Origin of the sequence: Burkholderia sp. BCC1640 (genome assembly GCF_902833125.1) — a bacterium.
Taxonomy (GTDB): Bacteria; Pseudomonadota; Gammaproteobacteria; order Burkholderiales; family Burkholderiaceae; genus Burkholderia; species Burkholderia diffusa.
Genome location: NZ_CADFEF010000029.1, coordinates 56179 through 97813 on the forward strand (window position 1 = coordinate 56179; position 41635 = coordinate 97813).

Sequence of the window (41635 nt, forward strand, 5' to 3'; positions counted from 1 at the left end):
GCCGGCGGCGCCGGTGCCGGCCAGCTACACGCCGGTCGATGGCGACACGCCGCAGGCGGTCGAGGCGGCTGCGTCCGCCGATGCCGCGCTGCTCGACGACTGGCGCGCATATTTCACCGATCCTGCGCTGCAGGCGTGGGTCGACGCGGCGCTCGCGAACAACCGCGACCTGCGGATCGCGGCCGGCCGGCTCGACGAAGCGCACGCGCTGTACGGCGTGCAGCGCGCGGACCTGATGCCGTCGGTCGACGCGAACCTCGGCTACGAACGCACGCGCCAGTACGACCCGGTCGTGCGCGAGAGCGCGGTGAGCGGGCTGTATCGTGCGGGCGTGGGTGTCAGCGCGTACGAGCTCGACCTGTTCGGCCGCGTGCGCAACCTGTCCGACGCGGCGCTCGCCGAGTATTTCGCGACGGCCGACGCGCAGCGCACGGTGCGTATCGGCGTGATTGCCGAAGTCGCCGGCGCGTATGTTTCCGAACGGTCGTTGCGCGAGCAACTGGCGTTGGCGCAGCGCACTCTCGACGCACGCGAGCGCATCGCCGCGCTTACGCAGCGCCGCTATGCGGCCGGCACGAGCGACGCGATCGAGTTGCGTTCGGCCGAGATGCTGGTCGCATCCGCGCGTGCGTCGCAGGCCGCGCTGCAGCGCGAACATGCGCAGTCGGTGCGCGCGCTGCAATTGCTCGCCGGCGATTTTGCACGCACCGTGCCGGCCGACGGCACCGCGTTCGACACGCTCGCAATCGCGCCGGTGGCGCCCGGCGCGCCGAGCGCGCTGCTCGAACGGCGGCCGGACATCCGGCAGGCCGAGTCGCGGCTCAAGGCCGCGAACGCGCAGATCGGCGCCGCGCGCGCGGCGTTCTTCCCGCGCATCGCGCTGACGACCGATTACGGTTCGGTGAGCGATGCGTTCTCGAGCCTGTTCGCGGGCGGCACGAGCGTGTGGACGTTCGCGCCGCGCATCACGCTGCCGATCTTCGCGGGCGGCCGCAATCGCGCGAATCTCGACGTCGCGAACGCACGCAAGCACATCGCGGTCGCCGAATACGAGAAGACCGTGCAGACCGCATTCCGCGAAGTGGCCGACGCGTTCACCGCGCGCGACTGGATCGATCGCCAGCTCGCCGCGCAGCAGGACGTCTACGCGGCCGACGGCGCGCGGCTGAAGCTCGCCGAGCGCCGCTATGCGGGCGGCGTCGCGACGTATCTCGAACTGCTCGACGCGCAGCGCAGCACGTACGAGTCGGGACAGGAGCTGATCCGGCTCAAGGAGCGCAGGCTCGCGAATGCGATCGCGTTGTATCGCGCATTGGGCGGCGGGTGGGCGCCGGCATCTGCCGCGGCGGCAGCCGTGTGATGCTTCCGGCCGTGCCGGGCGGCGATGGCGCATCGCGAGATGCAGTCGCTCCCGGTTGGCATCGCCTTTGTCGGGGTACCGGCAGAGATCGCCGACGCGTGACATCCGCGCTTCGTCTTCCACGTTTTTCTCCTGGCTGTCGAGCCGAAGGCCCGCCTTCGACTCGACACGCATCCCGGCCCGAGCATGCCGGACTTCCTTCTTTCCGATCCCGACCAATCCGCTGAAAAGTCGTCTGCGCATCGTCGCGCACGTGTGCCGAATGTCGTGGTGGCGCACGGCACGACACGCGGCTTTTAATCCGGGATTGACGATTCGATTAATTCAGGTATTGCGAATAATGCAGGGCGGCAAAATGTCGCGGTAAAACGTTTGTGCGAATTGCGCAATCGTTTGCGCGAAAATTTCAGATGACGAAAATCGCTCGTTAATTTCCTGTCAGTTGAAAATCGACGATTGCTATCGTTGCGGTCGAACAACGATGGCGGGATTGGACAGAATTTTGTCTTTCCCGGCTGGCGATATTGAAAAGCCTTTCCCGACAAGGCGAAGTGGGGCGTCTGCATTCGAGAAAAAGAAATGTCTTTAATTTTCAGTCGGTTCCAGAGAATTAAAAAGGACTTCGGATGAAAATATCGGAATTGTGAATTTCGGGGAAAGAGTGCGTTTGAAGATGGGTGAATTGAAGATTGTCATGGGCGATTTGACAATGATTTACAGAATTCTTTCATTCCTATCTCGATAATGCCGCCTCGTGACGGACGGGAGCCAACCACACGCTGCCTTTTGTATCCGCCACGTCGTCATTCCCTTTGCAATTCACACGGAAAACGTCATGAAAAAATCCCTCCTGACCGCTGTCGCACTCGCAGCCCTGTCCACCTCGGCCTTCGCAGAGGGCACCGGCACGATCAACTTCACGGGCGAGATCGTCGCGGGCGCATGCGGCATCGATTCGGGTTCGGTCAACCAGACCGTGAACCTCGGCAAGGTGCCGACCCACACGTTCAAGCAGGCCGGCGACAAGTCCACGCCGACCAACTTCGACATCAAGCTGACCGACTGCGACACGAGCATCGCGCAGAACGCGTACTTCACGTTCACGGGCACGTCGAGCGCGGGCCAGCCGAAGCTGCTCGCCACGATCGGCTCGGCGACCAACGTCGGCATCCGCCTGCAGTCTGCGTCGGGTGAATACCTCGACAACGGCGCGGAGCAAAAGGCGCCGACCGTGCTGCAGAACGGCACGAACGTCGCACGCTTCGCGGCGATGTACGAAGCGACGGCAGCCGGCGTGACGCCGGGTACCGCCGACGGCGTCGCGAACTTCACGGTTCGCTACCAGTAAGCGTCCGTACCGGAGAAGGGGTGCGCGCACCCTTTCTCCGTCCTCGTTTCCTTCCCGCTTCCTTTTCCTCGGACTTCCGGTAGCGCCGCGTGCGAATCAGACATTCCTTCCTTTGCGTCTCCGTGCTGGTGGTCGGCAGCCAGAGCCATGCGACGGAATTCAATTCGTCGTTCCTCGACATCGACGGCACGAACAACGTCGACCTGTCGCAGTTCTCCCAGGCCGACTTCACGCTGCCGGGCGAATATATGCTCGACGTGCAGGTCAACGACCTGTTCTACGGGTTGCAGGCGATCCAGTTCATCGCACTCGATGCGTCCGGCGCCGGCAAGCCGTGCCTGCCGCCGGAACTCGTCGCGCAGTTCGGACTGAAGCCGTCGCTCGCGAAGGACCTGCCGCGCTTCCAGGGCGGCCGTTGCGTCGATCTCGGCGCGATCGAGGGGGCAACCGTGCGCTACCTGAAGAGCGACGGACGCCTCAAGATCACGATTCCGCAGGCCGCGCTCGAGTTCACCGATTCGACCTATCTGCCGCCGGAGCGCTGGTCCGAGGGGATTCCGGGCGCGATGCTCGACTATCGCGTGATCGCAAACACGAACCGCAGCTTCGGTGCGGGCGGCGCGCAGACGAATTCGATCCAGGCCTACGGCACGATCGGCGCGAACTGGGATGCGTGGCGTTTTCGCGGCGACTACCAGGCGCAGTCGAACGTGGGCAACACGGCGTACGCCGACCGCACGTTCCGCTTCAGCCGGCTTTACGCGTTTCGCGCGCTGCCGTCGATCCAGTCGACGGTGACGTTCGGCGACGACTACCTGAGCTCGGACATTTTCGACACGTTCGCGCTGACCGGCGCGTCGATCCGCAGCGACGACCGCATGCTGCCGCCTTCGCTGCGCGGCTATGCGCCGCTGATCTCGGGTGTCGCGCGCACCAATGCGACCGTGACCGTGTCGCAGGCGGGGCGCGTGCTCTACGTGACGCGCGTGTCGCCGGGCGCGTTCGCACTGCAAAACATCAACACGAGCGTGCAGGGCACGCTCGACGTCGCGGTCGAGGAAGAGGACGGCAGCGTGCAGCGCTTCCAGGTGACGACGGCCGCGGTGCCGTTCCTCGCGCGCACCGGACAACTGCGCTACAAGGCCGCCGTCGGCAAGCCGCGGCAGTTCGGCGGCGCAGGCATCACGCCGTTTTTCGGCTTCGGCGAAATCGCATACGGCCTGCCGCTCGACGTCACGGTGTACGGCGGCTTCATCGCGGCATCGGGCTATACGTCGATCGCGCTCGGCGTCGGCCGCGATTTCGGCACGTTCGGTGCGGTGTCGGCCGACGTCACGCATGCGCGTGCGCGGCTGTGGTGGAACGGCGCGACACGCAACGGCAACTCGTACCGCATCAACTATTCGAAGCACTTCGACGGGCTCGACGCGGACGTGCGCTTCTTCGGCTATCGCTTTTCCGAACGCGAGTACACCAACTTCGCGCAGTTCTCCGGCGACCCGACCGCGTACGGCCTCGCCAACAGCAAGCAGCGCTACTCGGCGACGATGTCGAAGCGCTTCGGCGACACGTCGACCTATTTCTCGTACGACCAGACGACCTACTGGGCGCGCTCGTCCGAGCAGCGCGTGGGCCTCACGCTGACGCGCGCGTTCTCGGTCGGCGCGCTGCGCAACCTGAACGTCAGCGTGTCGGCGTTCCGCACGCAGAGCGCGGGCGCGAGCGGCAATCAGTTTTCAGTGACGGCGACGCTACCGATCGGCGGCCGCCACACCGTCACGTCGAACCTGACCACGGGCAGCGGCAGCACGAGCGTGAACGCGGGTTACATCTACGACGATCCGGACGGTCGCACCTACCAGGTCAACGCAGGCGCGACCGACGGCCGCGCGGCAGCGAACGCGAGCTTCCGCCAGCGCACGTCGACGTATCAGCTGACCGCGCAGGCGTCCACGCTCGCCAACGCGTATGCGGCCGCGTCGCTCGAAGTCGACGGCTCGTTCGTCGCGACCCAATATGGCGTGTCCGCGCACGCGAACGGCAACGCCGGCGATACGCGCCTCCTGGTCTCGACCGACGGCGTGCCCGACGTGCCGCTGTCCGGCACGCTCACGCATACCGACTCGCGCGGCTATGCGGTGCTCGACGGGATCTCGCCGTACAACGTGTACGACGCGACCGTCAACGTCGAGAAGCTTCCGCTTGAAGTGCAGGTGTCGAACCCGATCCAGCGCATGGTGCTGACCGACGGCGCGATCGGCTTCGCGAAGTTCAACGTCGCGCGCGGCAGCAACCTGTACCTGACGCTGACCGACGCGGCCGGCAAGCCGCTGCCGTTCGGCGCGTCGGTGCAGGACGCGGCGAACGGCAAGGAGCTCGGCATCGTCGGCGAGGGCGGTGCGGCGTTCCTGACGCAGGTTCAGCCGAAATCCGCGCTCGCGGTGCGCGCGGGCGAGCGCACGTTGTGCACGGTGGACGCACTGCCCAACCAGCTTCAACTCGAAGGCACGCCGATTCCGGTGACGTGCCAGACGCCCGGCGAGTCGCATGCAGCGGCCGCACGGGCCGAACGATGATTTCACGGATCCAGCGATGAACCCAGCTTTCTCTCTTTCCTTCCTGCGACGCGCGTCGTGCATGCTGGCCGCGGCCGGCGCGCTGGCGGCCGGTGCCGCGCACGCGGCGATCGTGCCGGACCGCACACGCGTGATCTTCAACGAAGGCGAACAGGCCGCGATCGTCACCATCACGAACAAGAGCACGACGTATCCGTATCTCGTGCAGTCGTGGCTGGAGGACGCGAAGGGCAACAAGATCACGTCGCCGCTGATGGTCGTCCCGCCGCTGCAGCGCGTCGAGGCGAACGAGCGCAACGTGCTGCGCATCGCGAAGCTGCCGGGCACGGAGCTGCCGGCCGATCGCGAATCGGTCTTCTACCTGAACATCCGCGAAGTGCCGCCGAAGTCCGATACGCCGAACACGCTGCAGATCGCGCTGCATACGCAGATGAAGCTGTTCTACCGGCCGAAGGCCGTGCAGCCCGCCCGCGACGAGGACTGGACGCTGCCGATGACGCTGCGCGTCGATGCGGGGGCGCACAAGCTCGTGTTCGACAACCCGACGCCGTACCACGTGACGGTGATCGAGGTGACGGCGGGCGCGCAGAAGACGCCGGTGCCGATCGAGCCGGTGATGGTGAGCCCGATGAGCACGGCCGACGTGCCGTTCAAGGCGGCGACGCCGTCGACGCTGTTCGTCACGCACATCGACGATTACGGCGGCCAGGTGGCGGTCGAGTATGCGTGCGACGCCGGTGCGTGCAAGAGCGTGAAGCGATGAGCGGCGCGATGCGCGAACGGCGGTTGCCGGCGGCGTGGCTGCGCTGGCTCGTGCTCGCATTGCTGGTCGCGGCGGCGCAGCCGGCGTGGGCATTGCGATGCCTGACGAACAGCGGCGCGACCTCGCTGACCGAGCCGATCGGCGGCGTCGCGTCGTATCCGACCGACGCACCGGACGGATACGTGATCTGGGTGTCGCCGGTCCGCACCACGTCGGGGTATTGCTACAAGGACCTCGGCGATTCGGACAGCTTGAAAGTCGTCGACAACATCTATTTCTACGCGAACCCGAATCGCACGAACCCAGCCGCGTGGGGGCTGGAAATCGGCATCCGCTACAAGGGCATCGACTACTTCGACAAGACGAGCAACCGCGGCGGCGGGGTGTTCACCGGCTATTCGGTGCCGCCGTGCAGCAGGTACGACTTCGATCGCGGGCGTTGCCAGCAGACCCGCATCAGCATCGACTACCAGGTCGTCGTGCGCAAGAAGGGCAACTGGGTCCAGCCGCCGAGCGATATCTACACGGTATTCCAGTTCGACGGCGAGTTCGGGCTGAATGCGTACAACCCGAGCTTCCAGTACCGCCTGAGTGGCCTGCGCAACCTCAAGCCGACGCCGTGCTTCGTCGACGTGCTCGTGACGCCCGAACCGGGCATCGTCAATTTCGGACAGGTGCAGGCCGTCGGCAACGGCTTCATGCCGGCGGTGCCGCGCAAACGGTTTTCGTTGTCGTTGACCAAGAAATGCAACGTGGCGGTACGCGTCGACGGGTACTTCGAAACGAGCTATCCGGTTCAGAACGGCTTGCTGGTGCCGGCGAAGGACAGCAATTTCGGGATCGGCATCGAGGACAGCCAGGGCAAGGCCATTCCATTCAACCAACAGTTCAACCTCGCGCAGTTTCCGTCCAACGTCATGAACCAGAGCGTATTGATGGACGCGGTGCTGAAGTCGTTCGGGCCGCCGAAGATCGGGCGGTTCGATGCGACGGCGACGATTCGGTTGTTCATCTACTGACGCGATCGGCGCGAGCGCGGCTCGACGCACGGCACGTACATCATGAAAAAACGCCGGCATGCCGGCGTTTTTTTCAGACTCGCGGCGCGCAGCTCGAAGCGTTCGGCGACACATTTCGTGATGTGCAATGCGCTTCGGCAGCGGCCGGGGCATTCCGTGGTGTCTTCGCCGAGATCCTGTCGTTCGGCCTGTCCAGTTCGCCAAAACACGGATTCCGCCAATTGATCAGACAAATCCTGATAACTGGAAGGGACATTCGGTAATCGGATTGAGAATGATTTGCGTTTACGTTAAATTGCGCTATCTCGAAATCTGACGGAGCAGATCGATGGCTATGGCGGAAGTGCTCGAACGACCGGCAGCGGCAACGGCGAACCCGTTCCTCGGCAGTTATCCGGACCGGCCGTCGCGCCCCGCGCCGCGTGCGCGCCGTACCGCCGAGCCGCATGCGCAGGGCGCGCTGCTCGACGTGCTGATTTCCCATCGCGCGATGCTCGTCAACGTCGCGCGCGGCTTCGTCGGTTGTGCGAGCCGCGCCGAGGACGTCGTACACGACGTGTTCGTGAAGCTCGTCGAATTCCCGAACCAGGACGCGGTTCGCCAGCCGGTCGCGTACGTGACGCGGATGGTGCGCAACGCATCGATCGACGCATGCCGCCGGCAAAGCCTCGAGAACGTCTATCACACGGAAGAGGACGACGGCTTCGACGTGCCGTCGCCGGAACCGACGCCCGAAGCCGCGCTGATGACGCGCGACACGCTGCGCCGCGTGTGGGCCGCGCTCGACGACCTGCCGGCGCGCAGCCGCGCGGCGTTCGAGATGGTGCGGCTGCGCGAGGAAACGCTGCAGACCGCGGCGCGCGCGCTGAACGTGTCGCAAACGCTCGTGCATTTCATGGTGCGCGACGCGGAGCGGCACTGCGCGGAATGCCTCGACGCGTGCCATCGCGGCGACGCGTGTCCGGCGTTCCTCGGCGGCCGCGCGCGGCGCCGGTAAAAAAACGCGCCGGCCAATCGTCTTCAAGACAGGAGCGGCCGATCCGACGATTCGCCGCTTCGCCTCCCTCAACCGCCTCCCGCTTTTTTCGATCATGACGCAAGCCACGACGCCTTCCGCCGACACCGACGACCTCGTCTACACGGTCGTCATCAACGACGAAGAACAGTATTCGATCTGGCCGACGTTCCGGCCCGTGCCGGCCGGCTGGCGCGAGGTCGGCGTGCGCGGCCCGAAGGCCGACTGCCTCGCGCACATCGAGACCGTCTGGACCGACATGCGCCCCGCGAGCCTGCGCCGCGCGATGGACGGCGATCGCGCGACGCGCGCGTCGTGACCCGCTGCGCCGCGTGCGCGGCGCGCCACCTGAAGAGGACGTTGCATGACCTTGCTTTCGTTGCCGACGCTCGACGACCTGCGTATCGAGCCGGGGCTGCCCACCGTCGTGTCGCCGCGCGGCGCCGACGGCATGTCGATCGACGAGATCGCGCCGCTCGCGCATGCGATCGCGGCCGACACGCTCGAACGGGCGGGCGGTGTGCTGTTCACGGGCTTTCACGTGCCGTCGATCGATGCGTTCCAGCAGTTCGCGGCGTCGTTCGGCGATCCGCTGATCGGCTACGAATACGCGTCGACGCCGCGCAGCCAGGTCGAAGGCGCCGTCTACACGTCGACCGAATACCCGCCGCATCGCGCGATTCCGCTGCACAACGAGCAGTCGTACACGCGCGAGTGGCCGCTGCGGATCTGGTTCCATTGCGCGCTCGCGGCGCCGAAGGGCGGTGCGACGCCGATCGCGGACAGCCGCGCCGTCTATCGCGCGCTCGATCCGGCGCTGGTCGCGCGCTTCGAGCAGCGCGAGCTGCTGTACGTGCGCAATTTCGGCCAGGGGCTCGACCTGCCGTGGCAGCAGTCGTTCGGCACGGACGAGCCGGCCGAGGTCGAGCGGATGTGCGCGGCGCGCGGAATCGAATGCGCATGGCGCACCGATGACGACGGCGAACTGCTGTTGCGCACGCGCGAACGCTGCCAGGCCGTCGCGCGCCATCCGCGCACCGGCGAGCGCGTGTGGTTCAACCAGGCGAACCTGTTTCACCTGTCCGCGCTCGACGACGACATGCAGGAAGCGCTCGTCGACGCGGTCGGGCTCGAGAACGTGCCGCGCAACGTGTATTACGGCGACGGCGCGCCGCTCGAGGCCGACGCGCTCGCGGAAATCCGCGGCGTGCTCGATCGCCAGCGCATCGTGTTCCCGTGGCGGACGGGCGACGTGCTGATGCTCGACAACATGCTGACCGCGCACGCACGCGACCCGTTCGACGGGCCGCGCAAGGTGGTCGTCGCGATGGCGCAAAGTTATGCGGTCCCGCGCGCGGCCGAACGGAGGACCGATGACGCGTAGTCCCGCCGCGCTCGCCGCGCGCGGATTGACGGTGGGTTATCGCGACCATGTCGTGATCGACGGGCTGGACCTGTCGATCGCGGCCGGCCGCGTGACGGCGCTGTGCGGCCCGAACGGCTGCGGCAAGAGCACGCTGCTGCGCACCCTCGCGGGCCTGCAGCCTGCGCGTGCGGGCCACATCGACGTGAACGGCACGCCGCTCGCGTCGTTTCGCCGTCGCGCGCTCGCGCGCGAGCTGACGATGCTCGCGCAGTTCAATCAGATTCCGTCGGGGCTGACGGTGCGCGAGCTGGTCGCGTACGGCCGCTACGCGTATGGCGGTTTCCTGCGCGGGTTGTCGCGCGCCGACCATGCGGCGATCGACGAGGCGCTCGACACGAGCGGCCTCGCCCGCGACGCCGAGCGTGACGTCGGCGCGCTGTCGGGCGGCGAGCGGCAACGCGCGTGGATCGCGATGGCGCTCGCGCAGCAGGCGCCGATCGTGCTGCTCGACGAGCCGACGACCTATCTCGACATCCATCACCAGCTCGACATCCTCGATGCGCTGCGCGCGCTGAACCGCGCACGCGGGCTGACGATCGTGTGGGTCCTGCACGACCTGAACCAGGCGGCCGCATACAGCGACGACATCGTGCTGATGCGTGCCGGCCGCCTCGTCGCGCAGGGCTCGCCCGACGCGATGCTGGAACCGGCGCGGCTGCGCGCGGCGTTCGGCGTCGACATGCTGAAGCTCGCGCATCCGCAAACGGGCGCGCCGATGTGCGTGCCGGCCTACGGGCCGCCGGCATCCGGCACGGCGGGCGCGTTCGATCGCGCCGTTCAACGGGATATCGCCGTATGACGACGTTCGCGATGCGCAAGCGGCTCGCGGCGAGCGGGCAGGGCGCGGCATCCGGCCGCCGTGCCGGCGCGCTCGCGTTCGGCCTCGTCGCGTTGATCGCGGCGCTGGCCGTGTTGCGCGTTGCACCGGACCTGCGCGTATGGTGGAACGCGGTGCCCGGCAGCGACGCCGCCGCGCTCGCGGGCGTGTTCCTGTTCGACCTCAACCTGCCGCGTGTCGCGGCCGCGCTCGTCGCGGGCGGCTGCCTCGGCATCGCGGGCGCGCTGTTCCAGTCGCTCACGCGCAACCCGCTCGCGTCGCCCGACCTGCTCGGCGTGACGGGCGGCGCCCAGCTCGGCCTGCTCGCCGCGATGCTGGTGCCGGCGCTCGCTGGTGTCGCGTCGGTGCCGCTGCTGTTCGTGTGCGGGCTGATCGCCGCCGCGTGCGCGATCGTCGCGGCGGGCGGCTGGCGCGCGACGCCGCTGCGGCTCGTGCTCGCGGGCAGCGTCTGCATGCTGCTGTTCGCGGCGCTGTCGACGCTCGTGCTCGCGTTTTTCGAGCAGAACATCGCGGGCGCGGCGCTGTGGACCAACGGCAGTCTCTATCAACCCGGCGCGACCGGGCTCGCGCTCGCCGCGCGCTGGCTCGTCGTGCCGCTGCTGGCGCTGCCGTTCGTGATCCGGCCGCTGAATCCGCTCGCGCTCGGCGACGAGGCGGCGGCCGCGGCCGGCGTGCGCGTCGACGCGGCGCGGCTCGCCGCGACGATCGTCGCGGTCGCGTTCACGAGCGTGGCCGTCAGCATCGCCGGCCCGCTGTCGTACGTCGGGCTCGTCGCGCCGAACCTGCTGCGCCAGGTGCGCGGCGCACGCGCGGCCCGGCTCGGCGTGCTGGCGCCGCTGTCGGCGCTCGCGGGCGGCGCGCTCGTGCTCGTCACCGACAGCGCGGTGCTCGCGTCGGGCCTCGACGCGACGCTGTCGACCGGCGTCGCGATCGCGCTCGTCGGCACGCCGCTGATGCTCGCGATGATCCGGCGCGGCGCCGCATGGTCGGGCGTGCTGCACGCACAAGCCGAACGCGCGGCCGGCAGCGGGTCGACGCGGATGGTCGCCTGGCTCGAACGGCTCGGCTGGCCGCTGCGCACCGCGTTGTTCGTCGTGGCCGGCGGGCTAGTCGTGTGCGTCGGCGTGTCGGCCGGTCCCGAATGGCTGTCGCCGGCACGCTGGTCCGCCGCGCTGTCGGGTCACGATGCCGTCGCGCGGATGCTGATCGACCTGCGCATGCCGCGGCTGCTGTGCGCGCTTCTCGCGGGTGCGCTGCTGGCCGTGAGCGGGGTCGCGATGCAGAGCGTCGTGCGCAACCCGCTCGCGGGGCCCGAAGTGCTCGGCGTCACGCAGGGCGCGGGGCTCGTCACGCTGTTCGCGCTGTCGACGTGGCCGCTGATGGGGCACGTGACGCTCGGCGTGGCCGCGTTGATCGGCGGTGCGCTGTCGCTCGCGATCACGCTCGTGCTGAATCACCGGCATCGTTACGCGCCGCTCGCGGTCGCGCTGACCGGCATCGTGATCGGCGCGTTGTGGACCACGCTCGCGCAATGGCTGATCACGCAGGAAAGCGTGCAGCCCGCGCGCTTCGTCGTGTGGCTCGTCGGCGGCACCTATGGCCGCGGGTGGGGCGAGGTGTCGATGCTGCTGCCGTGGTGCGTGCTCGCGGTCCCCGTATTCGCATGGCTCGCGCGGCCGCTCGACATGCTCGCGCTCGGCGACGACCAGGCGGCCGCGCTCGGCCTGCCGGTCGCCGCGCTGCGGCCGCTCGCGCTGACGATCGCGACGCTCGCCGCCTGCGCGGCCGTCGCGGCGGTCGGGCCGGTCGGCTTCATCGGGCTGATGGCGCCGCACGTCGCGACGATGCTCGGCGCGCGCCGGCACCGCACGCGGCTGTGGCTTGCGGCCGCATGCGGCGCGCTGATCCTCGGGTGCGCCGACCTGGCCGCCCGCACGGTTGTCGCGCCGCGCGAAGTGCCCGCCGGCGTGCTGACCGCGCTGATCGGCGCGCCGTATCTGCTCGGGCTGCTGATCCTCGAGGGGCGCCGCGCCCGGCGCGCGGGGCGATGACGCCGGCGCTCGACGGTGCACGCGCCACGCGCTTTTCCGAGTTCGCGCCCGAACCGTTTGCCGAGCATCTCGACGCGGTGTGGCTCGGGATGCCCGACGACGCGCACGCGCCGGGCCGGATCGTCGTGCCCGTCGGCGCGCTGCCCGATCATCGCGATGCGCTGCTCGACGCGATGGTCCGTCACTACGGCGGCGATCCGGCGCTGCACGCGCGTGCGCTGATGTCGCAATGGAGCAAGTACTACTTCGGCCGCGCGGCGCCTGCCGGCGTGGTCGCCGCGCTGACGCTGGGCCGGCCGCTCGACATGGCGCCGGAGCGCACGTTCGTCGCGCTCGACGACGGGATGCCGGCCGCGCTGTATTTCGCGCCGGACGCGCTCGGCGCGCCGTGCGTCGCGCCCGCGCCGCGCTACGCGGGGCTCGTCGCGCATCTCGGCGCGGTGATCGACCTGCTCGCGGCGATGGGCCGCGTCACGCCGCGCGTGCTGTGGAGCAACGCGGGCAACCTGCTCGACTATCTGCTCGACGCGTACCGTTCGCTGCCATGCGCGGCCGATCCCGCTCGCGATGCCGACTGGCTGTTCGGCGCGTCCTGCGTCGACGGCGAGCCGAATCCGCTGCGCCTGCCGGTGCGCGACGCCGTGCCGCGCTCGCCGCTGCTGCCGACGCCGTTTCGCGCGCGCCGCGTGTGCTGCCTGCGCTATGAAATTCCTGGAGAAACGCAACTGTGTGGAAGCTGCCCGCTGCTATTGACGATGGACGACGCGACGCTGGCCGAGCAGGACGCGATCCGGTGACGCCGGCACCGCATGCCGGCCGTCGCCATGCGCTCGGCGCACTGGCCGCGCTCGGCGTCGCATGCTGCGGCGCGCTGGCCGCGCCGGCCGCCGCGATCGCGAACGACGCGCGCGGCGGGCAGGGCGGCATGCCTTCTCAACCGGGCCGCTTGCTTGCCGGCAACCCCGTCGTATCGCAGGCGAGCGCGACGATGCCCGTGCGGCCACAACGCGTGGTCGCGCTCGACTTCATGTTCGCCGAAAGCGTGATCGCGCTCGACATCGTGCCGGTCGGCATGGCCGATACCGCGTTCTATCCGGGTTGGCTCGGCTACGAGAGCGACCGGCTCGCGCACGTGACCGACATCGGCTCGCGTCAGGAGCCGGGGCTCGAGGCGATCGCCGCGGTGAAGCCCGACCTCATCATCGGCGTCGGCTTCCGGCATGCGCCGATCTTCGCCGCGCTTGACCGGATCGCGCCGACGATTCTGTTCCAGTTCAGCCCGAACGTGTCGGAAGACGGCGTGCCCGTCACGCAGCTCGACTGGATGCGCCAGATCTTCCGGACGATCGGCACCGTCACCGGGCGCGAAGCGCGCGCAAAGGCGGTCGAAGCACAGCTCGACGCGGGGATCGCGCGCAACGCATCGCGGCTCAGGGCGGCGGGACGCGGCGGCGAACGCATCGCACTGCTGCAGGATCTCGGGTTGCCCGATCGTTACTGGGCGTATACCGGCAACAGCACGTCGGCGGGCCTCGCGCGCGCGCTCGGGCTCGACCCGTGGCCGAAGAAGCCGACGCGGGAAGGCACGCTTTACGTGACGTCCGCCGATCTGCTTCGGCAACGCGATCTCGCCGTGCTGTTCGTCACCGCGACGGGGATGGACGTGCCGCTGTCGTCGAAACTCGATTCGCCGGTGTGGCGTTTCGTGCCTGCGCTGCGTGAACGCAGGATCGCGCTCGTCGAACGGAACATCTGGGGGTTCGGCGGCCCGATGTCGGCGCTGAAGCTGGCCGACGTGATGACCGATACGCTGCTGAAGCTGCCGGCCATGCGCTGAACGCGCGGCTTGTCGCTCGCGGGCAGGGCAGCGCGTGAACGAAAGTCGCGCAGGCATTCGTTTGTCGCGGCATCCCGGCGGTGTTACGCATATACCAGTACACCGAACGATATTTCATTCCTGCTTTTCCAATCCCTTCCACTCCGCCGAACCGAACACCAGCCGCCTGCGCGCGGCAATCGCGGCACGCAGGCGGCCGGTGTTCACGCATGCTTACGCGCTGAGCGCATCGGCGCCATCCCGTGCGCGTGACCGCGCGGGCGTCGTGTCGCTGACGATCTGTCCGTTGTCGAGCTTCAGCAGGCGGTCGGCGAGATCGAAATAGCGATCGTCGTGCGTGATCACGATCACGGCCTTGCCGCGCGCGCGCAGTTCGGGCAGCAGCTGCTCGTAGAACACCGCCTTGAACGACGGATCCTGGTCGGCCGCCCATTCGTCGAACAGGTAGAACGGCCGGTCTTCCAGATACGCGACGACGAGCGCGAGCCGCTTGCGCTGCCCGGTCGACAGCGCGCGGTTCGAGAACGCGCCGTCGACGACCTTCACCTTGTGATCGAGCGCGAGCTTCGCGACCAGCGCGTTCGCGCGCGCATCGGCCTGCGCACGCGCCGGATCGTCGGGATCGACGATGCCGAGCAGCGCATCGAACAGATGGAAGTCGTTGAACACCGCGCTGAAGCGTTGCCGGTACGCGGCGCGCTCGCGCCAGCCGATCGTCCGGCCGTCGACCTCGATCGCGCCTTCCTCCGGCTCGTAGAGCCCCGTCAGGACCTTCGCGAGCGTCGTCTTGCCGCTGCCGTTGCCGCCGACGATGAACACGAGCTCGCCCGGCCGGATCGTCAGGTCGATCGGCCCGATTCGGAACATCCGTTCGTCGCGCTCGTGGAAATACGCGTGCGTGACGCCGCGCAGCGTGACGGCGCCAGCCGGCGGCACGTCGGGGGCGTCGCTGGCGGGCGGCACCGTGCGCAGCGCGCCGAACTCGGCCATCACGCCCTCGATGCGCCCGAGCGACACGCGCGCCGCATTGACGGTCGGCAGGTTGTTCAGCAGCCCGTCGAGCGGCACCAGCATGAACAGGAACACGACGACGTAGCCGGCCGCCGTGCCTGCATCCGCATGCACGCCGAGCTGCGGCCAGAACGCGGCTGCGCCGAGGAATACGTAGAACAGGAAGATGATCCAGCCGACGCCGACCGCATATGCGCTGAACGCGCGGCGGCGATGGTCGCGCACCTCGCCGATCGCCGCGCCGAGCTGGCCGTCGACGAACTGGCGCGCGCGCGCGTCGTGCAGCTTCAGTTCCTTCGCGCCGGAGAACAGCGAGCCGAGATAGCCGAACAGGCGATCCTGCGCCTGGCCGGCCGCCTCGAGCGACGCGATCGCGCGGCGGTCGCCGGTGTGATAGCCGAGCGAGCCCGCGACGATCGCGGTCAGCGCGAGCAGGCACACGGGCCACGACAGCCACGCGAGATAGCCGAGGCAGCCGAACACGATCGAGCCGTGCATCACCAGGTTCGGCAGCGCGAAGAACAGCATCGACACGTTGGTCGCGTCGTCGGTCAGCACCGACTGCACGGGCGCCGCGCCGATCCGCTCTATGTCGCGCAGCTCGGCCGCGCCGACGCGCCGCGCGAGATGCACGCGCAGCCGCGCCATCGTGTCCTGCGACAGCCGGGCGAACAGCGTGCCCGACACGATGCGCGTAACGAGCGCGATCACCGCGCACAGCGCGAAGCGCCACGCGAGCGACGCGTCGGCCGCGCCGGGCGTCGCGAGCGCGCGGTTCAGCGTCGCGACGAGCAGCACGCTCGCGACGCCGTTGAGCACGCAGGCGACGAGCGCCAGCGCGAGCGATGCGCGGCTTTCGCGCAGCAGCGCGAGGATCAGGCGGGCCGCGGGGCGGCCGGGGGAGGCGTCGAGGGACGGCGGGGAAGCAGGCTCGTGGGCGGCGGTCATCGGCAACGTCGGTAAATGAAGGGCAGGCAAATATGCGGAAACGGCGAGATTGATGCGAAAGCAGCGCGCCGGACGGGCCCGGTCGCGGCTTTCCTCCCTGATAGACGAACGGGCCGCGCAAATATTTAGCGGTGCCTTCAAAAAATGCATCCGTTCTGGCTTTGCGCGCAAAACGGTAAAAAATCGGCCGCGCCGTTCGTCACACCAGTGAAGCCGCCCCATGCGGCCCCGAGACTTGGCCGAAGCGGCCGGACCGAAGGACTTCACGCATATGACGAGTTTCCCGACTGCGCTGCATCACCGAATTCGCGAACTGGCGCGCCGCGCGCCCGACGCACCCGCGCTCGCCGCGCCTTTCCAGAACGACCTGCGCCTGTCGCGCGGCGCGCTCGATGCGCGTGCGTCGCACCTTGCGCGGCAGTTGCGCGCGGCCGGTGTCGGCGCGGAGGTGCGGGTGGGCGTCTGCGTCGAACGCTCGTGCGAGCTGTTCGTCGCGCTGCTTGCCGTGCTGAAGGCGGGCGGCGTATTCGTGCCGCTCGACCCGCGTCATCCGGCCGCGCGTCTGGACTGGATCGTCCGCGATGCGCAACTGCGCCACGGGATCGTCGACGCGGCCGGCCGCGCGGCGCTCGGCGCGCCGTTCGAACACGCGTTCGACGCTATGTCCGCGGATGCGGCGGCCGCCGCCGTCGTCGACGACGAGGACGTGCCGGTGCATCCGCGCTCGGCGGCCTACATGATCTATACGTCGGGCTCGACCGGCATGCCGAAGGCGGTGGTCGTCGAGCACGGGCCGCTCGCCGCGCATTGCGACGCGCTCGCGGCCGCGCTGCCGATCGAGGGCGGCGACCGCCTGTTGCATTTCGCGTCGGTCAATTTCGACGCGGCGCACGAATGCTGGCTCGCGCCGCTCGCGGTCGGCGCGAGCGTGACGATTGCGCCGCCGCAGCCGTTCGCGCCGGACGCCGCCCATGCGCTGATGGTGAGTGAATCCATCAGCGTCGCCGCGTTTCCGCCCGCGTATCTGCGCGAATTCGCGGCCGTCGCCGCGCGCGACGGCGTGCCGCCGGCATTGCGCGTGCTCGCGTTCGGCGGCGAGGCGCTGCCGCAACAGGCATTCGAATTCGTGCGCCGCACGTTCCCGTCGGTTCGCCTGATCAACGGCTACGGGCCGACCGAGGCCGTGATCTCCCCGATGCTGTGGCCGGTCGAGCCGGGCGAAATGCCGGTGCTGGCCGATGACGATGCGTATGCATCGCTGCCGATCGGTCGCGCGATCGGCCCGCGCGTCGCGCGCATCGATGGCGGCGAGTCCGGCGAACCGGGCGAGGGCGGCGAGCTGCTGCTCGGCGGCGTATGTCTCGCGCGCGGCTATCACGGCCGCCCGGCGCTGACGGCCGAACGCTTCATTCCCGATGCGCACGGCGAACCCGGTGCCCGCGTGTACCGCACCGGCGACCTCGCTCGTCTGCGTGCCGATGGCGCGTTCGATTATCTCGGCCGTCTCGACGACCAGGTCCAGGTGCGCGGCGTGCGTGTGGAGCCCGCGGAAATCGCCGCGTGCTTGCGCGCGCATCCGGCGGTGGCCGACGCGGCCGTGATCGCCGAAACCGGCAACGGGCCGACGCGGCTGATCGCGTGCGTCGCGCTGCGCGCGGCCGCCGACGATGCGGCGCTGAAGGCGCACGTGGGCGCGCAGTTGCCCGCCGCGTGGCAGCCGCACCGGTTCGTGCGCTGCGACGCGCTGCCGTACACGCTGAACGGCAAGATCGACCGCGCTGCGCTACGCGAGCGCATCGCCGCCGCCCGCGACACCGAACGGCCCGCGGGCGACGTCCCGCGCACGCCGACCGAGCAGCAGATCGCCGGCGTCTGGCAAACGCTGCTCGGCCTCGACGCGACGCCGTCGCGCGACGACCGCTTCTTCGTGCTGGGCGCCGATTCGCTCGCCGCGATGCAACTGCAGGCCGCGATCCGCGCCGCGTTGCGCGTGAACCTGCGGCTCGACACGCTGTTCGCCGATCCGGCGCTGGCGGAGCTGGCCGCGCACGTCGATCGCGCGGAACGCGAAACGGGCGCGCCGCTGGCCGCGATTGCCGCACGCCGCGCGCCGGCCGATTCCGCCGCATCGAGCGCCCCGTACGTCGACCGCACCGCATCGCTCGCACAGCAGCGCTTCTGGGTGCTCGCGCAAACGCGCGACGCCAGCACCGCGTATCACATCGCCGCGCACTGGACGATCGACGGCGTGCTCGACCGCGCCGCATTGCAGCGCGCGCTCGATCACGTGATCGAACGGCACGACGCATGGCGCACGACCCTCGTCGACAACGACGACGGCATCGTGATGCAGCGCATCCATGCCCGCTTGCCGGTCACGATCGCGACGCTCGACTTGCGCGACCAGCCGCCGGCCGCGCGCGACGCGCAAGCCGCGCGCCTCGCCGAGCGCGACGCCGGCACGCCGTTCGATCTGTCGAACGGGCCGCTGCTGCGCGCGACGCTCGTCGCGCTCGCCGACGACCGCCACCGCCTGCTGCTGACCGCGCATCATGCGATCACCGACGGCTGGAGTTCGCGCTGCGCATTCGACGAGCTGTCGGCTGCGTACCGCGCGTATGCGGAAGGCCGCGAACCGTCGTTGCCGGCACTGCCGATCCAGTACGCCGACTACGCGGACTGGCAGCGCGACATGCTCGCCGGCGGCGAAGGCGAGCGTCAGCTCGACTACTGGCGCGGCGCGTTGCGCGACGTGCCGGGCCCGCTCGCACTGCCGGTCGACCGCCAGCCCGGCGCGACGCGCACGCTGCAGGGCGCACGCGTGTCGGTCCGCCTGCCCGACGCGGTCGCTGCCGACGTCCGGCGTCTCGCGCGCGACGCACAGGCCACGGTCTTCACGGTGCTGCTGGCCGCGCTCGACGCATGGCTGTCGCGCGTGACCGGCGAGACCGACGTGGTCGTCGCGGTGCCGGTCGCGCATCGCCAGCGCCCGGAAACGCGTGCGCTGCTCGGGCTGTTCCTGAATACGGTCGCGCTGCGCGTGCGGGTGGCGCCGACGCTGCCGTTCCGCGCGCTGGTCGACGCGGCACGCACGGCGGCGCTCGATGCGGTCGCGCACCAGGACGTGCCGTTCGAGCGCGTCGTCGATGCAGTGAAGCCGCCCGTCAAGCGCGGCGATGAATGGCTGCGCGTGAAATTCGCGCAGCAGTTCGATGCGCGGCACGACAGCGTGCTGCCGGGCGCGACCGCGGTTGCGACGCCGGGGCCCGATCTCGCCGCGCGCTTCGACTTCGCGCTGGATTTCACCGACGACGCGCACGGCATCGAACTGGTCGCCGCCTATGCGACCGACTGCATCGATGCCGGCACCGCGCGCGCGTGGCTCGACAGCTATGCGGCGCTCGTTGCGTCCGCCGCGCATGAACCGCATCGCACGACAGCCGCGCTGCCGTGCGATGCGTCGCCGGTGTCGCGCCAGCCGCGCGACGGCCGCGCGCTGAACGTCGAACACGCCGACATCGTCGCCGCCTTCGCGCGGCAGGCTGCCGCGTATCCCCATCGCGTCGCGCTCGCCGATGCGTCGGCATCGCTGACGTTCGCCGAGCTCGACGATGCGTCGAACCGCATCGCGCATGCGCTGAAGCTGCGCGGCGCGACGGCAGAAGCACCCGTCATCGTCTGCATCGAGCGTTCGGTCCGCTTCGTCGTCGGTTTGCTCGGCGCGCTGAAAGCCGGCGCGCTGGCCGTGCTGCTCGACCCGGCTCAGCCGGCCGCACGCGTCGCAGCCGCGGCCGCCGATTGTGGTGCACGCTGGGCGCTCGTCGCGCAGGGTCGGGATGTGGCCGCGTGGCCGGCCGGCAATGCCGCGCAGCCGCTCGATGTCGACGCGCTCGCACAGGACGCGACGCTCGCGCATGCGGCCGGCATCCGCGTCGCGCCGCATTCCGAGCAGGGCGCCTATCTGATCTACACGTCGGGTTCGACCGGCACGCCGAAGGGCGTCGTCGTGTCGCACGGCGCACTGGCCGACTACGTACAGGGGATGCTCGACGAACTCGCGTTCGCACCGGACGCATCGTTCGCGATGGTGTCGACCGTCGCCGCCGACCTCGGCCACACGACGCTGTTCGGTGCGCTGTGCGCGGGCCGCACGCTGCACCTGCTGCCGGCCGCGTGCGCGTTCGATCCGGACCTGTTCGCACACGAGATGCGCCGCCGCGACGTCGGCGTGCTGAAGATCGTGCCGAGCCACCTGCAGGCGCTGCTCGATGCGCGCGTGCCGGCCGACGTGCTGCCGCGCCACGCGCTCGTGACCGGCGGCGAAACGCTGACGTGGGCGCTCGTCGCGCGCCTGGCCGCGCTCGCGCCGGCCTGCCGCGTGATCAACCATTACGGGCCGACCGAAGCGACCGTCGGCGCGATCGCGTGCGACACCGCGTCGATCGGCGCCGATGCGCGCGATCCCGCGATCGGCGTGCCGCTCGGCCTGCCGCTGCCGAATGCGCGCGCGCTGGTGCTCGACGCATTCGGCGCGTGCGTGCCGGCCGGTGCAACGGGCGAACTGTATCTGGGCGGGCCGGGCGTGGCGCGCGGCTACCTGAACCGGCCGGCGCAGACCGCCGAGCGCTTCGTGCCCGACCCGTTCACGCCCGGTGCGCGCCTGTATCGCACCGGCGACCGCGTGCGCCTGCGCGCGGACGGCCGTCTCGCGTTCCTCGGCCGCATCGACGACCAGGTGAAGATTCGCGGCTATCGCGTGGAACCGGGCGAGGTGAGCGCGGCGGTACGCGCGACCGGCCCGATCGCGCAGGCCGAGACGCTCGCGATCGAGCACGACGCCCGCCTGCGGCTCGCGACGTTCGTCGTGATGCGCGACGGCGCGGCATTCGACGAGCCCGCCATGCGCGCGGCACTCGGCGCGACGCTGCCCGACTACATGGTGCCCGCGCAGTTCGTCGCGCTCGCGCGCCTGCCGGTGACCGCGAACGGCAAGATCGATCGCGCGGCGCTGCGCGAACTGGCCGCCGCGCCGGTGGCGGTTGCCGCCGGCGACGCGCCGCAGGGCCCGGTCGAAACGGCGCTCGCCGAAGTCTGGCAGGCGGTGCTGAAGGCGCCGCACGTCGGCCGCGACGACAACTTCTTCGAGCTCGGCGGCGATTCGATTCTGGTGCTGCAGGTGATCGCACGCGCCCGCAAGCGCGGCGTGCGCTTCACGCCGAAGCAGTTGTTCGACGGCCCGACGGTCGCCGAACTCGCGCGCATCGCGAAAACCGGGGACGTCGCCGCCGCGCCGTCGGCGCCGGCTCAGGCCGCAACGGCTGCCGCAGCGGCGATCCTGACGCCGGCACAGCAGCGCTTCTTCGCGCTCGACGTGCCGCATCCGGGCCACTGGAACCAGTCGGTCGCGTTCGACGTGCGTGGCCCGTTCGACGCCGATGCGTTCGCACGTGCATTCGACGCGCTGCTCACGCATCACGACGCGTTCCGCCAGCGCTTCGCACGCGGCGCCGACGGCCACTGGCACGCGATTGATGCAGCGAAACCGTACGACGCGCTTCCGTTCGTCGACGTCTCCGCGTGCGACGAAGCCGACGCGCTGGCGCGCTTCGACGCGTTGCAGCGCCGCCTCGATCTCGGCCGCGGGCCGCTCGCGTGCGCATGTGCGGCGCGGCTGCCGGACGGCGCGACGCGGCTGTATCTGGCGATTCATCACGCGATCGTCGACGGCGTGTCGTGGCGCATCCTGCTCGACGACCTGGACGCCGCGTATCGCGCCGCATGCGAGCGCACGCCGGTGCGCCTGTCCCAGCCGGGCTTGCGTGCGGATGCCTGGGCCGCGCGCCTCTCACGTGCCGCGACGGATCCGGCATCGCCGTTCGCCGCCGAAACGGCTTACTGGGCCGGCATGGCGGAGGGCGACGATCTCGTGCCGGATCATCCCGACGCACCGGCGACGAACGCCGACGCGGCCGTCGTCGTGCAGACGATCGACGCGGCGCTGACCCGCGCCGCGCTGACCGACGCGCACGCCGCGTATCGCACGCAGACGATCGAACTGCTGGGGGCGGCGCTCGCGCTGGCGCTGGCCGGGGCCAGCGGCGCCGCGTCGTGCCGCGTCGAACTCGAAGGGCATGGCCGCGAGGCGCTGTTCGACGACGCGGACGCGAGCCGCACGATCGGCTGGCTGACGAGCCACTATCCGGTCACGCTGCCCATCGAAGCCACCGCGCGCGACACGCTGTGCGCCGTCAAAGACACGCTGCGCGCGGTGCCGCACAAGGGGCTCGGCTTCGGTGTGCTCGCGCACTACGGCGACGCGGCGACGCGTGCGGCGCTGGCCGCCGTGCCGCGTCCGCGCGTCACATTCAACTATCTCGGCCAGTTCGACGCACCGCGCGACGCGACGCTCGTGCCGCGCTTCGGCGGCACCGGCATCGAGCGCGACCCGCAAGGGCCGCTCGGCAACACGCTCGCGATTCACGCCTACCTCGATACCGACCGCGACGGCGCACGCACGCTGAAGGTTCACTGGGTCTACGGCGCGCCGCAGTTCGCGCGCGCGACGATCGATGCATTCGCGGATCGCTTTGCCGCCGCGCTGCGCGAACTCGCCGACGCATGCGCAGCGCGTGTCGCGCATCGCGGCGGCGGTGCGACGCCGGGCGATTTTCCGCTCGCCCGGGCCGCCGGCCTCACACAGGCCGCGATCGAGCGCGCACCGCTCGACTGGCGCACGATCGACGACGTGTATCCGCTGTCGCCGATGCAGCAGGGGATCCTGTTCCATGCGCTGTTCGCGCCGGGTCATGCAAGCTACGTGAACCAGCTCGTCGCGACCGCGACGGCGCTCGATGCCGACCGGCTCGCGGCCGCGTTCGCAGCGTCCATCGCACGCCACGACATCCTGCGCACCAGCGTGATGCCCGACGAGGCCGCACCGCTGCAATGCGTGCATCGCCACGCGCGGATGCCGGTCGAACAGCTCGACTGGCGCATGCGCGGCGACACGCTGGACACCGATTTCGACGCGTGGCTCGCGGCCGACCGCGCCCGCGGCTTCGACTGGCGCGAGCCGCCGCTGATGCGGATCACGCTGATCCGCATGACGGACGACGCGTGGCGCGTCGTGTGGACGCGCCACCACGTGCTGCTCGACGGGTGGAGCACGGCGCGCCTGCTTGCCGACGTGCTGCGCGACTATCGCGACCCCGACGCGGTATCGCCGTTCGCGAGCCGCCCGGCGCTGCGCTATCGCGACTTCATCGCGTGGCTCGGCACGCGCGACCGCGAGGCCGACGAGCGCTTCTGGACCGGGCGGCTTGCGCGTCTCGACGCGCCGACATTGATCGCCGAGCGCGCGGCCGACCGCGCGGATGCGCAGATGGTCACGTGGCGCGCGACGATCGACGCGGCTGCGACGACGCGTGTCGCGCAAACGGCGCGTGCGCTGAAGCTGACCGTCAACACGCTGGTGCAGGGCGCCTGGGCGCTCGCGCTGCAGCGCATGACGCATCAGCCGGCCGTCGCGTTCGGCGCGACCGTCGCGGGCCGTCCCGATGCGCTCGCGGACGTCGACACGGTGCTCGGCCTCTTCATCAACACGCTGCCCGTCATCACCGCACCCGCGCCGCAACAATGCGCGGCCGACTGGCTGCAGACGCTGCAGCGCGAAAACGCAGCTGCGGCCGAGCATGCGCACACGCCGCTCGCCGACATCCAGCGCTGGGCACGCGGCGCCGGCGGCGCACTGTTCGACACGCTCGTCGTGTTCGAGAACTATCCCGTTGACGACACGGCGCACGACGCCGATCCGCGCGCGCTCGCACTGAGCGGCGTGCGCAGCATCGAGTCGACCGACTTCGCGCTGACGCTCGTGATCGAGAGCGGCGCCGAACTGACGATCGACTACGGCTACGACACCGCGCGCGTGGATACGCACCAGGTCGAACGCTGGCACCGCGCGTTCGCGTGCGCGCTCGATGCGCTGGCCCGCACGCCGGACGCGCTGCTCGGCACGCTGTCGATCGCCGACGACGCGACGCGCGACGCACTGGCGCGCGCGCAGGACACCGCGCGGACGTGGCCGGACGCGCAACGCCAACCGCTGCATCTGCAATTCGCGGCCGCCGCACGGGCGACGCCCGACGCGATCGCGCTCGAGCACGCGGATGCCGACGGTGACGTGCAGCGCGCGACCTATCGCGAGCTCGACCTGAGCACGACGCGCGTCGCCGCCGCATTGCACCGGCGCGGCGTGCGGCCCGACACGCCGGTTGCGCTGTGCGTCGAGCGTTCGTTCGACATGGTGACGGCGCTCGTCGGCGTGCTGAAGGCCGGCGCCGCTTACCTGCCGGTCGATCCCGACTATCCGGCCGAGCGCATCGCGTACCTGCTGCGCGACGCGCGGCCCGCGGTCGCGATCACGCAGACGCATCTGCGCGCGCAAGTCGAGGCCGCGCTCGGCGACGACGCGACGACGCAACTGCTGACGGTGGCCGATCTGCTCGAGGACGAGGCGGGCGAAGTGGACGCCCCCGCCGACTATGCAACCGACATCGACGAGGCACAGCTCGCCTACCTGATCTATACGTCCGGCTCGACCGGCAAGCCGAAGGGCGCCGGCAACTCGCACGGCGCGCTCGCGAACCGCATCGCGTGGATGCAGCACGCGTACCGGCTGACGCGCGACGACGTCGTGCTGCACAAGACGCCGTTCGGCTTCGACGTGTCGGTGTGGGAATTCGTGTGGCCGCTCGCGACCGGCGCGAAGCTCGCGATCGCCGCGCCCGGCGACCACCGCGATCCGGCCCGCCTCGCGGCGGCGATCCATGCGCACGGCGTGACGGTGCTGCACTTCGTGCCGTCGATGCTGGCCGCGTTCGCCGCGTATCTCGACGATTTTTCCGCCGCCGCGCAATGCGACAGCGTGCGCCTGATCGTCGCGAGCGGCGAGGCGCTCGCGCCCGAACTCGTCGCGAAGGTCGCGCGCCTCGTGCCGAACGCGACGCTCGTGAACCTGTACGGGCCGACGGAAGCCGCCATCGACGTGTCGCACTGGACCTGCGGCCCCGACGACGCCAGCGCCGTCGCGGTGCCGATCGGCCATCCGATCGCGAACCTGCAGCTGCACGTGCTCGACGCGGCCTGGCAGCCCGTGCCGGCCGGCGCGACCGGCGAACTGTATCTGGCGGGCGCGGGCCTCGCGCGCGGCTATCTCGGCCGCCCGGGGCTGACGGCCGAGCGTTTCGTGCCCGATCCGTTCGTGCCGGGCGCCCGCATGTATCGCACCGGCGACCTCGCACGGCGTCGCGCCGATGGCGCGCTCGACTACCTCGGCCGCGTCGACACGCAGGTGAAGCTGCGCGGCCAGCGGATCGAGCCGGGCGAGATCGAGGCGCTGCTGCGCGCGGCGCCCGGCGTGCACGACGCGGTCGTGATCGTGCGCGACGCGCAGCTGATCGGCTATGTCGCACGTGGCGACGCGGGGCCGCTCGACCGTGCAGCCTTGCTGGATTCACTGCGCGCACAGTTGCCTGCCTACATGGTGCCGTCGCAGCTGATCGAACTCGACGCGCTGCCGGTCACGCCGAACGGCAAGTGCGACCGCCATGCGCTGCCCGCGCCGGTGCGCGAAGCGGCTGCGGCCGTTGAACTCGCGACCGACACGCAGCGCGCGCTCGCGGCGATCTGGCAGCGCGTGCTGCACGTGGACGCGATCGGCCGCGACGACGATTTCTTCCAGCTCGGCGGCCACTCGCTGCTCGCGACGCAAGCGCATGCGCAGGCGAACCTGCACTGGGGCCTCGCGCTGCCGCTGCGCACGCTGTTCGACACCCGCACGCTCGCACGCTGCGCGGACGCGATCGACGCGGCCTGCGCGGCACGCGGCGAGACCGACGCGGCGAGCGCGATCGATGCGCTGCTCGGCGAACTGGAAACCCAATAAGGACGACGGATGACGAAGGCTCAACCCGACTGGCTCGCGCTTGCGACGCGTTTCGCGCAATTGCCCGACGCGCAGCGCGCGGTGTTCATCGACAAGCTTGGCGCGGCCGGCATCGATTTCCGCATGCTGCCGATCCCGCCGCGCACGCCGCGCTCCGAGCGCGTGCCGGCATCGTTCGCGCAGACGCGGCTGTGGCTGCACGCGCGCTTGATCGACGCGCCGGACGCCTATCACATCACCGAACGGCTCGCGTTGACGGGTCCGCTCGACGCGCATGCGCTGCGGCTTGCGTGCGATGCGCTGATCGCGCGCCATGAAGCGCTGCGCACGACCTTCGACGAAACGGAAGACGGCGTCGCGCAGACGATCCATCCACCGCTGCGCTGCCCGTGGCGCGAGACCGATCTCGAAGCGTTACCCGACACGCAGCGCGTCGCGCGCGCCGAACGCGTCGCAATGGCCGATGAAGCCGACGCGTTCGATCTCGGCGCGGCACCGCTCGTGCGCGCACACCTGATCCGCTTCGACGCGGCGCATCACTGGCTCGCGCTGACCGTTCATCACATCGTGTCGGATGGCTGGTCGTCGGACGTGATGCTGTTCGAACTCGCGGCGTTCTATCGCGCGTATACGTCGGGAGAACCGGTGCCGCTCGCGCCGCTGCCGATCCAGTACGCGGACTATGCGCTGTGGCAGCGCCGCTGGCTCGATGCGGGCGAGCGCGATCGGCAGCTCGCGTTCTGGCGCGAGCGGCTCGACCCGCAGCGCGGCGTGCTGACGCTGCCCGGCGCGGCCGCGCGGCCCGCGCGCCGCAGCGCGCGCGGTGCACGTCACGTGTTTTCGCTCGACGCGCGCATCGGTGCGCGGTTGCGCGCGTTCGCGGCCGCGTCGGGCGCGACGCCGTTCGCGGTGTTGCTTGCAGCGCTCGATGCGCTGCTCGCGCGTGCGACCGGCGATGCGCGGATCTGCGTCGGCGTGCCGGCCGCGAACCGCGAACGCGCGGAAACGGCGGGCCTGATCGGCTTCTTCGTCAACACGCTCGCGATCGATGTCGACGTGCCCGCGCACGGCGATTTCTCATCGCTGGTCGCACGCACGCAGCGCGCGCTCGTCGATGCGCAGATGCACCAGGACGTGCCGTTCGAGCAGGTCGTCGACGCGCTCGGCGTGCCGCGCAGCGCGAGCCACCATCCGCTGTTCCAGGTGATGGCCGCGTATGGCGAGCGCCGCGCGCTGCCGGCGCTGGGCGCGGCATCGGCAGCCTTGCTGCCGTCCGGCACGCCGTCCGCAAAATTCGACCTGACGCTTTCCGTCGAGGCGACGCCCGACGGCACGTTCGACGCCGCGTTCATCCACGCGCTCGACCTGTTCGACGGCGATGCGATCGCGCGGCTGGCCGCGCGCTTCGTCACGCTGCTCGGCGATGCGCTCGCGCGCCCCGACGTGCCGGTCGGCGATCTCGACTGGCTGCCGGCCGACGAGCGCGCGCAACTGTTCGCGTGGAACGCGCCGGCGGGTGCGGCCGAAGCCGAACCGTTCATCTCCGTGCACGCGCGCATCGCCGCGCATGCGCAGGCACGGCCCGACGCACGCGGTGTCGCCGACATCGATCGCGCGCTGACGCGCGGCGAGGTCGACGCGCGCGCGGCACGCGTCGCGCGCAACCTCGTCGCGGCCGGCGTGCGGCCTGAAATGCGCGTCGGCGTCGCGCTGCAGCGCTCGGTCGACCTGCTGGTCGCGCTGATCGCGGTGCTGAAGTCGGGCGCCGCGTTCGTGCCGCTCGATCCGGCCCATCCGCGCGAACGCCTCGCGCAGATCGTCGGCGATGCGGGCATCGCGCACGTGCTGACCGACGGCGCGAGCGCCGCCTCGCTGCCCGAGCTGCCGGCGCTGCGCGTCTGGCGCGCGGACGAAGTCGACGCACTCGACGAAGCCGCGGACGTCGCGCTGCCGGACGTGCTGCCAGGTCATGCGGCCTACGCGATCTACACGTCGGGCTCGACCGGCAAGCCGAAGGGCGTGATCGTCGATCACGCGGCGTTCGCGCGACATTGCGTGGCGATCGCCGAGCGCTACGGCGCGGGCGAGAACGACGTGTTCCTGCTGTTCCAGTCGGTCAACTTCGACGGCGCGCACGAAGGCTGGTTTTCGCAATACCTGTCGGGCGCCGCCGTGTCGGTGACGGCCGACGTGCTGTGGCCGCCCGCGCAGACCTGCGCGATGATGATCCGCGACGGCGTGACGATGACCTACGTGCCGCCCGGCTGCGCCGCGCAGCTCGCCGAATGGGCGCTCGCGCACGGCGCGCCGCCGACGCTGCGCTCGCTGACCGTCGGCGGCGAAGCCACGTCGCGCGAAGCGTTCGCGATGCTGCGCCGCGCCATGCCGAACGTGCGCGTGGTCAACGGCTACGGCCCGACCGAAACCGTGATCACGCCGACGCTGTGGATGTTCCGCCCCGGCGACGATCTCGCGAAGCTGGGCGACGCCGCGTATCTGCCGATCGGCACGCTGGTCGGCGCGCGCACCGCGCACGTGCTCGACGCGCGGCTGCATCCGCTGCCGGTCGGCGTGATCGGCGAGCTGTACCTGGGCGGCGAGGGGATCGGCGTCGCGCGCGGCTATCTCGATCGTCCCGCGCTGACGGCCGAGCGCTTCGTGCCCGATCCGTACGGCGCGCCGGGCGCGCGCCTGTACCGCACGGGCGACCTCGTGCGGCGTCGCGCGGACGGCGTGTTCGACTTCATCGGCCGCGTCGATCATCAAGTGAAGCTGCGCGGGCTGCGCATCGAGCTCGGCGAGATCGAGGCGCAGCTGGCCGCGCACGATGCGGTGCGCGAAGCGTGCGCGGTCGTGCACGGGCAGGGCGCGCAGGCGCAGCTCGTCGCCTACGTCGAACTGACCGCCGACGCGCAGGCGGCCGCGCAACCGGTCGAGGCCGCGACGCTCGACGCGCATCTGCGCCGCACGCTGCCCGACTACATGGTGCCCGCGCAACTGATCGTGCTCGACGCGCTGCCGCGCAACGCGAACAGCAAGGTCGACCGCGCACGGTTGCCGGCGCCGGTGCGCGTCGAACGCGCATACGAAGCGCCGCACGACGGCGACGAAACCGCGCTCGCGGCGATCTGGCGCGACGTGCTGAACGTCGAGCGCGTCGGTCGCGGCGATCACTTCTTCGAACTCGGCGGCCATTCGCTGGCGGCGGTGCGCGTCGCGACGCGCGTCGCCGAGCGGCTCGGCCGCGACGTGCCGGTGCGCGCGCTGTTCGAAGCGCCGGTGCTCGCGCAATACGCGCGCCAGATCGCCGACGCGCCGCGCGCCGCGCACGCCGGTGCCGCGGCGCCGGGCGTCGCGGTGGTCAAACCCGATGCGCACGGCGTATGGCCGCTGTCGCCCGCGCAGCTCGGCCTGTGGTTCCTGTGGCGCGCGCAGCCGGACAGCGCCGCGTACAACATTCCGGTCGCGCTGCGCGTGCGCGGTCCGCTCGACGTCGACGCGCTGCGTGCGGCGTTCTCGGCTGCGGCGGCCGCTCATCCGGCGCTGCGTACCCGGCTCGTCACGCGCGACGGCATGCTGCCCGGCCAGCGGATCGATGCAGACGTTTCCGTCGAAATGCCGCTCGTCGATTTGTCGGCACGGCCCGAAGCGCTCGCCCGCGCGGCGGCGTTGACCGACGCCGATGCGCTCGCACCGTTCGATCTCGCGGCCGGTGCGCCGCTGTGGCGCGCGCGCGTGCTGCGGCTCGGCGCGGACGATCACGTGCTGTCGGTGACGATCCATCACATCGTGTCGGATGGCGAATCGATCGAGCTGTGGCTCGACGCGGTGCGTGCAGGCTATGTCGCGTTCGTGCGCGACGAAGCGGAAGCGGTATCGACACCGCCTCACGACACGTCGCTCGCGCTGCCCGCGCCGTGCCACCCGGCCCGCGTCGCGTACTGGCGCGACGCGCTGGCCGATCTGCCGCCGCCCGTACTGCCGCAGCGCGCAGACGCGCCGGCCGTCCCGCAATGGCGTGCGGCGCGCGTCGCGTTCGAATTCGACGCATCGCTGATCCGTGCCGCGCGCGCCGCGGCGTCCGCCGCGCACGCGACGCTGCCGATGCTGCTGCACGCGGCGCTCAACACCGCGCTGTTCCGCGTGACCGGTGCGGCCGATCAGCCGGTCGGCGTGCTGGCGTCGACGCGCGAGCTGACGGGCGACGCCGCGCGCGATGCGCTCGGTCTCTTCATCAATTCCGTGGTCGTGCGCACGCGGCTCGACACGTCAGCCTGCCGCTCGGACGTGCTCGCGCAGGTGCGCGATACGGCGCTCGCCGCGTATGCGCACGCCGACGTGCCGTTCGCCGACGTCGTCGTCGCGCTGCGCGCGCCGCGTGCCGCAAACGCCAATCCGCTGTTCCAGGTGATGTTCAACTACCTGCGTCCGACCGGCGCCGCCGCGCGCGATTGGGCCGGCCTGTCGCTCGCCGGGTTCGACGACGTGCGTCATCGCGTCGTGTTCACGCTCGAGCTGGACGTCGTCGAGCATCCGGACGGCCGCGTGAGCGCCGCGTTCTCGTATGCGGACGAACTGCTCGACGGCGATTTCGTCGATGCGCTCGTCGACCTCTATCACGACGAAGTCGCGCGTTTCGCCGGTGCGCCGGAAGCGGCGCTCGGCGCGCCCGACGCGTTGTTCGCCGCGTCGGCGGCGGTCGCAGTCGCGCCCGCCGGCAGCGCGGCGACGCGCGTCACGGCGGCATCGCGCGCGCCGGACGCCGCAGCCGCGCTCGCCGCGCTGTGGTCGGACACGTTCGCGACGGCCGCGCCCGCGCCCGATGCCGATCTGTTCGAAGCCGGCGCGACGTCGTTCGACGTCGTGCGCTTCGTCGACGCGGCCCGCCGCGCCGGGCACGCGCTGACGGTGGCCGACGTATTCGCGTCGCCGACGCTTGCGGCGCTCGGTGCGCATCTCGATGCGTCGGCCGAAACGGAGCAGGAGGTGCGCGATGCTGGCTGAAGTGCGTCCGGATGGATTCACGATGCCGGACACGTGCCGTCTCGCGTTCGCGGACGGCCTGTTCGCCGCGCGCGACGACGCGGAGATCCGCGTCGCGCAGGGCGACGGCATCGGCGCGCAGTTGCTGCGCGCGCAGCTCGCGGACGACGGCACGCTGCGCCTCGTCGCATACAACCATCGCGCGGCGCCGGGCGACCAGCGCCGCGCGTTGCTGGCCGCGCTCGCCGCCGCGTTTTCCGACGACGCGCGCCGTGCGGCGATCCGGCTCGACCCGGCCGCGTGGCCGGCGGTCGCGCTCGACGCGCTGCGCGCGAGCGGCGTGCTCGCCGACGGCGGTCTGTGCATGCGCGAAGGCTGGGCGCAGCAGGCCGATCTGTGGCGCGTCGGCACGCCGCTGCCATGCGCGACGCTGCCGATGCTGACCGACGGCCGGCGGCATCCGCGCCGGCCGCCCGCGCCGCGCGGCGACGTGTATGCGCGCGACCTGCCTGCACTCGGCGTGCGTTTCACGCTGCGCGACTGGCAGCCGGGCGAGGACGCCGCGCGCCTGGCGCGCTGGTTCGACGAGCCGCGCGTGCGCGACGGCTGGCCGGGCACGCAACCCGGCGTGGACGGCACGGCGCCCGATGCCGATCCGCACGTGAGCCCGCTCGTCTGCTGCTTCGACGGCGAACCGTTCGCGTACGTCGAGGCGTTCTGGCTGAAGGAAGACCCGCTCGCGCCGCACGTCGGCGCGCGCGATTACGACCGCGGGCTGCGGATGCTGGTCGGCGCATCGCGCTGGCGCGGCCCGCATTGCGTGGCGGGCTGGCTGCCGTCGGTCGTGCATTACCTGTTCCTCGACGATGCGCGCACCGAAGCGGTCGGCTGCGCGGTCCCGGCCGGCCACGCGCGGGTCGTCGACACCCTCGCGCGGCACGGCTTCGCGCGGCAGCGCCGCCTGGCGCTCGCCGACGGGCAGCCGCTGTGGATGCGCACGCTGCGCGAGACCTTCTTCTCCGGCCGTCACGTCTGACGGGCCGGATTCACCGACAAGGGAGCTGAGAGACATGCAGAGAGAAACCGTATTCGACCTGATCGGCGTCGGCTTCGGGCCGTCGAACCTGGCGCTGGCCGTGCGCCTCGCGGAACGCAACGGCACGCGTCCGTTCGCGCATTGCTTCGTCGAACGCCAGCCGGAATTCGGCTGGCATCGCGGCATGCTGCTCGACGACTGCCGGATGCAGATCTCGTTTCTGAAGGATCTCGTCACGATGCGCGATCCGAAAAGCCGCTACACGTTCATCAACTACCTGTTCGAACGCGGCCGGCTGAACGAATTCGTCAACCTGAAGAACTTCTATCCGACTCGCGTCGAATTCCACGACTACCTGAGCTGGGTCGCCGACGCATTCGACGAGCACGTCCATTACAACGAAACCGTCACGGCGATCGAGCCCGTGCGCGGCGACGGCGCGCGGATCGACGCGCTGCGCGTGCTGTCGCGCGACGCGGCTGGCCGCGAGCGCCAGCGCGTGACGCGTGCGCTGTCGGTCGGCGTCGGCGGCACGCCGGCGGTGCCGGACGCGTTCGCCGCGCTCGGCCGCGATCGCGTGATCCATTCGTCGTCGTACCTGACCGACATCGACCGGCTGGTCGCCGCGCCGGACGGCGAGCGCCGCCGCGTCGCGGTGATCGGCGCGGGGCAGAGCGCGGCCGAGGTGTTCATCGACCTCGCGCGCCGTTTCCCGCACGTCGACGCGAGCCTCGTGATGCGCGCGGGCGCATTGAAGCCGGCCGACGACAGCCCGTTCGTCAACGAGATCTTCAGCCCAGAATTCACCGACGTCGTCTATGCGCAGCCGCACGACGCGCGCCGCGCGCTGCTCGAGCGCTATCGCGACACCAACTACGCGGTGGTCGATCGGCCGCTGATCGAGCAGATCTACGAAATGCTGTACCTGCAGCGCATCGACGGCACGCCGCGCCATGCGCTGCTCGCGAACAGCGCGATCGAGGCCGCGGTGCGCGCCGGCGACGGCCGCATCGAGCTGACGCTGCGCGACCGGATGAACGGCGCGACGCGCGTCGAACGGTTCGACGCGCTCGTGCTCGCGACCGGCTACCGGCGCGACACGCATTCGGCGCTGCTCGAAGGGCTCGAGCCGCATCTGGGCGATGCGCTCACGCGCGGCGACGTCACGCGCGACTACCTGCTCGCGACGCCCGCGCACTTCGCGCCGCGCATCTACCTGCAAGGCTGCTGCGAAGACAGCCACGGCCTGTCCGACACGCTGCTGTCGGTCCTGGCGCGCCGCGCGGACGAGATCTGCGCGTCGCTCGAGGAAGGGATCGCGCCCGCCCGTGACGAAGGCGCGGACCGGGCACTGCATGAACAACGACATCAAGACGGGGCGAGCGCGGGCCGCATGGCTTTCGCTCTTTGACAAAGGCGCGGTCGGAGACCGCATCAAAAAAGTGGAGCAGAGAAAGATGGAGTGGGCAACAGGCACGCGTGTGCGTGCGATCGCAGCCGCGGCGAGCGTGGCGTTCGGGATGGCGGCAGGGCACGCAACCGCCCAGACGGCGCCAGCCGTGAACGCAGGCGCCGCGGCGTCGGGCGGCAATGCGCAGAACGGTGCGGCGGTCGGCGCATCGGCCGGCGCGCAGAACGGCTCGACATCCGGCACGCTGCCGGCGATCAACGTCAACGCGGGCTCGGAGGGCGACGGCACGGTCGGGCTCGTCGCGAAGCGCAGCAGGACCGGCACCAAGACCGATACCGCGCTGAACGAGATTCCGCAGACGATCAACGTCGTCACCGCGCAGCAGATCGAGATGACCGGCGCGACCGACGTGAACGCGGCGCTGCGCTACGTGCCGGGCTTCTCGTCGTACGGCTCGGACAACCGCTCCGACTGGTACGCGGCGCTGCGCGGCTTCACGCCGACCGCGTACGTGAACGGCCTGCAGGTGCCGAACACGCTGAACCTGTCGAGCTGGCGCGTCGATCCGTACATGATCGACAGCATCACCGTGCTGCGCGGGCCGACGTCGGTGCTGTACGGCGCCGGCGACCCGGGCGCGATCATCGACGTACAGACCAAGACGGCCGACGGCGAGCGCGTGCGCGAAGCCGGCGTGCAGTTCGGCAACTACGCGCGCAAGCAGTTCATGATCGACGTCGGCGACAAGCTCGACGCGGACGGCAAGTACGCGTACCGGTTCGTCGGCGTCGCCCGCGACGGCAACGCGCTGACCGGCCCGAACAACGACCAGCGCGTCGCGCTCGCGCCGTCGTTCCGCTGGCGCCCGGACGCGGATACGTCGCTGACGCTGTCCGCCACGTACCTGCAGGACTGGGGCGACATCTCGTCGAACTTCCTGCCGGCGCAAGGCACAGTGCTGCCGAACCCGAACGGGCAGCTCGACAAGGACGTCTACGGCGGCGACCCGGATTTCAACTACTACCGCAAGAAGCAGTGGTCGCTCGGCTACCAGTTCGAGCGGAACCTGAACCCGATGTGGACGTTCCGCCAGAACGTGCGCTGGATGCACCTGTCGCTCGACAACGGCTCGGTGTTCGGCGCGGGCTTCGCCGACGGCAGCCTGACCGACATCAACCGCTGGGCCGGCGTGTTCCAGACGAACTACAGCCGCTTCGACATCGACAACAACCTGCAGGGCCGCTTCGGCACGGGGCCGCTCGAGCACACGCTGCTGCTCGGCTTCCAGTACAACCGGCAGACCGCGACCGATAGCGAATGGCTGGCCGCCGCGCCGACGCTGAACATCTACAACCCGGTCTACACGCCGGTCACGCTGTCCGTGTTCTCGCCGCCGAACACCACGTATCGCACCAACACGTACACGACGATGAACACGTTCGGGCTGTACGTGCAGGACCAGGTCAAGTGGAACCGCTGGACGCTGACGCTCGGCGGCCGCGAGGACTGGGTCAACCAGCGGATGGACGACCGCGCGGGCGGCACGCAGTCGAAGGCCGACGTCACGGCGTTCACCGGCCGCGTGGGCCTCACGTACCAGGGCGACTACGGGCTGTCGCCGTACGTCAGCTACGCGACGTCGTTCAACCCGCTGATCGGCGTGAACCTGTACGGCGGCGGGCTGCCGCAGTCGACGCGCGGCAAGCAGATCGAGGCCGGCCTGCGCTGGCAGCCGCCCGGCAAGAACCTGATGCTGAGCGCGGCGATCTACCAGATCAACCAGACCAACGTGCTCACGGCGACGCCGCTCAATCTCGATCCGTCCGGCACGACCTTGGTCCAGACCGGTGAAGTGCGTTCGCGCGGGATCGAGCTGAACGCGACCGGCAAGCTCACGCGGAACCTGTCGCTGATCGCGTCCTACGTCTACCAGGACGTGAAGAACGTGAAGGCCAACGACGCGTCGCTGAACAACTGGCCGGTCGACATTCCGCGGCCGCGCCAGATGGCGTCGCTGTGGGCGGACTGGACGTGGCACACGGGGCCGCTCACGGGCTTCGGCCTGGGCGGCGGCGTGCGCTACCAGAGTGCGTCGGCCGGTGCGGCGGACAACTCGCTGACGGTATCGAGCTACACGCTGTTCGACGCGGGCGTGCATTACGACACGCGCAACTGGCGCTTTGCCGTGAACGGGACGAACCTGTTCAACCGCCATTACATCAGCGGTTGCCAGTCGACGAGCGTCTGCGTTTTCGGGACCGACCGCACGGTGATCGCCACCGCGAAATACAACTGGTGACGCCGCGCGCCGTGGCGCGCCGGCCGGCCTTCGGGCCGGCGCGGGCGGGCCGCGGCGCCGTCGTCCGCTTTTTCCACGACGCCTCCATGCCGAAGAAAAATCTCGTCTACATCCAGTCGCTGCGCAACGGCGCGGCCGATCGCGCCGGCCAGCCGGTCGCTTACCAGGGCGGCACGCGCTACATGAAGGCACCGCTCGAATTCCTCGTCGAGCGTCTGAACGACTCGCCGCTCGGTGAACGCTATGCGCTCCAGGGCGTGATCGTCGACGACGACGAAGGCTCGCCGGCCGACCGCGCGAAGGTTGCCGACTACGGCTTCGCACGCACGCCCGGCCGCCCGTGGATCCTGCCCGACGGGCTGACCGTGCAGGGCAGGCCGGTCGACGAACTGTTCTGCACGATTGCGTCGACGTACCGCCGGCTGCCACGCGATGCGCGCGAGCGCCTGACGGCCAAGCAGGCGTTCGAGCGCCGCCTGCTCGAACGCCTGCTCGAACTCGACGCCGACGTGGTCGTGCTCGACGGGCTGCTCGTGATCCTCGACGAGCTCGTGCGTCCCGGCGCGCGCTTTCATCGCCGCATCGCGAACATCCACCCCGGCATCACGGCCGACGATTCGCCGTACCAGCGGCGCGGTGCGTGGGCGACGCTCGACGCGCTGCACGGCGCGCGCGGCGAACGGGTCGACTGGGCGAGCGGCGCGACCTCGCGCGTCGAAGCCGTGGCGATGACGGGCGCATCGTTTCACTACGTCGACAACGGCATCGATTCCGGTGAAGTGATCTGCGACGTGCTCGACACGCCGATCGCGCCGGACGACACGATTCTCGAACTGCGCTGGAACAACTTCCAGCGCAGCCTGTTTCCGGCGCTCGAGCGGGGGCTGCACATCCTCGCCGATCGCCACGACGCGGGAGCACTGTGATGGAAGACACGCTGACGAAACCGGCCGACAAGGAAGCGGACGCCGTCGAAGGCGAGGTGGCCGCGGCACTCGACGGCGCCGCGCACGGGCAGGAGCCGCCCGCCGCCGAGCGCACGCTCGACGCGTGGCGGCCCGACGATGCGCCGGCCGCGCTGCTCGCGGAGTTCGTCGCGCTGTTCAACACGGACACGCGGCACGATGCGGCGACGGTGTCGGTGCCGCACGGCGGCGCCGATCCGGCGGCTATCGCGTCGTACGTCGCGCGCGCGGTGCGCGACGGCGTGATCGACGACGCACGGATCGTGGGCGACCGCCTGCACCTCACCGCATCGCGCGCGACGTTCTGGCAGAATCCGCGGCCGTGGCTGAAGGCGCCCGCGTCGGGCGGGATGCCGCTGCGCTACACGATCACGAACGGCCACCGGCATCCGGTGCGGCCGCCGTCGCCGGCCGGCGAGATCTATGCGCGCTACATGCCGCAGGTCGGGATGACGTTCAGCCTGCGCACCGTCGACATCGATGCGCATGCGCAGTTGTTCAGCGACTGGATGAACCTTGATCGCGTCGCGCATTTCTGGGACCAGCGCGGCACGCTCGACGAGCACGCCGCCTATCTCGCGGAGCGGCTCGCCGATCCGCACATGCATCCGATGATCGGCTATTTCGACGATACGCCGTTCGGCTATTTCGAGTTCTACTGGGCGAAGGAGGACCGCCTCGCGCCGTTCTACGACGCGCATGACTTCGATCGCGGGCTGCATCTGCTGATCGGCGATTCACGCTTCCAGAGCGCGGGCAAGCTGCATGCGTGGTGGAGCGGGGTGCTGCACTACATGTTCGTCGACGAACCGCGCACGCAGCGGCTCGTCGGCGAGCCGCGCGTCGATCACGTGCGGCATATCGCGTACATGCACCGGCTCGGGTTCTACACGCTGAAGGAGTTCGACTTCCCGCACAAGCGCGCGGCGCTCACCGTGATGGAGCGCGAAACATTCTTCGACACGTTCCGGTTGCCGTGACGAAGCTTGCGGAACGCGTGACGGCGTTTGTCGCACGGCTGGAACCACGGTCGCGAATTCAGTTGCGGCGCGGGGTCGTCACTCGGAGACCGGGCGGGCCCGGCGCAGGGCAGTGAATGCGCGATGGCGTTGCGGTCGCGCGGCCGCACGTCACGTCCGGGGAACGGGCGAATCGGTGAGAAAAGCGTCGCGGAACGCGTCGAGATACCGGTCGGCGTCATCGTTGAATTCGCCCGGCAGCAGCGCGAACGCGCGGGCCTGCAGATCCTGCCGGAGCGTTGTGTAGATCGCTGCGTCGGATAGCAGCGCGCGGATCGCATCGTGCGTTTGCGGCGAAGCAATCCGCCTTGCATCGCGCGCCAGCAGCGCGGCCGCGGCCAGCTCAGGCTGGAAACCGTGCTGCTCGAGCAGGTCGGGCGCGACGTCCCAGATACGCTCGCGATTACCCGCGTCGTGAAAATGCGTGAGCAGGAACAGCAGGTCGTACGCGTCGCTGTTCTGGCGTGCGCGCCGGTCCTTCCACGCGAGCAGCTTCAACAGCGCCAGGGCCGGCAGGCTCGCCACCGGCACCGCGATGCCGGCCGCGATCGACACGACCAGCGCCGTATCGACCGCCTCCTGAAAGCCCAGCACGTTCAGCACGAAATCGCCGCCCGGTGGCCACGCGATTTCGCCGGGGGGCGCCTCGAGCGGCCCGAACGGCACGAGATCGAGCTCCGTGCGAAAGCCTTGCGTGCCGCTGTCGAACAGCAGTTTCTGCTGATGCTTCGGCGCGCGTGCGAATTGCTCCGTCGCGACGAGGGCGTCGACGAGCCGTTCGTGAAACGGCCAGCTCACCGCGCACACGGCGACGTCGACGTCCCGCGTCGCACGCACCGGCCGGATGCCGTGGACATGCCACATCAGGATGTCGCGCGCGGTTGCGCCGGCGACGACGAATGCCGCGTCGAGCTGCGCGCAAGTCGTACGGACCGCCTGCAGCAACGCGACCGCCGCCGGTTCGAGCGGCCGGCGCGCGTCGACTTCAAGCGGGCGGGTGGGCGAGGTATCGGTCATGGATGTGTTCGGCGGCGGCAAGATTGCGGCTGTCTCCGGACGAGACGAGATCCGCGTAGATCAGCAGCGGCGGCACGAGCGGCACGTCCTGCTCGCGCCAGTCGAGCGCCGGCGACGGCGGCCAGAATGCTTCGAGCAGCTCGACGTCGCCGCGCTCGTCCGGGCGCAGGCGCGCCTGGAGCAGCAGGCGGTTCGACACGGCGCCGTGCGTATAGACGGTGACCGCGGCCGGCTTCAGGTCGTGCGTCAGCAGGTCGGCCGCGGGTTCGCCGCCGAGCCGCGCGTCGAATGCCGCGAAATCGAAACCGCGCCACCAGTCGGGCGCGAGCGCGGCAAACCGCCGGCTCGGCAATTTCGCGCGCAGGCGGCTCGGGTACAGCGCGACCCATTCCTGCACGAAGCGTGGCCAGTCGGTAAACGCGCGCGCGCCGTTGCGCCGCTGCGCGATGAGGCCGCGTGCGATCAGATCGTCCATCGCGAGATTGACCGTGCCGAGCGCGACGCCCGACGCGGCGGCGATCGCACGGAGCGGTTGCGCGACGAGGCCCGGCTGCGTCGCGAGCGCGAACATCACGGCGAGCCCCTTGGGCGTCGTCGCGCGCGATGCCTGCCGGCGTGGCGTGCGTGCAGGTTTCGGCCGGCCGGAGATCATCACGGTCGCCTCCGGCTGGATCAGGCATGCGTTGCCGGCGGTATCGATGAACGGGATGTCGTGCTCGATCAGGCGGGCGGCCAGGTCGGCCGAAAAATACGGCGCGACCAGCATCAGCGGCCGCTCGGCGGACGTTGGAGGCGCGCGGCGGCGTAACGCGGCGAGCGCGCCGTGCAGCGATTCGACGCCGACGCTCACCGCCACCGGCATCTCGAATGTTTGCCCGGCAATGCCGAAGCGGATCATCGCGTCGGCATGCGCGTTGTATGCGGCCGGCACGCGCACGGGCCGGGCGTCGAAGCGCCGGGTCGCGCGTCCGAACGCGGCACAGGCTTCGTCGAGCACGTGCTGTTCCGATATCGGCAGGATGGCGTTCTTGGGCATCGGGGTGGATCGCCTGTTCACTTTTTCACGAGCGTACACAAAAAATGTACGGCCGTCAAAAAATGAACAAATATCCTCAACCCATTGATGTGACGGAATTATTCCGGAATGACGAACGGCAATCAACACGCCCTCCCACCTGAAAAATCGAGACGGAACACGCAGTGTCGCGAATCCCGATCGCAGGCGGCAGTCGCCCGAATGGCCGGTTTCCTTCCGCCGTACGATCCGTCGCGCATTCGTCGCGCGCCACGACGATCGACAGGCAACTCCTGGTTGCTGCCGTGACGACTTTCTGTCTGTCCGGTTGCCGCTCAACCGACTATCCTTGCCTGCACCTTCCCCACGAAACCCAGGAGACGACACCGTGACGCACAGCGTGATCCCCGCAGGCCTCGCCGACGAAATGATCGAGATCCGGCACCGCATTCATGCCCACCCCGAGCTGGGTTTCGAGGAATTCGCGACGAGCGACCTCGTCGCCGGGCAGTTGCAGGCGTGGGGCTATACGGTGCATCGCGGGCTCGGCGGCACGGGCGTCGTCGCGCAACTGAAGGTCGGCAACGGCACGCAGCGCCTCGGCCTGCGCGCCGACATGGACGCGCTGCCGATCCACGAATCGACCGGCCTGCCGTACCAGAGCACGATCCCCGGCAAGATGCACGCGTGCGGCCACGACGGCCACACGGCGATGCTGCTCGCGGCCGCGAAGCACCTGGCGCGCGAGCGCCGCTTTTCCGGCACGCTGAACCTGATTTTCCAGCCGGCCGAGGAAGGGCTCGGCGGTGCGAAGAAAATGCTCGACGACGGGCTGTTCGAGCAGTTTCCGTGCGACGCGATCTTCGCGATGCACAACATGCCGGGCTTCCCGACGGGCAAGTTCGGCTTCCTGCCGGGGCCGTTCATGGCGTCGTCGGATACCGTGATCGTCGACGTGCAGGGGCGCGGCGGCCACGGCGCGGTGCCGCACAGGGCGATCGACCCGGTCGTCGTGTGCGCGCAGATCGTCGTCGCGCTGCAGACGATCGTGTCGCGCAATGTGTCGCCGCTCGACATGGCGATCGTCACGGTGGGCGCGATCCATGCGGGCGAGGCGCCGAACGTGATTCCCGACCGCGCACAGATGCGCCTGTCCGTGCGCGCGCTGAAACCGGAAGTGCGTGACCTGCTCGAGACGCGCATCAAGGAAGTCGTTCATGCGCAGGCTGCAGTGTTCGGCGCGACCGCGACGATCGACTACCAGCGCCGCTACCCGGTGCTCGTCAACGACGCGCAGATGACCGCGTTCGCACGCGGCGTCGCGCGAGAGTGGGTCGGCGAGGCGAACCTGATCGACGGGATGGTGCCGCTCACCGGCAGCGAGGATTTCGCGTTCCTGCTCGAGAAGCGGCCGGGCTGCTACCTGATCATCGGCAACGGCGACGGGGAGGGCGGCTGCATGGTGCACAACCCCGGTTACGACTTCAACGACGCCGCGCTGCCGACCGGCGCATCGTACTGGGTCAAGCTGGCCGAGACGTTCCTGGTGTGACGCCGCGGCGCATCGACGCGGGCGCGGCTGCCCGGTACGCGCCAACACGGCCGTGAAACCGGGCGCGCGGGATGCAGTACTTTCCAAAACCAAAAGGAGCCTGGCGGGAGCGGAGTACTTGGAGCTGGATGGTCGTTAAAGGAAGCTGCATTTTAGGGTACGGGGAGTCTCGGTTGCGAAGGGGAAGCCGTGAAGGGCGT

23 protein-coding genes (1 of these 23 cut by a window edge) are annotated in these 41635 nt (G+C 70.1%); 20 read left to right on the forward strand and 3 right to left on the reverse strand.

The window, feature by feature from the left end; genetic code table 11:
* The 12 genes from HWX25_RS26370 to HWX25_RS26425 all read left to right on the forward strand — a co-directional run.
* A protein-coding gene (locus HWX25_RS26370) for an efflux transporter outer membrane subunit (protein ID WP_175911352.1) crosses the window boundary here: on the forward strand, window positions 1-1360 show its 3' portion. The gene continues 107 nt to the left of window position 1, outside the view; the window shows 1360 of its 1467 coding nt (coding positions 108-1467); its start codon lies beyond the left edge, outside the window; its stop codon occupies window positions 1358-1360.
* Window positions 1361-2195: 835 nt separating this feature from the next.
* Complete coding sequence (locus tag HWX25_RS26375) at window positions 2196-2708, forward strand: fimbrial protein (protein ID WP_059524437.1); 513 nt, start codon at window positions 2196-2198, stop codon at window positions 2706-2708.
* A 122-nt stretch (window positions 2709-2830) separates the two neighbouring features.
* Complete coding sequence (locus tag HWX25_RS26380; protein WP_175911378.1) at window positions 2831-5284, forward strand: fimbria/pilus outer membrane usher protein; 2454 nt, start codon at window positions 2831-2833, stop codon at window positions 5282-5284.
* Window positions 5285-5345: 61 nt separating this feature from the next.
* Window positions 5346-6047 (forward strand): molecular chaperone, encoded by a 702-nt coding sequence (locus tag HWX25_RS26385; protein ID WP_244138796.1) that lies wholly within the window; start codon window positions 5346-5348, stop codon window positions 6045-6047.
* On the forward strand, window positions 6044-7066 hold the full coding sequence (locus HWX25_RS26390) for a fimbrial protein (protein ID WP_175911379.1): 1023 nt from the start codon (window positions 6044-6046) through the stop codon (window positions 7064-7066). The genes HWX25_RS26385 and HWX25_RS26390 overlap by 4 nt, the downstream gene beginning before the upstream one ends.
* 328 nt (window positions 7067-7394) lie before the next feature.
* Window positions 7395-8063 carry an RNA polymerase factor sigma-70 gene (locus HWX25_RS26395; protein WP_059701243.1) on the forward strand — a complete coding sequence of 223 codons (669 nt, stop codon included), beginning with the start codon at window positions 7395-7397 and terminating at the stop codon, window positions 8061-8063.
* 94 nt (window positions 8064-8157) lie between these two features.
* Window positions 8158-8400 (forward strand): MbtH family NRPS accessory protein, encoded by a 243-nt coding sequence (locus tag HWX25_RS26400; protein WP_059510746.1) that lies wholly within the window; start codon window positions 8158-8160, stop codon window positions 8398-8400.
* Window positions 8401-8445: 45 nt separating this feature from the next.
* On the forward strand, window positions 8446-9465 hold the full coding sequence (locus HWX25_RS26405) for a TauD/TfdA family dioxygenase (protein WP_175911356.1): 1020 nt from the start codon (window positions 8446-8448) through the stop codon (window positions 9463-9465).
* Window positions 9455-10306 carry an ABC transporter ATP-binding protein gene (locus HWX25_RS26410; RefSeq protein WP_175911358.1) on the forward strand — a complete coding sequence of 284 codons (852 nt, stop codon included), beginning with the start codon at window positions 9455-9457 and terminating at the stop codon, window positions 10304-10306. The genes HWX25_RS26405 and HWX25_RS26410 overlap by 11 nt, the downstream gene beginning before the upstream one ends.
* Complete coding sequence (gene fhuB, locus HWX25_RS26415) at window positions 10303-12396, forward strand: Fe(3+)-hydroxamate ABC transporter permease FhuB (protein WP_175911359.1); 2094 nt, start codon at window positions 10303-10305, stop codon at window positions 12394-12396. Before HWX25_RS26410 ends, fhuB begins: the two co-directional genes overlap by 4 nt.
* On the forward strand, window positions 12393-13193 hold the full coding sequence (gene fhuF / locus HWX25_RS26420) for a siderophore-iron reductase FhuF (RefSeq protein WP_175911360.1): 801 nt from the start codon (window positions 12393-12395) through the stop codon (window positions 13191-13193). The genes fhuB and fhuF overlap by 4 nt, the downstream gene beginning before the upstream one ends.
* Window positions 13190-14233 (forward strand): iron-siderophore ABC transporter substrate-binding protein, encoded by a 1044-nt coding sequence (locus HWX25_RS26425; protein WP_175911361.1) that lies wholly within the window; start codon window positions 13190-13192, stop codon window positions 14231-14233. Before fhuF ends, HWX25_RS26425 begins: the two co-directional genes overlap by 4 nt.
* Window positions 14234-14446: 213 nt before the next feature.
* Here the strand turns inward: HWX25_RS26425 and HWX25_RS26430 are convergent, their stop codons facing one another.
* On the reverse strand, window positions 14447-16192 hold the full coding sequence (locus HWX25_RS26430; protein ID WP_059691735.1) for a cyclic peptide export ABC transporter: 1746 nt from the start codon (window positions 16190-16192) through the stop codon (window positions 14447-14449).
* Between the two features lie 271 nt (window positions 16193-16463).
* On the opposite strand from HWX25_RS26430, the gene HWX25_RS26435 reads away from it, so the two are divergent.
* The 7 genes from HWX25_RS26435 (at window position 16464) to HWX25_RS26465 (ending at window position 37812) form a co-directional block, all read left to right on the forward strand.
* Window positions 16464-26138: a non-ribosomal peptide synthetase gene (locus tag HWX25_RS26435; RefSeq protein WP_175911362.1), complete on the forward strand. Its 9675-nt coding sequence runs from the start codon at window positions 16464-16466 to the stop codon at window positions 26136-26138.
* A gap of 9 nt (window positions 26139-26147) precedes the next feature.
* Window positions 26148-31142, forward strand: coding sequence for a non-ribosomal peptide synthetase (locus HWX25_RS26440; RefSeq protein ID WP_175911363.1), 4995 nt, complete (start codon window positions 26148-26150; stop codon window positions 31140-31142).
* Entirely contained in the window at window positions 31132-32157 is a 1026-nt protein-coding gene (locus HWX25_RS26445; RefSeq protein ID WP_175911364.1) for a GNAT family N-acetyltransferase, read from the forward strand. Before HWX25_RS26440 ends, HWX25_RS26445 begins: the two co-directional genes overlap by 11 nt.
* Before the next feature lie 34 nt (window positions 32158-32191).
* Window positions 32192-33568 (forward strand): lysine N(6)-hydroxylase/L-ornithine N(5)-oxygenase family protein, encoded by a 1377-nt coding sequence (locus HWX25_RS26450; RefSeq protein WP_175911365.1) that lies wholly within the window; start codon window positions 32192-32194, stop codon window positions 33566-33568.
* Window positions 33569-33614: 46 nt separating this feature from the next.
* Window positions 33615-35867 carry a TonB-dependent siderophore receptor gene (locus tag HWX25_RS26455; protein ID WP_175911366.1) on the forward strand — a complete coding sequence of 751 codons (2253 nt, stop codon included), beginning with the start codon at window positions 33615-33617 and terminating at the stop codon, window positions 35865-35867.
* A gap of 86 nt (window positions 35868-35953) precedes the next feature.
* A complete protein-coding gene (locus tag HWX25_RS26460) occupies window positions 35954-36793 on the forward strand; it encodes a formyltransferase family protein (protein ID WP_175911368.1) in 840 nt (279 codons plus the stop codon).
* Complete coding sequence (locus HWX25_RS26465) at window positions 36793-37812, forward strand: GNAT family N-acetyltransferase (RefSeq protein ID WP_175911370.1); 1020 nt, start codon at window positions 36793-36795, stop codon at window positions 37810-37812. Before HWX25_RS26460 ends, HWX25_RS26465 begins: the two co-directional genes overlap by 1 nt.
* Before the next feature lie 150 nt (window positions 37813-37962).
* Here HWX25_RS26465 and HWX25_RS26470 read toward each other — a convergent pair whose 3' ends face one another.
* Window positions 37963-38868, reverse strand: coding sequence for a nucleotidyl transferase AbiEii/AbiGii toxin family protein (locus HWX25_RS26470; protein ID WP_175911373.1), 906 nt, complete (start codon window positions 38866-38868; stop codon window positions 37963-37965).
* Window positions 38837-39904: a type IV toxin-antitoxin system AbiEi family antitoxin gene (locus HWX25_RS26475; RefSeq protein ID WP_175911374.1), complete on the reverse strand. Its 1068-nt coding sequence runs from the start codon at window positions 39902-39904 to the stop codon at window positions 38837-38839. Before HWX25_RS26475 ends, HWX25_RS26470 begins: the two co-directional genes overlap by 32 nt.
* Before the next feature lie 367 nt (window positions 39905-40271).
* Here HWX25_RS26475 and HWX25_RS26480 point away from each other — a divergent pair, with 367 nt between their 5' ends.
* A complete protein-coding gene (locus HWX25_RS26480; protein ID WP_059818211.1) occupies window positions 40272-41435 on the forward strand; it encodes a M20 aminoacylase family protein in 1164 nt (387 codons plus the stop codon).
* Window positions 41436-41635: the final 200 nt, after the last annotated feature.

Excerpts from the sequence above, each read along its gene's own strand:
- fhuB (WP_175911359.1), top strand. The coding sequence starts at position 10,303 with ATGACGACGTTCGCGATGCGCAAGCGGCTCGCGGCGAGCGGGCAGGGC.
- HWX25_RS26400 (WP_059510746.1), top strand. The coding sequence starts at position 8,158 with ATGACGCAAGCCACGACGCCTTCCGCCGACACCGACGACCTCGTCTAC.
- HWX25_RS26435 (WP_175911362.1), top strand. The coding sequence starts at position 16,464 with ATGACGAGTTTCCCGACTGCGCTGCATCACCGAATTCGCGAACTGGCG.
- HWX25_RS26410 (WP_175911358.1), top strand. The coding sequence starts at position 9,455 with ATGACGCGTAGTCCCGCCGCGCTCGCCGCGCGCGGATTGACGGTGGGT.
- HWX25_RS26390 (WP_175911379.1), top strand. The coding sequence starts at position 6,044 with ATGAGCGGCGCGATGCGCGAACGGCGGTTGCCGGCGGCGTGGCTGCGC.
- HWX25_RS26385 (WP_244138796.1), top strand. The coding sequence starts at position 5,346 with ATGCTGGCCGCGGCCGGCGCGCTGGCGGCCGGTGCCGCGCACGCGGCG.
- HWX25_RS26465 (WP_175911370.1), top strand. The coding sequence starts at position 36,793 with ATGGAAGACACGCTGACGAAACCGGCCGACAAGGAAGCGGACGCCGTC.
- HWX25_RS26440 (WP_175911363.1), top strand. The coding sequence starts at position 26,148 with ATGACGAAGGCTCAACCCGACTGGCTCGCGCTTGCGACGCGTTTCGCG.
- HWX25_RS26470 (WP_175911373.1), bottom strand. The coding sequence starts at position 38,868 with ATGACCGATACCTCGCCCACCCGCCCGCTTGAAGTCGACGCGCGCCGG.
- HWX25_RS26450 (WP_175911365.1), top strand. The coding sequence starts at position 32,192 with ATGCAGAGAGAAACCGTATTCGACCTGATCGGCGTCGGCTTCGGGCCG.
- HWX25_RS26475 (WP_175911374.1), bottom strand. The coding sequence starts at position 39,904 with ATGCCCAAGAACGCCATCCTGCCGATATCGGAACAGCACGTGCTCGAC.
- HWX25_RS26460 (WP_175911368.1), top strand. The coding sequence starts at position 35,954 with ATGCCGAAGAAAAATCTCGTCTACATCCAGTCGCTGCGCAACGGCGCG.
- HWX25_RS26455 (WP_175911366.1), top strand. The coding sequence starts at position 33,615 with ATGGAGTGGGCAACAGGCACGCGTGTGCGTGCGATCGCAGCCGCGGCG.
- HWX25_RS26430 (WP_059691735.1), bottom strand. The coding sequence starts at position 16,192 with ATGACCGCCGCCCACGAGCCTGCTTCCCCGCCGTCCCTCGACGCCTCC.
- fhuF (WP_175911360.1), top strand. The coding sequence starts at position 12,393 with ATGACGCCGGCGCTCGACGGTGCACGCGCCACGCGCTTTTCCGAGTTC.
- HWX25_RS26405 (WP_175911356.1), top strand. The coding sequence starts at position 8,446 with ATGACCTTGCTTTCGTTGCCGACGCTCGACGACCTGCGTATCGAGCCG.
- HWX25_RS26445 (WP_175911364.1), top strand. The coding sequence starts at position 31,132 with ATGCTGGCTGAAGTGCGTCCGGATGGATTCACGATGCCGGACACGTGC.
- HWX25_RS26375 (WP_059524437.1), top strand. The coding sequence starts at position 2,196 with ATGAAAAAATCCCTCCTGACCGCTGTCGCACTCGCAGCCCTGTCCACC.
- HWX25_RS26395 (WP_059701243.1), top strand. The coding sequence starts at position 7,395 with ATGGCTATGGCGGAAGTGCTCGAACGACCGGCAGCGGCAACGGCGAAC.